The 57,671-nt window shown below is 31.0% G+C and carries 57 protein-coding genes and 2 tRNA genes (1 of these 59 running past the window's edge); 23 read left to right on the forward strand and 36 right to left on the reverse strand.

Annotated elements, in window-relative coordinates; all coding sequences use genetic code 11:
* Window positions 1-563 precede the first annotated feature (563 nt).
* The 6 genes from sodB to CKA54_RS05510 all read right to left on the reverse strand — a co-directional run bounded on the left by sodB (window position 564) and on the right by CKA54_RS05510 (window position 5,918).
* Complete coding sequence (gene sodB / locus CKA54_RS05485) at window positions 564-1,217, reverse strand: superoxide dismutase [Fe] (protein ID WP_120760623.1); 654 nt, start codon at window positions 1,215-1,217, stop codon at window positions 564-566.
* Window positions 1,218-1,289: 72 nt separating this feature from the next.
* On the reverse strand, window positions 1,290-1,793 hold the full coding sequence (gene nrdG / locus CKA54_RS05490) for an anaerobic ribonucleoside-triphosphate reductase activating protein (protein WP_120760624.1): 504 nt from the start codon (window positions 1,791-1,793) through the stop codon (window positions 1,290-1,292).
* Window positions 1,765-4,041, reverse strand: a complete 2,277-nt coding sequence (locus CKA54_RS05495; protein ID WP_120760625.1) for an anaerobic ribonucleoside triphosphate reductase — start codon at window positions 4,039-4,041, stop codon at window positions 1,765-1,767. Before CKA54_RS05495 ends, nrdG begins: the two co-directional genes overlap by 29 nt.
* 132 nt (window positions 4,042-4,173) lie before the next feature.
* Window positions 4,174-4,788: a BspA family leucine-rich repeat surface protein gene (locus tag CKA54_RS05500; RefSeq protein ID WP_120760626.1), complete on the reverse strand. Its 615-nt coding sequence runs from the start codon at window positions 4,786-4,788 to the stop codon at window positions 4,174-4,176.
* A 204-nt stretch (window positions 4,789-4,992) separates the two neighbouring features.
* Window positions 4,993-5,067, reverse strand: a tRNA-Glu gene (locus CKA54_RS05505).
* A 92-nt stretch (window positions 5,068-5,159) separates the two neighbouring features.
* Window positions 5,160-5,918: an exodeoxyribonuclease III gene (locus CKA54_RS05510; protein WP_120760627.1), complete on the reverse strand. Its 759-nt coding sequence runs from the start codon at window positions 5,916-5,918 to the stop codon at window positions 5,160-5,162.
* Window positions 5,919-6,013: 95 nt separating this feature from the next.
* Here CKA54_RS05510 and CKA54_RS05515 point away from each other — a divergent pair, with 95 nt between their 5' ends.
* Genes CKA54_RS05515 through pyrC form a run of 4 tightly spaced genes read left to right on the forward strand, consistent with a single transcriptional unit; the run spans window position 6,014 to window position 9,133 of the window.
* Window positions 6,014-7,549, forward strand: coding sequence for a phosphoethanolamine transferase (locus tag CKA54_RS05515; protein WP_120760628.1), 1,536 nt, complete (start codon window positions 6,014-6,016; stop codon window positions 7,547-7,549).
* On the forward strand, window positions 7,546-7,917 hold the full coding sequence (locus tag CKA54_RS05520) for a diacylglycerol kinase (RefSeq protein ID WP_120760629.1): 372 nt from the start codon (window positions 7,546-7,548) through the stop codon (window positions 7,915-7,917). Before CKA54_RS05515 ends, CKA54_RS05520 begins: the two co-directional genes overlap by 4 nt.
* Window positions 7,902-8,132, forward strand: coding sequence for a helix-turn-helix domain-containing protein (locus CKA54_RS05525; RefSeq protein ID WP_120760630.1), 231 nt, complete (start codon window positions 7,902-7,904; stop codon window positions 8,130-8,132). Before CKA54_RS05520 ends, CKA54_RS05525 begins: the two co-directional genes overlap by 16 nt.
* 8 nt (window positions 8,133-8,140) lie before the next feature.
* On the forward strand, window positions 8,141-9,133 hold the full coding sequence (pyrC, locus tag CKA54_RS05530; RefSeq protein WP_120760631.1) for a dihydroorotase: 993 nt from the start codon (window positions 8,141-8,143) through the stop codon (window positions 9,131-9,133).
* A gap of 9 nt (window positions 9,134-9,142) precedes the next feature.
* On the opposite strand, the gene CKA54_RS05535 is transcribed toward pyrC, so the two are convergent.
* Window positions 9,143-9,841 carry a class I SAM-dependent methyltransferase gene (locus CKA54_RS05535; RefSeq protein ID WP_120760632.1) on the reverse strand — a complete coding sequence of 233 codons (699 nt, stop codon included), beginning with the start codon at window positions 9,839-9,841 and terminating at the stop codon, window positions 9,143-9,145.
* Window positions 9,842-9,901: 60 nt separating this feature from the next.
* On the opposite strand from CKA54_RS05535, the gene CKA54_RS05540 reads away from it, so the two are divergent.
* From CKA54_RS05540 to CKA54_RS05550, 3 genes are read left to right on the forward strand one after another with little or no spacing between them, the layout of a single operon-like run.
* Window positions 9,902-10,738: a zinc ABC transporter substrate-binding protein gene (locus CKA54_RS05540; protein ID WP_120760633.1), complete on the forward strand. Its 837-nt coding sequence runs from the start codon at window positions 9,902-9,904 to the stop codon at window positions 10,736-10,738.
* A complete protein-coding gene (locus CKA54_RS05545) occupies window positions 10,735-11,484 on the forward strand; it encodes a metal ABC transporter ATP-binding protein (RefSeq protein WP_120760634.1) in 750 nt (249 codons plus the stop codon). Before CKA54_RS05540 ends, CKA54_RS05545 begins: the two co-directional genes overlap by 4 nt.
* Complete coding sequence (locus CKA54_RS05550) at window positions 11,477-12,286, forward strand: metal ABC transporter permease (protein ID WP_120760635.1); 810 nt, start codon at window positions 11,477-11,479, stop codon at window positions 12,284-12,286. The genes CKA54_RS05545 and CKA54_RS05550 overlap by 8 nt, the downstream gene beginning before the upstream one ends.
* Window positions 12,287-12,300: 14 nt before the next feature.
* Here CKA54_RS05550 and CKA54_RS05555 read toward each other — a convergent pair whose 3' ends face one another.
* From CKA54_RS05555 to purB, 10 genes are all read right to left on the reverse strand, one after another.
* A complete protein-coding gene (locus CKA54_RS05555; protein ID WP_120760636.1) occupies window positions 12,301-13,209 on the reverse strand; it encodes a DNA ligase in 909 nt (302 codons plus the stop codon).
* The gene (rplT, locus tag CKA54_RS05560; RefSeq protein ID WP_039617097.1) at window positions 13,187-13,540 is read right to left on the reverse strand and encodes a 50S ribosomal protein L20; all 354 of its coding nucleotides are present in this window, start codon (window positions 13,538-13,540) and stop codon (window positions 13,187-13,189) included. The genes CKA54_RS05555 and rplT overlap by 23 nt, the downstream gene beginning before the upstream one ends.
* Before the next feature lie 97 nt (window positions 13,541-13,637).
* A complete protein-coding gene (gene rpmI / locus CKA54_RS05565) occupies window positions 13,638-13,829 on the reverse strand; it encodes a 50S ribosomal protein L35 (RefSeq protein ID WP_039617094.1) in 192 nt (63 codons plus the stop codon).
* Window positions 13,830-13,905: 76 nt separating this feature from the next.
* Window positions 13,906-15,000 carry a DNA adenine methylase gene (locus CKA54_RS05570; RefSeq protein WP_120760637.1) on the reverse strand — a complete coding sequence of 365 codons (1,095 nt, stop codon included), beginning with the start codon at window positions 14,998-15,000 and terminating at the stop codon, window positions 13,906-13,908.
* Window positions 15,001-15,034: 34 nt separating this feature from the next.
* On the reverse strand, window positions 15,035-15,556 hold the full coding sequence (infC, locus tag CKA54_RS05575) for a translation initiation factor IF-3 (protein WP_043019265.1): 522 nt from the start codon (window positions 15,554-15,556) through the stop codon (window positions 15,035-15,037).
* Window positions 15,553-17,364 carry a threonine--tRNA ligase gene (thrS, locus tag CKA54_RS05580; RefSeq protein WP_120760638.1) on the reverse strand — a complete coding sequence of 604 codons (1,812 nt, stop codon included), beginning with the start codon at window positions 17,362-17,364 and terminating at the stop codon, window positions 15,553-15,555. The genes infC and thrS overlap by 4 nt, the downstream gene beginning before the upstream one ends.
* A gap of 106 nt (window positions 17,365-17,470) precedes the next feature.
* Window positions 17,471-18,277 carry an undecaprenyl-diphosphate phosphatase gene (locus tag CKA54_RS05585; RefSeq protein WP_120760639.1) on the reverse strand — a complete coding sequence of 269 codons (807 nt, stop codon included), beginning with the start codon at window positions 18,275-18,277 and terminating at the stop codon, window positions 17,471-17,473.
* Window positions 18,274-20,259, reverse strand: a complete 1,986-nt coding sequence (locus tag CKA54_RS05590; RefSeq protein WP_120760640.1) for an OPT family oligopeptide transporter — start codon at window positions 20,257-20,259, stop codon at window positions 18,274-18,276. The genes CKA54_RS05585 and CKA54_RS05590 overlap by 4 nt, the downstream gene beginning before the upstream one ends.
* 15 nt (window positions 20,260-20,274) lie before the next feature.
* Window positions 20,275-22,650, reverse strand: coding sequence for a ribonucleoside-diphosphate reductase subunit alpha (locus CKA54_RS05595; protein ID WP_120760641.1), 2,376 nt, complete (start codon window positions 22,648-22,650; stop codon window positions 20,275-20,277).
* Window positions 22,651-22,668: 18 nt separating this feature from the next.
* Window positions 22,669-23,997 carry an adenylosuccinate lyase gene (gene purB / locus CKA54_RS05600; RefSeq protein ID WP_120760642.1) on the reverse strand — a complete coding sequence of 443 codons (1,329 nt, stop codon included), beginning with the start codon at window positions 23,995-23,997 and terminating at the stop codon, window positions 22,669-22,671.
* Between the two features lie 79 nt (window positions 23,998-24,076).
* Between purB and CKA54_RS05605 the strand changes: the two genes are divergently transcribed.
* Window positions 24,077-24,982, forward strand: a complete 906-nt coding sequence (locus CKA54_RS05605; RefSeq protein WP_120760643.1) for an RluA family pseudouridine synthase — start codon at window positions 24,077-24,079, stop codon at window positions 24,980-24,982.
* A 616-nt stretch (window positions 24,983-25,598) separates the two neighbouring features.
* Complete coding sequence (locus CKA54_RS07865; RefSeq protein ID WP_367301900.1) at window positions 25,599-25,805, forward strand: glycosyltransferase family 9 protein; 207 nt, start codon at window positions 25,599-25,601, stop codon at window positions 25,803-25,805.
* Here CKA54_RS07865 and CKA54_RS07795 read toward each other — a convergent pair whose 3' ends face one another.
* From CKA54_RS07795 to CKA54_RS05625, 3 genes are read right to left on the reverse strand one after another with little or no spacing between them, the layout of a single operon-like run.
* Window positions 25,806-25,904 carry a hypothetical protein gene (locus tag CKA54_RS07795; protein ID WP_232087560.1) on the reverse strand — a complete coding sequence of 33 codons (99 nt, stop codon included), beginning with the start codon at window positions 25,902-25,904 and terminating at the stop codon, window positions 25,806-25,808.
* Window positions 25,901-26,971 carry a 23S rRNA (adenine(2503)-C(2))-methyltransferase RlmN gene (gene rlmN, locus CKA54_RS05620; RefSeq protein WP_120760679.1) on the reverse strand — a complete coding sequence of 357 codons (1,071 nt, stop codon included), beginning with the start codon at window positions 26,969-26,971 and terminating at the stop codon, window positions 25,901-25,903. Before rlmN ends, CKA54_RS07795 begins: the two co-directional genes overlap by 4 nt.
* Window positions 26,972-26,978: 7 nt before the next feature.
* Window positions 26,979-27,512 (reverse strand): purine-nucleoside phosphorylase, encoded by a 534-nt coding sequence (locus tag CKA54_RS05625; RefSeq protein WP_120760646.1) that lies wholly within the window; start codon window positions 27,510-27,512, stop codon window positions 26,979-26,981.
* Between the two features lie 91 nt (window positions 27,513-27,603).
* On the opposite strand from CKA54_RS05625, the gene rsmA reads away from it, so the two are divergent.
* The 6 genes from rsmA (at window position 27,604) to prfA (ending at window position 32,729) form a co-directional block, all read left to right on the forward strand.
* Window positions 27,604-28,425: a 16S rRNA (adenine(1518)-N(6)/adenine(1519)-N(6))-dimethyltransferase RsmA gene (rsmA, locus tag CKA54_RS05630; protein WP_120760647.1), complete on the forward strand. Its 822-nt coding sequence runs from the start codon at window positions 27,604-27,606 to the stop codon at window positions 28,423-28,425.
* The gene (locus CKA54_RS05635) at window positions 28,391-30,337 is read left to right on the forward strand and encodes a ribonuclease J (RefSeq protein WP_120760648.1); all 1,947 of its coding nucleotides are present in this window, start codon (window positions 28,391-28,393) and stop codon (window positions 30,335-30,337) included. Before rsmA ends, CKA54_RS05635 begins: the two co-directional genes overlap by 35 nt.
* Before the next feature lie 9 nt (window positions 30,338-30,346).
* Entirely contained in the window at window positions 30,347-31,108 is a 762-nt protein-coding gene (locus tag CKA54_RS05640) for a pseudouridine synthase (RefSeq protein ID WP_120760649.1), read from the forward strand.
* Between the two features lie 61 nt (window positions 31,109-31,169).
* On the forward strand, window positions 31,170-31,310 hold the full coding sequence (locus tag CKA54_RS07680; RefSeq protein ID WP_172586673.1) for a hypothetical protein: 141 nt from the start codon (window positions 31,170-31,172) through the stop codon (window positions 31,308-31,310).
* A gap of 83 nt (window positions 31,311-31,393) precedes the next feature.
* Complete coding sequence (gene rpsT, locus CKA54_RS05645; RefSeq protein WP_039617063.1) at window positions 31,394-31,657, forward strand: 30S ribosomal protein S20; 264 nt, start codon at window positions 31,394-31,396, stop codon at window positions 31,655-31,657.
* A gap of 4 nt (window positions 31,658-31,661) precedes the next feature.
* Window positions 31,662-32,729 (forward strand): peptide chain release factor 1, encoded by a 1,068-nt coding sequence (gene prfA / locus CKA54_RS05650; protein WP_120760650.1) that lies wholly within the window; start codon window positions 31,662-31,664, stop codon window positions 32,727-32,729.
* Window positions 32,730-32,740: 11 nt separating this feature from the next.
* On the opposite strand, the gene CKA54_RS05655 is transcribed toward prfA, so the two are convergent.
* The 3 genes from CKA54_RS05655 to CKA54_RS05665 are packed head-to-tail and all read right to left on the reverse strand — an operon-like array spanning window position 32,741 to window position 36,574.
* Window positions 32,741-33,319 carry a lytic transglycosylase domain-containing protein gene (locus tag CKA54_RS05655; RefSeq protein ID WP_120760651.1) on the reverse strand — a complete coding sequence of 193 codons (579 nt, stop codon included), beginning with the start codon at window positions 33,317-33,319 and terminating at the stop codon, window positions 32,741-32,743.
* A 56-nt stretch (window positions 33,320-33,375) separates the two neighbouring features.
* Window positions 33,376-34,947, reverse strand: coding sequence for a single-stranded-DNA-specific exonuclease RecJ (gene recJ / locus CKA54_RS05660; protein WP_120760652.1), 1,572 nt, complete (start codon window positions 34,945-34,947; stop codon window positions 33,376-33,378).
* Entirely contained in the window at window positions 34,937-36,574 is a 1,638-nt protein-coding gene (locus CKA54_RS05665) for a CTP synthase (RefSeq protein ID WP_120760653.1), read from the reverse strand. Before CKA54_RS05665 ends, recJ begins: the two co-directional genes overlap by 11 nt.
* 100 nt (window positions 36,575-36,674) lie before the next feature.
* On the opposite strand from CKA54_RS05665, the gene thyX reads away from it, so the two are divergent.
* Window positions 36,675-37,307 (forward strand): FAD-dependent thymidylate synthase, encoded by a 633-nt coding sequence (gene thyX, locus CKA54_RS05670; RefSeq protein WP_120760654.1) that lies wholly within the window; start codon window positions 36,675-36,677, stop codon window positions 37,305-37,307.
* A 15-nt stretch (window positions 37,308-37,322) separates the two neighbouring features.
* Here thyX and CKA54_RS05675 read toward each other — a convergent pair whose 3' ends face one another.
* The 8 genes from CKA54_RS05675 to dnaA form a co-directional block, all read right to left on the reverse strand.
* On the reverse strand, window positions 37,323-37,532 hold the full coding sequence (locus CKA54_RS05675; protein ID WP_039617052.1) for an alkylphosphonate utilization protein: 210 nt from the start codon (window positions 37,530-37,532) through the stop codon (window positions 37,323-37,325).
* Window positions 37,533-37,541: 9 nt separating this feature from the next.
* Window positions 37,542-38,189: an outer membrane beta-barrel protein gene (locus tag CKA54_RS05680; protein WP_120760655.1), complete on the reverse strand. Its 648-nt coding sequence runs from the start codon at window positions 38,187-38,189 to the stop codon at window positions 37,542-37,544.
* Window positions 38,190-38,231: 42 nt separating this feature from the next.
* The gene (locus tag CKA54_RS05685) at window positions 38,232-38,567 is read right to left on the reverse strand and encodes a cytochrome C (protein ID WP_120760680.1); all 336 of its coding nucleotides are present in this window, start codon (window positions 38,565-38,567) and stop codon (window positions 38,232-38,234) included.
* 1 nt (window position 38,568) lies between these two features.
* Window positions 38,569-39,825 carry a sulfite oxidase gene (locus CKA54_RS05690; RefSeq protein ID WP_120760656.1) on the reverse strand — a complete coding sequence of 419 codons (1,257 nt, stop codon included), beginning with the start codon at window positions 39,823-39,825 and terminating at the stop codon, window positions 38,569-38,571.
* Window positions 39,826-39,997: 172 nt separating this feature from the next.
* On the reverse strand, window positions 39,998-40,381 hold the full coding sequence (gene queF / locus CKA54_RS05695; protein ID WP_120760657.1) for a preQ(1) synthase: 384 nt from the start codon (window positions 40,379-40,381) through the stop codon (window positions 39,998-40,000).
* A gap of 224 nt (window positions 40,382-40,605) precedes the next feature.
* Window positions 40,606-42,924: a DNA topoisomerase (ATP-hydrolyzing) subunit B gene (gene gyrB / locus CKA54_RS05700; protein ID WP_120760658.1), complete on the reverse strand. Its 2,319-nt coding sequence runs from the start codon at window positions 42,922-42,924 to the stop codon at window positions 40,606-40,608.
* Window positions 42,925-42,933: 9 nt separating this feature from the next.
* On the reverse strand, window positions 42,934-44,001 hold the full coding sequence (dnaN, locus tag CKA54_RS05705; protein ID WP_120760659.1) for a DNA polymerase III subunit beta: 1,068 nt from the start codon (window positions 43,999-44,001) through the stop codon (window positions 42,934-42,936).
* Window positions 44,002-44,133: 132 nt separating this feature from the next.
* A complete protein-coding gene (gene dnaA / locus CKA54_RS05710; protein WP_120760660.1) occupies window positions 44,134-45,465 on the reverse strand; it encodes a chromosomal replication initiator protein DnaA in 1,332 nt (443 codons plus the stop codon).
* A gap of 122 nt (window positions 45,466-45,587) precedes the next feature.
* Here dnaA and ruvC point away from each other — a divergent pair, with 122 nt between their 5' ends.
* Complete coding sequence (gene ruvC, locus CKA54_RS05715; RefSeq protein ID WP_039619511.1) at window positions 45,588-46,064, forward strand: crossover junction endodeoxyribonuclease RuvC; 477 nt, start codon at window positions 45,588-45,590, stop codon at window positions 46,062-46,064.
* Window positions 46,065-46,066: 2 nt separating this feature from the next.
* Here ruvC and CKA54_RS05720 read toward each other — a convergent pair whose 3' ends face one another.
* Window positions 46,067-46,699 carry a hypothetical protein gene (locus CKA54_RS05720; protein WP_039664729.1) on the reverse strand — a complete coding sequence of 211 codons (633 nt, stop codon included), beginning with the start codon at window positions 46,697-46,699 and terminating at the stop codon, window positions 46,067-46,069.
* A gap of 121 nt (window positions 46,700-46,820) precedes the next feature.
* Between CKA54_RS05720 and CKA54_RS05725 the strand changes: the two genes are divergently transcribed.
* The 3 genes from CKA54_RS05725 to CKA54_RS05735 all read left to right on the forward strand — a co-directional run bounded on the left by CKA54_RS05725 (window position 46,821) and on the right by CKA54_RS05735 (window position 51,513).
* A complete protein-coding gene (locus tag CKA54_RS05725; RefSeq protein ID WP_120760661.1) occupies window positions 46,821-47,441 on the forward strand; it encodes a DUF305 domain-containing protein in 621 nt (206 codons plus the stop codon).
* A 443-nt stretch (window positions 47,442-47,884) separates the two neighbouring features.
* A complete protein-coding gene (locus CKA54_RS05730) occupies window positions 47,885-49,495 on the forward strand; it encodes a site-specific DNA-methyltransferase (RefSeq protein ID WP_120760662.1) in 1,611 nt (536 codons plus the stop codon).
* Entirely contained in the window at window positions 49,495-51,513 is a 2,019-nt protein-coding gene (locus tag CKA54_RS05735; protein ID WP_172586674.1) for a DEAD/DEAH box helicase family protein, read from the forward strand. Before CKA54_RS05730 ends, CKA54_RS05735 begins: the two co-directional genes overlap by 1 nt.
* 200 nt (window positions 51,514-51,713) lie before the next feature.
* Here CKA54_RS05735 and CKA54_RS05740 read toward each other — a convergent pair.
* The 3 genes from CKA54_RS05740 to CKA54_RS05750 form a co-directional block, all read right to left on the reverse strand.
* Window positions 51,714-51,789 (reverse strand) — tRNA-Val (locus CKA54_RS05740).
* A 46-nt stretch (window positions 51,790-51,835) separates the two neighbouring features.
* On the reverse strand, window positions 51,836-53,026 hold the full coding sequence (locus CKA54_RS05745) for a replication-associated recombination protein A (protein WP_043020316.1): 1,191 nt from the start codon (window positions 53,024-53,026) through the stop codon (window positions 51,836-51,838).
* Complete coding sequence (locus CKA54_RS05750; protein ID WP_120760664.1) at window positions 53,023-54,201, reverse strand: DUF945 family protein; 1,179 nt, start codon at window positions 54,199-54,201, stop codon at window positions 53,023-53,025. Before CKA54_RS05750 ends, CKA54_RS05745 begins: the two co-directional genes overlap by 4 nt.
* Before the next feature lie 132 nt (window positions 54,202-54,333).
* Between CKA54_RS05750 and glmM the strand changes: the two genes are divergently transcribed.
* Genes glmM through hemJ form a run of 3 tightly spaced genes read left to right on the forward strand, consistent with a single transcriptional unit; the run spans window position 54,334 to window position 56,568 of the window.
* Window positions 54,334-55,671: a phosphoglucosamine mutase gene (glmM, locus tag CKA54_RS05755; protein WP_120760665.1), complete on the forward strand. Its 1,338-nt coding sequence runs from the start codon at window positions 54,334-54,336 to the stop codon at window positions 55,669-55,671.
* Window positions 55,664-56,125 carry a signal peptidase II gene (gene lspA, locus CKA54_RS05760; protein ID WP_043020313.1) on the forward strand — a complete coding sequence of 154 codons (462 nt, stop codon included), beginning with the start codon at window positions 55,664-55,666 and terminating at the stop codon, window positions 56,123-56,125. The genes glmM and lspA overlap by 8 nt, the downstream gene beginning before the upstream one ends.
* Window positions 56,119-56,568 (forward strand): protoporphyrinogen oxidase HemJ, encoded by a 450-nt coding sequence (gene hemJ, locus CKA54_RS05765; RefSeq protein ID WP_039664719.1) that lies wholly within the window; start codon window positions 56,119-56,121, stop codon window positions 56,566-56,568. The genes lspA and hemJ overlap by 7 nt, the downstream gene beginning before the upstream one ends.
* A 19-nt stretch (window positions 56,569-56,587) precedes the next feature.
* Here the strand turns inward: hemJ and CKA54_RS05770 are convergent, their stop codons facing one another.
* A protein-coding gene (locus CKA54_RS05770) for a coproporphyrinogen III oxidase family protein (RefSeq protein ID WP_120760666.1) crosses the window boundary here: on the reverse strand, window positions 56,588-57,671 show its 3' portion. It continues 254 nt past the right edge of the window; 1,084 of the gene's 1,338 nt are visible here — the last part of the coding sequence; its start codon lies beyond the right edge, outside the window; the stop codon is at window positions 56,588-56,590.

Consider the following 57,671-nt stretch of genomic DNA (forward strand, 5'->3'; position numbering starts at 1 on the left):
TTGTGGATACCAAAAGGCTGACTATTTCCATTTGCGATGATAGAGCCATGATTTATGATAGTTACATTATTGGTGTCTTTGTTAACCACAACACCTTTTTTATCACTAACTTCAATTTTACCGCCTTTATCTATGGTTAAAGTACCACCACCATTGTTAATGGTAACTGTGTTACTTTGTTCATTACTTATCGTACAGCTTGTACCATTGCAATTACCACCACTGATATTTTTTTGGTTTTTACTAGTTATTTGGATAGCACCACTTGAATGGTTATGATCACTTATGATGTTTGCATTAGCATAGCTAGCTAAAAAAGATATAGTTGCTAAAGAAAGAAAGGTTTTTTTCGTAAAAAATGAGAGTTGGTTTGATGAATTTAAAGAATGTTTGATTTGGGAATTATCGATTCCCCCCCCCCGTGGAGTAACGAATAGACATTATTTTTCCTTTTGATTTAATTTTATGTTAATTTTCGCAGAATTATAAATGGTTATTTTAAATAAATTTTTAATACAAGCAGTGGTAAGTAAACCTCTTAGAAATTCTAAGAGGTTTTGTTTTTAGTTTAGTGGGTGAAGTTCGTTTGCATAAAAGCTTACTGAGTTCATACCTTCTTTGATAGCCCATTCATAAGCTTTTGCTACAAATTCCCAGTTAATGTGTGCATAGAATTTTTCTAAGTACGCAGGACGTGCATTGCGGTGATCTACATAGTAAGCATGCTCCCATACATCTACTACTAAAAGTGGAACTTTACCTTCAGTAATAGGTGTAGCAGCATTGCTTGTAGCTACTAATTCTAGTTTTTGATTTTGAGTGTTGTAAACTAGCCAAAACCAACCAGAGCCAAATACCCCTGTAGCACCTTTGATAAATTCTTCTTTTAAATTTTCCATAGAACCAAAGTCTTTTTCCACTGCTGCTTTAAATTCATCGCTTAAAGAACAGCCACAACCACAGCATGTTTTTGGCTTAATGCAGTCAAAATAAAAGTCATGATTATACACTTGAGCAGCGTTGTTGAAAATTCCACCGCTTGAATTTTGCACGATGTATACTAAATCTTTTCCTGCAAATTCAGTATCTTTGATAAGATTGTTTAGGTTATTTACATAAGTTTGGTGATGTTTACCATGATGATAAGCAAAAGTTTCTGCACTTAAAAAATCCCCAAAAGCATCTGCTTCATAAGGTAGTTTTCTTAATTCAAACATATCGTTCTCCTTTTTTAAATTTATGGATATTCTAACATAGTTATATTAAAAAAGACTAAACATCTCTTGATTTTACAAAAGTATGATTTTATCTTGTACTAAAGTTTTTGCCACATCAATTATACGTTGGTTTTTACTGCCCTTGAATTTTAATGACAAGTCCTTTTGCTCTAAGATAAACTTCCCATCAATCAAAACATCAGTATAAATGAGTAATTCTTTCATGGCTTGTTCTTGCAACAACTCTTCATAAGTAAAGCCTGTGTATATAGTAAGATCAAGCCCCAAAGCTTTAATATGCTTTGCTAAAATACTTAAATTTTTTGCTTGCATAAAAGGCTCTCCACCACTAAAAGTAACACCTTGAAGCAAAGGATTTTTACAAATCTCATCATATAAACTTGCTAAATCTTGCAAATATCCCTTGTTAAAATCATGTGTTTGTGGGTTATGGCAACCTTTGCAGCGATGAGGGCAACCTTGAGTAAAAATCACATAACGCAAACCATAACCATCGACAATGGATTCTTTTTCAACACCTGCTAGTCTAATGAAAGTTGTGCTTAATTCTTGCATGCACTTCTGCTTTTTTCGCATTGTTAAAACGATCAAGCGTTCCCACTAGATAACCTGTGATCCTTCTAATGCGTTCGAATTTAACATCATCTTCTTTTCTATGACATTTTGGGCAAAACTCATCTATCACACCGCTATAACCACACACTGGGTCTCTATCTAGCGGGAAGTTGATCGAGCCATATCCAATGTTACTTTCTTTCATGCATTGTATGATACGCTTAAAGCTTTCTAGGTTTTTACTCACATCGCCATTTAACTCTACATAAGTGATATGCCCGCCGTTATTTAGCTCATGATATGGAGCTTCTATTTGAATTTTTTCATAGATACTGATAGGAAAATCCACAGGAATATGAAAAGAATTGGTATAAAATTCTTTATCGGTTATGCCTTTTAAAATGCCGTATTTTTTTTGATCTAGCTTTAAAAATCTTCCACTTAATCCTTCAGCTGGAGTGGCTATGAGTGAAAAATTCAGTTTGTCTTTGAATGCTTTTTCATCGACAAATTCACGCATAAAACGCACGATTTGCAAACCAAGCTCTCTTGCTTCTTGGCTTTGCCCATGATGAGAACCCACCAAAGCTACTAAGCTTTCACAAAGCCCTATATAGCCTATAGCTAAAGTCCCATGCGCGATCACTTTTTCTACGCTATCGTTTTCTTTTAAAGTATCTGAATTTATCCAAATTCCCTCGCCCATTAAAAATGGGAAATTTTTAGCCTTTTTTAGGCTTTGAATTTGATATCTATGCAGTAACTGCTCATACACAAGTTCTAATTTTTCTTTTAAAAATGAGTAAAAAAGCTCTAAATTTCCTTTGGCTTCTATAGCTAAACGCACAAGGTTGATACTTGTAAAACTTAAATTTCCTCTACCGCTTGTGATTTCTTTACTCTTATCATAAACATTTGCCATAACCCTAGTTCTACACCCCATATAAGCCACTTCGCTGTTATAATCGCCCTTTTTATAGTATTTTGCGTTAAAACTCGCATCTAAAAAGCTAAAATTTGGAAAAAGTCTTTTAGACGCACATTCTATAGCAAGCTGAAAAAGCTTATAGTTAGGGTCTTTTTCATGGTAATTAACACCTTCTTTTACTTTAAAAATTTGCACAGGGAAAATGGGCGTTTCACCCTCTCCTAGTCCTTTAATCGTGGCTTTGAGTAAATTTTCTACCACCATTTGTCCTTCAAAAGATGTATCGGTGCCATAATTTAACGTACTAAAAGGAACTTGTGCTCCTGCTCTTGAGTTCATAGTGTTAAGATTATGCACCAAAGCTTCCATGGCTTGATAAGTAGCATTTTGTGTTTCAACGAGTGCTTTTTTATACGCGTAAGCATTGGCTTTTTCTAGGAAGTCTTGTTGGTAGCTTGGTAAAGCTTTCAAAAGTGTTTTTAAGCATGCTTTTTCACATGAAGCTTGAAAGTTAGCATTTTCAAAGCATTGATCATCTATGTTTTGCTCTAGTTTTATTTCAAAAAATGCTTTTATGGCTTTTTTATACTCTTTTTGAAAAGTTTTTGTCACGCCTTTTGCCATGGCAAAGTCAAAATTAGGTATAGATTGACCTCCGTGCATTTCGTTTTGGTTAGCTTGTAGGGCGATACATGCTAGCGATGCATAAGATCTGATATCATTTGGCTCTCGCAAGCTTCCATGCCCTGTGCTAAAACCATTTTCAAAAAGCTTTAGCAAGTCAATTTGGCAGCACGTTTGTGTTAGCATATAAAAATCTTTGTCGTGTATGTGTATATCGCCGTTTTGGTGTGCTTTTGCTATATGTTTTGGCAAGACACATTGATCAACATAGTACTTTGCTCCTTCTGAACCATACTTTAACATCATACCCATAGCACTGTCTGAATTGATGTTTGCATTTTCTCTTTTAAGATCTGCTTCCTTAGAGTCTTGAAAAGTCAAGCTATCGTATAAATTCAATAAACCTCGGTCGTTCTTGTGAGTTAGTAGCTTTTGTTGGTGGTGGAACATATATGATTTGGTGGTATTTACTAGGGAATTTTTAATCAAAACTTCTTCGATTAGATCTTGGATTTTTTCTACTTGGATACCCTCATCAAGCAAAGATACAACCTCATCGCAGAGCCGATCTAGTTTTTGCTTGTCTAATTTTTCATCGCTTGAGTTAAGATTGGCTTTAAAAATGGAATTTTTGATCTTTGTAGTATCAAACACAACTTGGCTTTTATCTCTTTTTATAATAAATTTTATCTTCATAGAAATTTTCCTAAAAAATAATCTCTAGATACTGAAAAACAGCACTTTGACAAGATAAGTTTAGTACAAAAAGTTGATGAAAAACTTAAAAAAATAAAAAGAAAAATTCACACAAAAAATGTGTGAATTAGATCAATCAAGCTCTACGCCTTTGATAGTATAAATTTTATCAATTCCGCGATTTCCAAACATTTTATGTGTATTACAATGACTTTGGATATTCCACTCTTCTAGCTCATGATGAAAATTTTTACAGTTATGAAAAAGGTAAGCCATAGTGATGACATTTTGCACATCCCAGTTTGCTACACTATGTTCATAGGCTTGACAGTTTTCAAAACAATGTGCCATTCTGATTGTATTGGAGGTTTTCCAGTGCAATAAAGAATGGTTAAATTTAACACAATTAAAAAACATGTAAGACATATCTTTTAAACTTTGAGTGTTCCATTTTGACAAGTCTTGGTTGAAATTTTTACAGTTGAAAAACATACTCTCCATATTTTCAACTTTTGACACATCCCAACGTGATAAATTAGCATTAAAACTTTCACAACAATAAAACATATAAGACATATCTTTAGCATTTGAAACGTCCCAATTTTCAATACCCAAAAAGTCCGATCTTTTAGAGTAATAAAACACATATGAAAAATCATCTATCAAAGACACATCGATATCTTTTAAAGAAATTCTATCATTATGCACTAGTGCCATCAACTCGTTTTTGTTTTTAGGTTTATACATACTAGCCTCCTTTGTATACTTTAAAAACCGTTGCGAAGTTTTAGGTGTTTAAATGTTAATGATTATTTTAAAAATGTTAATGATAATTAATTTAAAAGAAACTGAATTTAAATAAAATTAAAAGAGCATGCAAAATAACAAATTAGAATGTAACTTTTTGTAAAATGAAAATAAATATCAAAAATATGGGAATAAAAATAGAAGTGGTGACCCATACGAGACTCGAACTCGTGTTACCGCCGTGAAAGGGCGATGTCCTAACCGCTAGACGAATGGGCCACTTTGCAGTTAAGAATGAAATTATATATATATTTTACTTAATATATGATTAATTTATAAGTTTGACACAAAATCCACCTAAAAAAGGTAGATTAAATGTCGATTTCTATGCCAACAGGAGCATGATCTGAACCAAAAATATCATCTCTTATAAAGGCATTTTTGAGCTTGTCTTTTAAACCATTAGAGATAAAAAAGTAGTCAATCCTCCAGCCTACATTTCTTTCTCTTGCTTTCATTCTATAGCTCCACCACGAGTATTTTTCTTTGATGTCGCCATTAACATGCCTAAATGTATCTACAAAACCTAATTTTAGCAAATCATCAATCCAAGCACGTTCTATAGGTAAAAAGCCTGAAGTTTTTTCATTGGCCTTTGGGTGAGTTAAGTCTATCTCACGGTGAGCAGTGTTAACATCACCACAAATGATAATCTCTTTACCTTCTTTTAAAAGCTTATCTAGATACACCAAAAAATCATTGTAAAATTTCATTTTAAAATTCAAACGCTCTTCATCTTTTTGACCATTTGGAAAGTAGATGTTAAACAAAACTATGTTTTTAAATCTATGTTCTAAAACCCTACCCTCATCATCATCAAAAAATTCACATTTTTTCACTTCGCAGTCAAAATTGCACAAGCTCATCACTCCCGAGTAGCCCGCTCTTTTGGCACTATTTGAATACATATGTTTGAAAGGGTATTCGTAAATTCTTTTTGGGAATTTGTCTTCATGTGCTTTGATTTCTTGAAAGCCTATAAAATCAATTTCTTCTTGTTCGATCCAATCTAGTGCGTTTTTATCGCAAATTGCCCTTAGGCCATTTACATTCCATGATAATAATTTCATTAAAAGCCTTTATTCTTTAGTTATTGCTATTTTATATGCGATTTATTAATTTTATTCAAATAGACTAAGTTTTTATTTTATTCTAAAGGAAAAAAATGCGTTTAAAGCTCTCGTGGGTGCAATTTACTTTACTTAATACCGTTTTTATTATGGCGTTTAATTTTCCATTATTTGAATTTGTATATGATAAAATCGAGCAAGATCTCATGCTTTTTGGGATATTTTTTGGAATTTATTTTTTCTTAGTTTTAAGCATACTATCTTTAGTCTACCTTCCTTACTTAAGTAAAATTTTAAGCATATTTTTGCTTAGTACTTGTGCTATTTGTAGTTATTTTGTTAGCAACTATGGAGTTTTAATCGATGATCATATGATACAAAATGTTGTTGAAACAGATAATAGAGAATTTTTTTCGTATTTTAATTTTTCTTTTGTTTTGTATATTTTAGCTTTTGTTGTTTTACCTAGCGTGCTTGTGATTTTAACTAAGATCGAGTATGAGAGATATTTTTTCAAAAAAAGTGTATTATTTTTAGGATCTTTAGCTATATGCTTTGGCTTAATCGCCCTTAGTTCAAAGTCTTTTTTGCCTTTTTTACGATCACACAATATCGTTAGAATGTATAATCTACCATTTTACCCAATTTACTCTAGTATAGAATTTACCAAGAAAAAACTAGCAAGCAAAAAAGAACTTACTATCATTTCAGATGATGCGAGTTTAAAAGATAACAATGCTTCTAGATTGATGATTTTAGTTGTAGGAGAAACAGCTCGAGCAAGTCATTATTCTTTAGGGGGTTACACTTATAATGATACAAATTTTTACACCAAAAATGAAGCAAATTTGGTTTATTTTAGTGATGTAAGCTCTTGTGGAACTGCCACGGCAAGAAGTTTGCCTTGTATGTTTTCAAGACATAAAAGAGAAGATTTTAAAGATGGTTTGTATGAAGAAAATGCTTTAGATATCTTACAAAAAGTCGGGGTCAAAAGTGTTTGGTTTGGCAACAATTCAGGAGGCTGCAAAGGCAATTGCGATCGCATAAAACACCAATTGATTGCAAAAGATTATGATGAGAGTTTACTCGAACTTGTAGAAAAAGAACTCCAAAACACCCATACCAATCAAATCATCGTTGTGCATTTACAAGGTTCTCATGGGCCAACTTACTACAAACGCTACCCAAAAGAATTTAAAAAATTTACTCCTACTTGTGACACAAATGAGCTTAACACCTGCTCACAAGAACAAATCATCAACACCTATGATAATACTTTACTTTACACAGATTTTATCCTTAAAAATCTTATAGATTTACTTCGAAAAAGCCCTATTCAAGAGGCTTCTTTACTGTACCTATCAGATCATGGGGAGAGTTTAGGTGAGAATGGAATTTATCTACATGGCATGCCTTATTTAATAGCACCAAAAGACCAAAAACATATACCAATGATCTTTTGGAGTAAAGATGGCAACTTAACTCAAGCCTTACAAGCAAAAAAAGACTACAAGCTCTCGCATGATAATCTTTTTTCAAGTTTGCTAGGATATTTTGGAGTAAATAGTAAAGAGTATGAGGCAAATTATGATATATTTAGCGAAAATTTAAAGGAAAATAAACGATGAAACCTAAGTATTCTTTGTTTAAAAATGCAAGCTATGCCTTGAGTGGAGTTAAATTTTTACTCAAAGATGAAATGGCTTTTCGAATAGAATTTGCCATTATCCTGCCTTTAATATGCTTGAGTTTGTTTTTTCCTATAAGCTTTTTAGAGCATTTTGTGCTTGTATTTGTTCTAGTGTTGATTTTGATCGTAGAAGCACTAAATTCTGCCATAGAAGCTTGCGTGGATCTTTGCACGAGCGAATTTCACATCTTAGCCAAAAAAGCAAAAGATTGCGCAAGTGCAGGGGTGCTTTTTAGCGTAGTTTTAGCTATAATTACTTGGAGTTTTATTCTTTTTGATATGGCTAGAGAATGGATGATAAAGTAAAAACACTATGTATTAAAATTTTTGGTAAAAAACGTTTTGAAATTTTAGAATTTTTAGCGCTTCATGCTGATGATGATGGCTTTGTCTTTGCAAATATCGAAGAACTTTCCAAACAATTAAACATCAGCAAACCTACCATTATTTCTACTTTTAAATTTTTAGAAGAAAAAGCTTTGCTTGAAAAACTCAAAAATGGATTATATAAACTCAAATAGGAGATAAAATGATAGTTAAAAACCCTTTGGATATGCATTTGCATTTACGTGATGAAAGCATGCTTGAACTTGTAGCTCCATTTAGCGCAAAAGACTTTAAGGTAGGGGTTATCATGCCAAATTTAATCACCCCACTTACTGAAACAACTGCACTCAAAGCCTACAAAGAACGCATTTTAAAAGCATGCAACAAAGAAGACTTTACGCCTTTAATGACTTTATTTTTCAAAGACTATGATGAGAAATTTTTAGAAAAAGCCAAAGATGAACTTTTTGCCATCAAGCTTTACCCTGCGGGCATAACCACCAACTCAGATAATGGAATTTCAAGCTTTGATATAGAAAAGCTAAAGCCCACATTAAACGCCATGAGCGAATTAAACATACCTTTGCTTGTGCATGGTGAAACAAATGATTTTGTAATGGATAGAGAAGCGAATTTTGCTAAAATTTATGAAAAACTAGCAAAAAACTTTCCGAAACTAAAAATCATCATGGAGCACATCACCACCAAAACTTTGTGTGATTTACTAAAAGATCATGAAAACTTATACGCAACTATCACTTTACACCACTTGATGATAACCTTAGATGATGTAGTGGGTGGCAAGATGGATCCGCACTTGTTTTGCAAGCCTATTGCAAAACGCTACGAGGATAAAGACGCTTTATGCGAGCTTGCTTTTAGTGGCTATGAAAAGGCTATGTTTGGAAGCGATAGCGCGCCTCATCCACTACACGCTAAAGAATGCTGTGGTTGTGCGGCTGGTGTATTTAGCGCACCGGTGATTTTACCTGTACTGGCTGAACTTTTTGAAAAACATTCAAATGAAGTAAATTTGCAAAAATTTATTTCAGATAATGCCTGCAAAATCCATGATCTTAAATTTGAAAATGATAAAATTATCACTCTAGAAAAACAAGAATGGCAAGTACCACAAAAATACGGTGATGTGGTGCCATTTATGGCAGGAAAAATTTTAAATTTCAAGGTGCAATAACCTTGAAATTTAACCAACAATCAAAAGTTTTATCTTAGCTTCTATGATCTCTTCTACCTCATCTTTTGCAAAGCTTTCTAGTTCTTGTTTGTTTGCATTAACACCATTCATACTCAAATGCCATAAAGCATTTTCTATCGCACTTTCTTTATCTCTTTTTACCACTCTAGTTTCATTAAAAATTTCAACCTCATAAGGGATATTTTGTGCATTTAAAAAACCTTGCAAATCCTCTTCATAAAAACCTTTAAAATGCGTATTAAAATGTTCAAATATAGGATCTAAAAAGCTACTTTTACGCCTACTTGCCCAACCTAAATACACTTTTTTAGGCGCTAAGTTTAAAAAGGCTTGATAATCTTTTTCATTTTGCAAAGCAGGTGACATACTCAAAAAAGCTAAGTCAAATTTCATATTATGGTTGTTATAAAAGCTTTCAAAGTCCAAATTTAAAGTTTTTACATTTGATATAGCATGAGTTGTTGCATCTTCTTGCAAAATTTCAAGCATAGCGCTAGAGCTATCTATACCCAAAACATCTTTTGCTTTTTGTGCTAAATGCAAAGTCCAAACACCGCTCCCACAGCCTATATCTACTACACTTTTACCTTGCAAGGATCCAAGTTTTGCAAAAGTAGTTTTTTGGATTTCGTTTAAGTTAGAACTATATCTTGCGTAACTTTTTGCTTTTTTATTCCATAAATTCATCTTCACTCCTTATTTTTTCTAATATAGTATAATATTTTTTTGTTTTTAGAAAGGAAAATTATGCGTGTATTGTTTTTGTGTTTGATTTCATTTTTTAGCTTATATGCTAAAAATTTAGTTAGTGTTAGTATCGCTCCGCAGGCTTATTTTGTAAAGCAAATTGCCAAAGACACTTTGGATGTAAACATCGTTATACCTCCTAATGCAAATGAGCATACTTTCGAATTTAAACCAAGTGGTATTTTAAAACTTGAAAAAAGCGATATTTACTTCACAGCAAATTTGGAATTTGAAAAAATTTGGATTTTAAAGCTTAAGGATAATCTCAAAAACACCCAAATCATCTCCACACAAAATGGCATTAAGCTTATGCCTTTACAAGAGCATGCACACGATGGACACCACCACCATGGAGATGACCCTCACACTTGGCTTGATCCTGTTTTAGTTAAAACTCATGCTAAAAACATTGCCTTAGCACTTATAGAACAATACCCAGAAAATAAAGCATTTTACGAGCAAAATTTAAAAGACTTTTTAAAAGAACTTGATACGTTAAATTTACAAATTCAAGCACTTTTTGAACACAGTAAGGGCAAGTATTTTTTAGTATACCACCCATCTTGGGGGTATTTTGCTAAAAGATACCATTTAAATCAAATTCCTGTCGAAATAGAAGGCAAAGAACCTAAGCCAAAAGATTTAGCCAAACTCGCAAAACTCATACAAAAAGAACATATCAAAGCTATTTTCGTGCCAAAAGGAGCTAATAATAACACCATTAAAGCCATGGCAAATAACTATGGACTACAAATCATAGAGCTTGATCATTTGCCAAGTGATTACAACAATGCGCTTTTAAGCGATGCAAAAAATATAGCAAGCATGTTACAATGATACAAATTCAAATTGAAAATCTTGATTTTACTTATCATCAAGATATAGTTTTAAAAAATATCAACCTAAACTATAACAGTAAGGATTTTTTGGCCATAGTGGGACCAAATGGCGGAGGCAAATCTACACTTTTAAAGCTGATACTTGGCTTACTTGATAGCCATAAAAAGATTAAATTTAATGGATTTAACCTCAAAGATATAGGCTATGTCCCGCAAAATACTTTAGCCAACCCAAACTTTCCAGTACGCGTACTAGAAGTAGTTATGATGGGCAGGGTGGATAAAAAATTCTTTGGTTTTTATACCAAAAAAGACCAAGATCAAGCTTTAATAGCCCTAGAAAAAGTAGGTATGAGAAATTTTTGGGATAAAAAAATCAATGAACTAAGCGGAGGCCAAAGACAAAGAGTTTACATCGCAAGAGCACTAGCAAGTGAATGCAAGCTTTTAATCCTTGATGAACCTACTGCAAGTATAGATACTAAAGGTTCGGTGCAGATTTTTGAGCTTTTGAAAAAATTACACGAAAGCGGGGTTGGTGTGATAGTAATATGCCATGATTTAAATGTCAGTTTAGCTTATGCAAACAAAATCGCATATTTAAACAAAGAATTATTTTTGCACGAAAATACTCCTGAAAAAAAAGCACACTTGCTAACACATCTAAGCCAAAATCATTCACATTTTTGCGATGTGGAGCTTAGCTTGGAGCAGTGTTGTTGTAAAGGAGAAAATCATGCTTGAGCTTTTGTCTAGCTCTTTTATTCAAAATGCCTTTCTAGCAGCGTTTTTAACTAGCATTGCCTGTGGTATCATGGGGACTTTGATCATGATCAACCGTCTAAGTTCTATTGCAGGTGGCATCACTCATGGGGCTTTTGGTGGCATAGGCATAGCATTTTATTTTGGCTTACCTGTGCTAGTTAGCACAAGTTTGTTTACGCTTTTTTTAGCTTTGCTTGTGGCGTTTTTGGTGCAAAAATACCCTTTTAGAAGCGACAATATAGTCGGTGTTGTATGGGCTTTTGGTATGGCTGTTGGGATCATACTTATAGACTTAACTCCAGGGTATAATGGCGACTTGATGGGATACTTGTTTGGTAGTATTTTATCTGTACCTACACAAGATATTATTTTATTTGCTGTGATTGATGTGATTTTTGTGTTTTTGGTTTTGCTTTTTTATCGTCAGTTTGAAATTCTAAGTTTTGATAAGGAATTTGCGAGCTTAAGAGGGGTTAAAACTGATGTTTTTCATTATCTTTTGATCGCAATGATGGCTTTTTGCATCGTAATCAGCATCAAGATAGTAGGACTTGTACTAGTGATAGCCTTGCTTAGCATACCTGCTTTTATCGCTGAAAGTTTTTCTAAAAAACTTGGGCAAATGATGATCATCTCCACGTTTTTAAGCATAAGTTTTTGCGTGGTAGGGCTTTTTGTAAGTTTTTATTATAATCTTGCAAGTGGAGCTTGTATTATAGCTAGTGCTTGCGTGGGTTTTGTGCTTTACCTTTGCTTTAGAGTTTTTATAAAGAAAATTTAACATACTTTGCGGGCTTATCGCAAAGTACTACTTTCATGTACTCTTAAAAAGCTTGCAAATTTTGGCTTACCATTTTTGGTTAAGCCACTATACTTAAAAGTAATAATAGCGCCAATTGGCGGAGGATTTAAGCGATCGCTTTCTTTAAAACCTGAACCTATTTTAAAATCTACTTTTTTACCCTCGATAATGGCTTCACAAAGCAAAGAATCCATTTTACCTTCCCATTTAGCCTTTGCTTTAAAATGCTCTTTTACTACACACTCTAAATCATCAAATGGCTTTAATTTAAAAGCATTGTTTGATCTTTTCTTTTCATAAGGTGCGTTGTTTAATCTTATGATCACACCCTCGCCTTTATGCGAAATGATATCTTGGTAAAATTGCTTTAAATGATTTTTATCTTTAATGCGAATTTGTGGGATGATTTTTATAAAATCATTTGGATTTTTAGCTAAATACTTTTTTAAAATATCTAATCTTGCTTCTAAAGTACAAGGATCAAGTTTAAATTCTTTACAAGCATTTGGCACATCAAAGACGTTATAACTTACTTTTTGCCAGAGTTTTTCATCGGGATTTTCTTGGCGTATTAAAGATGAAATTTCTTCAAAAGAAGCTCTTTTTACCCAAAGCTCTCCATCTAATTCGAATTTAGGAAAATTTTTTGTGAAAAACAAAGGGAGTTTTATGGCATTTCCTGCCCTTGTTTGCATAGACTTACCGCTCCAAAGCCCTCTTACACCATCGAGTTTTTCACTCATAAGATAATGACTTAAATTTACATCTTTAAATGTTTTTTCATCATAGACTTTAAAAAGTAAAATATCTTTTGCAAAAAGAGGATTTAAAAAGAGAGTAAAGAGAAAAACAAGGCTTATAAAAAGCCTTGCAGTAAGATTAAAGTGCTTTTTTAGCAGCATCTGCTATTTTAGCAAAAGCAGCTGCATCATTCATCGCTAAATCAGCTAAGATTTTTCTATCAAGCTCAATGCCTGCTTTTTTAAGACCATTTATAAATCTTGAATAACTAATATCATTTAGTCTGCAAGCTGCATTGATACGTACTATCCAAAGACGACGGAAATCACGTTTTTTGCGGCGTCTATCACGATACGCATAAACCAAACTTCTTTCTAATTGTTCTTTAGCTTTTCTAAAGTGTTTGCGGCGACCACTATAAAAACCACGCGCAAGTTTTAAAACCTTTTTATGTCTGCGGCGTCTTACAACACCTGTTTTTACTCTTGCCATATTTATCCTTTCACAAATTGGCGTTCGTTAAACGAATCTTGCCCTTTAAATAAGGGGAGTTTGAATGACTTTCGTCAAAAACTAAATTTAAGCGAGCTTAAATTCCTAACATTTTTTCAACCGCTTTAACATTGGTTGAGTGAACATACTTAGAAGTGCGAAGATCACGCATTCTTTTAGCAGGTTTTTTAGTCAAAATGTGGCTTCTATAAGCAGCACCTCTTTTGATTTTGTTTTTACCTACTTTGAAGCGTTTAACAGCACTTTTAACGCTTTTCATTTTTGGCATGTGTATCCTTTGGATCAATTTTTTCATAAAAGAAAGCTATCATTTTACTACAACTATGCTTTAGAAAAATTAAATTCTAGTTCTTCTTTTTTAACACATAAAGTTGTTCTTGTATATGCATAGAACGCTTAGAGAGGTTTCTGCTCGCTCTAAAGGCATTATACTTTTGCTCAAGCACAAAACATTCTCCAAGGCTTTGAAGTCTTTTTGTGAAATTTTCTTTTTTTACAAAACCTTCACAATTATAAGAAAGCAATACAATCTTAGCTTTCAAATCATCTATCAAATCAAACAAAGCATCTTCGGCTTTTTTTTCTTTGTTGAAAGCACTGCGGTTCCAGTCTTTTGGTATGCCAGAAACCTTTGAAATTTCCTTTGGCTTTTTATAATTAGCAATTAAATTTAACATAAAATAATTTGATCCATAAGGGTGCTGATTATAAGGTGGGTCTAAATACGCCACATCAAAACTATCAAGCTCCTTAGCTAAAACATTTGCATCTTTTTGAAAAACCTCATACTCACAAGTAAAATTTGAAAAAACAGGCATTTTTAAAACTATATCGCCTTTTATACGACTAAGTGCATTTGCTCCATTTCCTCCAAATTTTCCCACTCCATTTTTATCTTTATAAAAACCTTTAAAAACCCCGCTTGTATTTGCATGTACGCTGGCTTCATAGATAAGCGGTGCAATGAAGTATTTTTGTATATTACTTGGTAATTTTGAAATTTTTTGTCGCATAGAATCTAAATACATCGCATTTTTAAGCGTATAAAAAACTCTTTCATCTTTTTGAATATGCTCATCATCATTTGGTGCATAAAGCTTGCTTATAAAGCCTTTTTCAAGCTTTAAATCAGAGGTTAAAAAAGCATAATGTTTTTGTAATTCTTGTAAAAACTGTGCGTTTTGATTGCTTAAGTAACACTCATTAATGATTTTAGAATAATCCTCCAAATCATTTGCCATGATAAAACTCGCATAAGGCCTCACAAAACGCGAAACTACCCCAGAGCCACTAAATACATCACAAAAGCTAAATTTGTCTTTTTTTAGCTCATTTTGTGCGAATTTAAAGCCTTGATTTAAAAAATCAAGCAAGGATCTTTTATTGCCAAGATAAGTTATGATTTGTTCTTTTAAAAATTGCGGATTTTCTTGTAGCATAAGTTTAAAGACACAAGCCTTTTTAGGCTTGTGATTATTTTTTCTTTTTAGGAGTTACTAGCATATTTACATAGCGTCCTTCGAGTAAAGGTTCTTTGTCTCTATCTGCTATATCTTCAACCATTTGCCAAATTTTTTCAAGCAAGGCTACCCCTGCTTCAGGAGAGCCCATCTCACGACCTTTTAAAAACACTCTAAATTTCACATGCTTGCCTTGCTCTAAAAACTCGCTTGCATGCTTCACTTTATAGTTGATATCGTTTTGAGCGATTTTCACAGAAAGCTTGATTTCTTTTATATCAATCACTTTTTGTTTTTTCTTTGCTTCTTTTTGCTTTTTTTCTTGTTGATAACGGAATTTTCCATAATCCATTATCTTACATACAGGTGGCTTGGCTTCAGCAGCTATCATCACCAAATCAAGCCCTAGTCTATTTGCGATATCTAGCGCTTCATCACTACTAATAATGCCATAAACCTTGCCATCATCACCTATACATCTGATCTCATCTGCTTGAATTTCTTCATTTAGCAATACTTCTTTTTCTTTACTCAAAAGCGTACCTCACTTAATTTCTCCTTGGTTAGGGTTATAAATTCATCTAAAGTCATTGTTTTTTGTTCTTTTGCTCTTCTATCTCTTAAAGCCACACTTTGGTTTGCTACTTCTTCATCGCCTAAAACAAGTATCATAGGCACATGTGCTTTTTCTGCGGTGCGGATTTTTTTGTTTAAACTTTCGTTTTTATTATATACTTCACTATCAATACCAAGCTCTAAAAGCTTTCTTGCTATTTCTTTTGCATACTCATGATGATTTTGCGAAATAGGCACTATAGCTACTTGAGTTGGCGCAATAAAAAATGGCAACTCACCCGCACAATGCTCTACCAAAATTCCTATAAATCTTTCAAAAGAACCCAAAATGGCACGGTGAAGCATTACAGGTTGTTTTTTCTCATTATCTGCGTCTGTGTATTCGAGTTTAAAACGACTTGGCAAGTTAAAGTCTACTTGTATAGTTCCGCACTGCCATTTTCTCTTTAATGCATCGGTGATTTTTATATCTATTTTTGGACCATAGAAAGCTCCACCACCCTCATCAATGCCGTATTTTAAACCTTGCTCATCTAAGGCTTCTTTTAGTGCTTTAGTTGCTATATCCCAAATTTCATCATCGCCTATCGCTTTTGCTGGGCGTGTTGAAATTTCCATTTCATAATCAAATTCAAAAGCTTTCATCAAGGTATCAACAAAACTTAGAATTTCTAACACTTGTTCTTTTATCTGACTTGGCATACAAAAAATATGCGCATCATCTTGGGTAAATTCTCTTACTCTAAAAAGCCCGTGTAAAACTCCACTTTTTTCATGGCGGTGCACTACACCGTATTCGAAGAATTTCAAAGGCAAGTCACGATAACTTCTAACATCATTTTGATAAATTTTAATATGCCCTACACAATTCATTGGCTTAATGCCATATTCTTGCTCATCAATTTGCGTAAAATACATATTTTCTTTATAGTTTGCATAATGCCCACTCACTTTCCATGCATCAGCCTTTAAAAGCTCAGGTCCACGCACTGGCTCATAACCTCTTAGTCTGTGTGCTTTATACAACAAATGTTCTAGCTTGCTTCTTAATTTTGCTCCATTGCTAAGCCATATAGGAAGTCCGCCGCCGATCTCATCATCAAAAGCAAAAAGCTTCATTTCATTACCAAGTTTTCTATGGTCTCTTTTTTTAGCTTCTTCTATGATTTTTAAGTATTCATTTAAACTTTCTTTATCTGCAAAAGCGGTACCATAAATTCTTGTAAGCATTTCTCTTTTCTCATCACCGCCTAAATACGCACCGGCTACACGAGTAAGCTTGAAAAATCTTAAATACCTAGTGTTTGGCACATGAGGCCCACGACATAAATCTTCAAACTCACCTTGTTTGTAAATACTTACTTTACCATCAGGAATTCTTAATAAAACTTCTTGTTTAAGATCATCATTAGCAAATTTTTCTTTAACTTCTTGTTTGGAGAGTTCGTATTTTGTTATATCTAGCTTTGCTTCTGCTAGTTCTTTCATTTTCTTTTCGATTTTACTTAAGTCTTCTTCTGAAATTTTACTATCGACTCTAAAATCATAGTAAAACCCATCTTCTATCACAGGACCTACGAAAAATTTAGCTTCTGGATATAAGCTTTTAATCGCTTGAGCCATCAAGTGCGCACAAGAGTGGCGGATAACTTCTAAACTTTGTTTAGAATTATCAAAATAAACAGGACTTAAATTTGTATCATTATTAAAACTTTGAGTATCCACTAAAGTTTCATTGTTTGCATATGCAATTATATCTTTTGTCATTTCTACCCTTAGCACTCACTAACTTTGTGAGATTAAATTAAAATATAAGACTAATTTTAGCTATGAAAAACTTAAACTTTTTTTAAATAAAGGATATTTTTATCTTTCAAATACCCGTTCTTGATATATCTAACATACCACTCATAAAAAGATACAAAAACACAACACCTAAAATAATCCTATAAATTCCAAAAGGTATAAAGTTGATCTTGCTGATTAATTTTAAAAAGATTTTTATCACCACAAAAGCAACCACAAAAGCTGTTACAAAGCCTATTGCCAAAGGAATGAAATTGCTCATATTACTTAGCACTTGTGGTTCTTTATAGATACTATAAGCTGTTGCAACGATCATGGTTGGTATCGCAAGTAAAAAAGAAAATTCAGAAGCAACTTTACGGTCAAGTCCAAGCAATAACCCTCCTATGATACTTGCTCCACTTCTTGAAGTACCTGGTATGATCGCAAGAGCTTGCGTTAAGCCTATCAAAAAAGCTTGTTTATAACTTACCTCATCTAAAGAATGGATCGTATAGTCTTTTTTTCTATGCTTTAACTCTATCACAATAAAAATAATCCCACCGATTATCAACATTGTAGCCACTGTGTAGCCATTAAATATTTCTTTTAAAAACTTATATGCTATAAAACCTACCCCTCCTGCGGGCAAAAAGCCCACAGCAAGTTTAAGCCAGATATCGATTTTTTGAGTTAATTTATCTTTGAAAATCAAGATAACCGCTAGTATAGAACCAAGCTGAATGATAATAAAAAAACTTCTCCAAAAATCATCAATTTCTAAACCTAAAATTTCAGCACCCAAGATCATATGTCCGGTTGATGAAACGGGTAAAAATTCTGTTAAACCTTCAATAATTCCTAAAATCAAAGCATAATAATAATCTAAATTCATTTTTTAAGTACTCTTCTTGCAAAAATTAGCATAATCGCTACAAACACTACAAATCCTATAATCCCATCATCTTTAAATGAAGTCACAATAGCAAGTGGCTCTTCAGCCCCGCCTCTGCTAATAGAAAACACAGTTAAACCTGCTATTAACACTCCAAATATACTTTCTCCCACTATCAAACCAGAAGCAAACAAAGTCCCTTTTTGCTCATGCTCTTGAATAAGTTCTTTTTTATGGGCATTTTTAGCATATCTTTTTTCTAAACGTTTTTTAATTAAATACGCTAAAAAACCTCCGATAAACAAAGGCGTGTTGATAGTTGGCGGTAAATACATACCTATACCCACAGCTAAAGGTGGTAAAGACATGTTTTTAGTTCTTAGCACTCGATCAACGATGATAATACCAACACCTACAAAAGCACCTATTATGATATAAGCCCAGTCGATATTAGCATTAAAAATTCCTTGTGCTATGGTACTCATTAAATTTGCTTGTGGAGCAGCTAAAGCATTTGCTTCATCCATACCTTCTCTTGGTAAAGCACCCACAAAGCCATAAGCTTGATATAGCAAATTTAACACAGGAGCTATCGCTAAAGCCCCAAAAACACAACCTATAATCAAAGAAACCTGCTGTTTCCACGGAGTAGCACCCACTAAATAACCGGTTTTTAAATCCTGTAAATTATCATTTGAAATGGCCGCTGTTGCCAAAATAACACTTGTAATAAAAATCGCAAAAGCAATAGCAAACTTAGACATCAACGGATCATCAAATAAATTAATCTTATAACCTAAAAGCAGGATAATTAAAGATGAGATCATAATCCCTATAAGTCCTATACCTGAAATAGGAGAAGATGAAGAACCTACCAAACCTGCCATATATCCACAGGCTGAAGCCACAAAAAAACCTATAAAAATTGCGATCAAAGTTCCAACTAAAGCAAAAAGAATTTGATATCCACTAGCCAAAGTTGAGTCTGCTACAAAAGTATAAAAAGATACAAATAAACCTATGGTCATCAAAACAAATAATATTAGTATCGTTTTTAAAGATAAATCCGTATCTGTTGAATTTTTTGATACACTTAAAGAGGTTTTTTTAAGCATATTTTTTACACCATTATAAACAGGCTTTGCTAACTCGATTAAAGTCCATAATGCAGCTACGGCTATAGCTCCAGTACCTATTAATCGTACTTTTTGCGCCCAAATTTGACTTGCGATATCAAGTGTAGCTAAACTTAAATCAAGGTTTTCTTTAGATGAAAAATACGGCACAAACACCATCCATGCAAGCATCATACCCACAAGCAATGCAACTCCACCAGCTATACCGACTAAATATCCAGCACCCAAAAGCGCTACTGAATAACCCATGGAAAATGCAAAAGTCATTTTTTGCCACATAAAGGCTATACTGCTTCCGCTTGAAAGTAATTTAAATCCACTTGAAAAAAGACTTACAATAGAAGCTATACTAACTCCTAAGATGATTTCTTTTAAACCTACTTTGCCTTTTTTGTCCGCTTGATCTTTGTTGGCTACTTTTAAAATTTCAGCTGCTGCCCTTCCTTCAGGATAAGCTAACTTGCTTTCTACTACCATAGCCCTACGCAAAGGTATAGTAAAAAGCACTCCTAAGCCACCACCACAAAGACAAAGCATAAAGGTAAGCCACAATGGGAATTCAACCCAATATCCACACATGAAAAGCCCTGGTATAACAAAAATAACAGCTGAAAGCGTACCTGCTGCTGACACTTGAGTTTGCACCATGTTATTTTCTAAAATATTAGAATCTTTGAAGATTTTTAAAACAGCCATTGCAATCACAACAGCAGGAATAGAAGTAGAAAAAGTAAGACCCACCTTAAGCCCCAAATATACATTTGAGGCTGTAAAGATTATAGTTAAAACACTTCCTAGTATAATACCCCTAAGCGTAAGCTCCGGTAGAGATTTTTTTGTATGCATTTTGTTTCTCCATTTTTATTGACATCCTTCGCATTCTATAGTTCTATCAACCACATTATCGTTAAGTTTTTCACTATCAGGACTTTCACTTCTTAAATAATAAGTTGATTTAACACCTAATTCCCAAGCAAGTTGATAAATTTCATTTAAATACCCACCGCTTGCTTTATCTAAAGAAACAAAGATATTTAAAGACTGACCCTGATCAATCCACTTACCACGAATCGCTGCTGCTTTGACTAGAATTTTTTGATCAAGCTCATAAGCAGGAGTGTAATACTGCCATGTATTAGCACTTAAATTTGGCACAACAGTTGGTATCATACCGCTTAAGTTTTGCTCAAACCATTTTCTTTTATATACAGGTTCAATTGTTTGAGTTGTACCTACTAAAATAGAAATAGAAGAAGTTGGCGCTATAGCCATCAAATAGCCATTTCTTATACCATCTCTTTTTAATTTTTCTCTTAGCTTTTCCCAGTCACACTCGCTTTGATCAAACAAGCCATCACTTACAGTTAGTTTTTTTGCATTTTCATTTGCTACATCAATTGGCACTATACCTTTACTCCAATTTGAACCTTCAAAATCAGGATAAGAGCCTTTCTCCAAAGCTAAATTTGAACTTGCTAAAATTGCCTCATAACTAATCATCTCCATAATACGGTCAATTTTTTCAAAATGTTCATTTGATCCCCAGTAAATTTGAGCTTCAGCTAACATTTGCGCTTCACCCATTACACCAAGACCTATAGCGCGTGATTTTAGGTTGGTATTTTTTACTTTTACATGTGGATAAAAATTTAGATCAATCACATTATCAAGCATTCTTATTGCCGTTGGTACAACTCTTTGAATATCTTCTTTAGTATTGATTTTGCTTAGATTAATACTTGCTAGATTACAAACAGCAGTTTTGCCTTCGTTTTTATATTTTTCTACTATATAAACTTTTTTTCCATTAATGCTATCTAAAGTAGAAACTTTCTTAGCAAGTTTTTTATACCCTCCATCTATCACAAGTTCTTCGTTTTCATCTAAATGAAGTTCTGTTTTATCATCAAATACAATTTTGATTTGATAGTAATTTGGATCTGTATTTTGGAAAATTTCTGTACATAAATTTGAACTTCTTATGATACCTGCATGTGCATTTGGATTTGCTTTATTAGCACTGTCTTTAAAGCATAAAAATGGCATACCTGTTTCAAAATACGAAAGTAGAATTTTTTTCCAAAGTTCTTTTGCATCTACTATTTCTTTGGCAATGCTTTCATCTTTTTCAAATTCTTCATATTTTTTTTCAAATTCTTCACCGTATAAATCACATAAGCTTGCAGTATCAGCAGGATCAAAAAGTGTCCACTTGCCATTTGCTCTTACTCTTTTCATAAACAAATCATTAATCCACAAAGCAGGGAAAAGCTCATGCGCTCTTCTTCTTTCCTCTCCTGAATTTTTACGCAAATCTAAAAAGTCATTGATATCCATATGCCAAGGTTCAATATATACCGCAATCGCTCCTTTTCTAGTGCCAAGCTGATCTACTGCAACGGCAATATCGTTAGTGATTTTTAAAAATGGTATGATTCCACCTGCTGCATTTTTATGTCCGTCTATGCTTCCACCCATAGCACGCACTTTAGACCAATCCCAGCCTATACCACCACCAAATTTAGATAAAAGTGCCATTTCATGATAAGAGTCAAAAATACCCTCAATATTATCAGGTGTACTTCCTATATAACAAGAACTAAGTTGATGTCTTGTGGTTCTTGCATTAGAAAGAGTTGGGGTTGCAAGCATGACTTCAAATGTAGAAATAAGATCATAAAATTTCTTAGCCCAAGTTTGAGAATCCAACTCATTTTGCGCTAAAAACATTGCAATAGCCATAAACATTTGTTGTGGTAATTCTATAGGCATGCCCTTAGAATCTTTAATCAAATATCGATCATATAAAGTTTTGATGCCAAGATAAGTAAATTGCAAATCACGTTCAGGTTTTATATAGGCATCAAGATCATCTAAATCGTATTTTTCTTTTAAACCAATTAAAATCCTACCTTCTTTTTCGCCTTTTTCGAGGTATTCTCTTAAATGTTTGTAGCCATTATAACCACTGACTTTTTTATACAAATCATACAAAAACAATCTTGCAGCAACAAAAGTCCAATTAGGTCTATCGATGTCTATTTTATCTACTGCTGTTTTGATTAAAGTTTGCTGGATTTCTTCTGTTGTTATACCATCACGAAATTGAATTTTTGCATCTACTTCAAGTTCACTTTGACTGACATTTTCTAAATTTGCTACTGCATCTGTGGTATATTTTTTGATCTTTGAAACATCTAATTCTTCAGTTCTTCCATTTCTTTTTAATACTTTCACTCACAACCCCTAATGTTATTATTTAAAAGTTCTTGCAAAAATTTTATCTACGTTCTTTGTATAGTAGTTATAATCAAAGCAATTTCTAATATCTGCTTCACTTAAAGATTTTTTCAAATCCTCATCAGCCAACAAAGCTAACAAAAACAAACTTTCGCCCTTTTCATTTAACGCAGGCTTGCCATTTTGCAAATCAGCCCATACTTTCATGGCATTTCTTTGAACAATCTTGTAAGCTTCTTCTCTACTTATACCCTTGAATGGAAGTTCAAGTAAAACTCTTTGAGAGAATACAAGTCCTCCGGTTAAATTTAAATTTTTCATCATATTTTCTGGATACACCAAAAGCTTTTCTATCACACCACACAATCTTGAAAGCATAAAATCTGTTGTGATAAAAGCATCAGGTAATACAAATCTTTCTACACTAGAATGCGATATATCTCTTTCATGCCACAATGCTACATTTTCTAAAGCAGGTGTTACATAAGCTCTTATCATTCTACAAAGACCGGTGATATTTTCACTCAAAACAGGATTTCTTTTGTGAGGCATAGCAGAGCTTCCTTTTTGTCCTTGAGAAAAATACTCTTCAGCTTCATATACTTCTGTTCTTTGAAAATGGCGGATCGCAACGGCAATTTGCTCACAACTTGAAGCTAAAATAGCTAAAGCTGAAATAACTTGTGCATAACGATCTCTTTGTATCACTTGGTTTGAAACTGGTGCTGGTTTAAGATCTAAATTTTTACAAACTTCTTCTTCAAATTCAAGCGGAGCATGTGCAAAATTTCCCATAGCACCACTGATTTTCCCATAACTAATCACTTCTTTTGCATGAGCAATTAGATCTTTTGCATGCACTAACGAATCATACCAAATAGCCAAAACCAAACCAAAAGTTATAGGCTCGCCATGAATTCCATGACTTCTTCCCACCATTAAGGTATTTTTATGTTCATATGCTCTTGTTTTTATCGTTGCTAAAACTTGATCTAAATCTTGTAAGATTAGTTCTAAACTATCTTTAATCTGCAAAGCAACCGCAGTATCAATACAATCTGAACTTGTCATCGCATAATGCACAAAACGACTTTCTTCACCCAAACTTTCACTTACACTAGTTAAAAAAGCGATAACATCGTGCTTGGTAGTTTTTTCTATCTCATCTATTCTTGCTATGTCAAATTTTGCATTTTTTATAATTTTTTCACAATCATCATCTTTAATAAGACCAAGTTTATTCCATGCTTTCACAGCTGCTAATTCTACTTTTAACCATGCATCATATTTTGCTTGCATGTCCCATTTTTTAGCCATGATTTCTCTACTATATCTTTCAACCATTTTCAAGACCTTTTTATATATAATTTTTTATGAAAAAATAGCTTAAATTTTATTATAATTTACCTAAGAAAGTTATTAAATGGCATATATAAAAAAGAAACTATCAAATAATGGAAAAAAGGCATTTAGACTGCTTATGGATGAGCTGAAAATTTCCATGCGTGAAGCACAAAAACTCATTGATAAAAAAAGACTATTTTGTAATGGAATTTTAGTAGAAGAAAAAAATAAATTTTTAGATGGTTTAGTAGAACTAATCATATACGAAAATAACCCTAAAGGACTAGAAGTAGTTTATGAAAATGATGACTTTGCTGTAGTAGAAAAACCAAGTGGGGTATTAACTCATCCTAATGGCCGTAACTGTAATTATAGTCTTTGTGATGAAATTTGGCACTTATGGGGTGAAAAAGCTTGTGTGGCACATAGATTAGATAAAGAAACAAGTGGACTTTTACTCATAGCAAAACATAAAAATGCACAAATTGAATTAAAAACTATGTTTGAAAAAAGATTAGTGCAAAAAAGCTACCTTGCTCTAGTAAAAGGAAAAACCAAAAAAGAATTTATAGTAGATAAAAAAATGGATTTAACTAAAGACTATGATGCAGTCAAAACTAGAATGCAAATTTGTGAAAACGGCAAAGAAGCTTTAACGCAATTTTATACTTTAGAGTATTTTAAAAATTTAGACGCTAGTTTGGTTTTAGCCAAACCTCTAACAGGCAGACAACATCAAATACGACTGCATTTGTTTCATGTGAAACATAAAATTTTAGGTGATCCTTTATATGGTTTAGAAAAAATACAAATCGAACAAATACTAGATGGAAAAATGAGTGAAGTCGAAAGAATTCAGATCACAGGGGCTAAAAGACTGCTTTTACACTCTTTTAGCTTAGATTTTATATATAAAAATCAAAAATTTTCAATACAATCTCAAAAAAATATAAAAGATGAATTTTTAAAAGAAGGATTATTGTAAAAAAAATATTTCTATTGGATACTTTTACCCTCGTAATATCGGAGATATGGTTGCAAGTTTAGATATGCTATATGCAATTAAATATATTTACCATGCAAATATAACAGTTTTTTGCAGAAAAAATACTGAATCTATTCTAAAAAAATTTTGATTTTATTGACCATATAGAACTAATTGAAAAAATTGATGAAAATATTATCGATCAAATCAATAAATATTCATTAGATTATATGATATCCTTCCATGCAAAATCTTTTTTAATTAAACTTCTAATAAATACAAAACGTATTATTGTAAAAGCAAAATTTGTTAGTATATTTTCTCTTAAGCGTAAAACGGTCTTTACAAGCATAACAAAAAGATTTTTTAAAAATAGAAGTGATAGAGATAGAATGCTGTATTATGCTAGAAAAATAGATCCTAAAAAATTTGATAAATACATAAAAATCAATTTTAATACCACTATAAAAACATCAAATGAAAACAAAGATATTGTTAAAATTATCTCCAATAAAACAATATCAAAAATTGCATTATTGTAAATCCCTTTAGCATTACAGTAGATTTCACACTAAAAACAACTTCATTTCTTGAGCTTATCTAATCAAAATGTATTATTAGTCCCAGTACAGGTCCAATTCATATCGCAAGTAATATGAAAATTCCTAGTATTGGATTATATCCTAAAAAAGATAGTATATTTTGGCCAACATATAATAAAGATTATGTTTTTATTGATAAAAAATATAACGAATTATCACACAATGAAATCAATAAAATTATAACAAGTGTAATTGATAAACTAAAAAATTATATCAATTAATCACTTATCTTCATTTTTTAAAACATAAATAATCCCACCTAATCCTATAATCACCACTATACTTATAAAAATAAGTTGAGCTATATCAAGTAAAGTCATTGTTTATTTTGCCTTTCTTTGAGTTGTCCGCATGCAGCTGAAATATCAAGTCCTTTACTTTCTCTTATTGTACAAGTAACACCTTTTGCACTTAAGTAATCTTGGAATTTAACCGCATTTTCAACACTTGGTCTTTTGTATAAACTTCCTTCATGTGGATTAAAAAGTATTAAATTCACTTTAGCTTTTATACCATTTAGCAGTTTAACTAATTCTTTTGCATGTTCTATTTTATCATTAATTCCATCAATTAAAAGATATTCAAACATCACTCTCTTACGCTGATCTATAGGAAAATTTCTCACTGCTTCCATGATGCTTGCTATATTGTATGCTTTATTAATAGGCATTAATTCACTTCTAAGTTCATCATTAACCGCATGGAGTGAAATAGCCAAAAGCACGCCCAAATTCATCTCGCCAAGTTCTTTGATCTGTTTTGCTAAACCGCTAGTGCTTATCGTTTGTCTTCTAGGACTTATTGCCAAAGCATCATTATCTGCTAAAATTCTAACTGCCTTAGAAACATTTTTGAGATTATCCAAAGGTTCTCCCATACCCATATAGACTATGTTAACTCTTCTTTCATAAGGTATGTTGTTATGTTTTTTAATCCACAAAATTTGTCCTACTATTTCCCCTGCACTTAAATTTCTTTTTAAACCACCTTTAGCAGTAAGACAAAAACTACAACCACTTTTACAACCCACTTGAGAAGAAACACAGATTGTGTATCTAGCGTGTTTAATGATTTTACCATCTTTATCTACAAGTTCATCTTTCATAGGAAGCAATACAGCCTCTATCTTTTTACCATCTAGAAGTTCAAAAAGATATTTAATACTCCCATCTTTACTTTTTTCTTCTTTAACACATTTTAAAGGTGAAAAATGAAAATTTTCTTGTAAATGGCTTCTAAAGTCTTTTGGCAAAGATGACATTTGTAAAAAATCATCTGCATATTTTTTATATACCCATTCAAATATCTGTTTTGCTCTAAATTTAGGCTGAACCAAATTTTCTAATTCTTCTTTGGTAAAATCCAATATATTTTTTAATTCACTCATTTTTTTCCTATATAAGTTTTTTATCATATAAAAATTCTTTTAATAATTCTTTTGCTTTTTGATGGTTTTTTAAAAAATCCTCATGTGCAAATTCGTTACAAAAATTTGTCGCACACAAATAACAAATCCCGTCAATTTTATGTATTTTTGCACACGAAAGCACTGCATATGCTTCCATATTTTCAATATGCACACCTTTTTTAAAAAATTCTCTTGCGATTTTTTCATCTTTACAAATATAATTTGAAGAGTTAATCATAGTTTCATGTGAAACATTTAATCTAACCTCATTAGCTATAGGCGTATAAAAACTATCAAATAAATTTGCATATTCTAAATTCGCAGCATTAGAGCTTTCGTAAAGATCTAAAATTTTACCTTCTTGGTAAATTCCACATGTTCCTATAAAGATTATTCTATCTACTTTTTTTTGACTTAGAATTTTTCCTAAAGAAAATGCAGAATGAACTAAACCGATACCAATGCTTTGTGCAAATTTAAAATCTTCATTACCACCTGCACATACTATAAGATTTTCCAAAAATTAACCTTTATAAAAAATAATTCAAATTTTATCTAATTAGGACTTAAAATAATGCTATAATTAATATTTTTTAGATAAAATAAATTTTATGATAAAAGCGAAAAAACATTTTGGACAAAATTTTTTATGTGATAAAAGCGTGGTAGATAAAATCATCCAAGCCATACCCAAAGATGCTAAAAATATAGTTGAGATTGGGCCTGGCTTAGGTGATTTAACGCAAGAACTTTTGAAAATCCCACAAGCTAAGATTAGAGCTTATGAGATTGATAAAGATTTGATTCCTATTTTAAATAAAAAATTTCAAAATGAGATTGAAGGTGGAAATTTTGAGCTTATTCATCAAAATGCAAGCGATGCTTTTGATCAAGGAAGTTTAAGCGACAAAGAGTACTTTTTAGTAGCAAATTTACCATATTATATTGCTACAAATTTGATTTTAAAAGCCTTAGAAGATCGAAATTGTCTTGGGCTTATAGTAATGGTGCAAAAAGAAGTAGCACAAAAATTTTGTGCAAATGAAAAAGAAAGTAATTTTTCGGCTTTAGGGGTACTTTGTGCATTAATATGCCAAAGACAAATGCTTTTTGATATACAACCACAAAGCTTTAATCCTCCGCCAAAAGTTACTTCAGCTGTAATGAAACTGATAAAAGCAAGTCATTATCAGCATCAATGTGAAAATATAGAAGCTTTTAAAGATTTTCTAAGAGTGTGTTTTCAAAATCCAAGAAAACAACTTATATCTAATTTTAAAAATAAAAAAGAAAAAATTTTAAAAGCATTTGAAGCACTAAATCTCTCTTCTACCTCAAGAGCTCATGAAATTAGCGTTGATTTATACCTTAAAATTTATGAATATTTAAAGGAAGACTATGAGCGAAGAAAACAAAACTCAAGAACAAACTAAACCTAAAAGATTCAATAAGTTTAGAAATAGAAAAAGAAAAGATTCGCAAAACCAAGAACAAAATGCTGAAGTTAAAGTAGAAAATACTCCAGCTGAAGCAAGTGAAGAAAAAAAGAAAAAGAAAAAAAATAGAAATTTGCCTTCTAAGCTAAGTGGTAATGAAGAATGGCAAATAGAACTTTCTAAAAGTATCGAAGCAAATAAAATCATGCATGAACTAAGACTTCACCCTTTAAAACACAACAATTCAAGTGAGCATAAAATTCGCATTACCCCATTAGGTGGATTGGGGGAAATTGGTGGAAATATCACTGTATTTGAAACCAATAATGATGCGATTATTGTTGATATAGGTATGAGTTTTCCAGATGGAACCATGCATGGGGTAGATATCATCATACCTGATTTTGATTATGTAAGAAAGATTAAAAATAAAATTCGCGCTATTATCATCACACATGCTCATGAAGATCATATCGGTGCGGTGCCGTATTTTTTCAAAGAATTCCAATTCCCTATCTATGCAACACCTTTAGCATTAGGTATGATTTCAAATAAATTTGAAGAACATGGATTAAAAGCCGAACGTAAATGGTTTAGACCTGTAACAAAAAGACAAATCTATGAAATAGGAGATTTTGATCTAGAATGGATCCATATAACCCACTCTATTATTGATGCTTCAGCTTTGGCTATTAAAACAAAAGCAGGAACTATCATACACACAGGAGATTTTAAAATAGATCAAACACCAATCGATGGCTATCCAACAGATTTAAGTCGTTTAGCACATTATGGTGAAGAAGGCGTGCTTTGTCTTTTAAGTGATAGTACAAACTCATATAAAGAAGGCTACACAAAAAGTGAAAGTTCTGTAGGGCCTACTTTTGATCAAATTTTTGCTAAAACTAAAGGTAGGGTGATTATGAGTACCTTTAGCTCTAATATCCACCGTGTATATCAAGCTATTAGCTATGGTTTAAAATATGGTAGAAAGGTATGTGTCATAGGGCGTTCTATGGAAAGAAATCTCTATACAACTATGGAACTTGGCTATATCAAGCTAGATAGAAAAATTTTCATTGATGCAGATGAAGTCAGCAAATACAAAGATAATGAAGTGTTAATTGTCACCACAGGAAGTCAAGGCGAAACTATGAGTGCTTTATATAGAATGGCTACTGATGAGCATAAATTTATCAAAATCAAACCTAGTGATCAAGTTATCATTTCAGCTAAAGCAATACCAGGAAATGAAGCAAATGTTTCTGCTGTGCTTGATTATCTTTTAAAAGCAGGAGCTAAAGTAGCTTATCAAGAATTTAGTGAAATTCACGTAAGTGGGCATGCTAGCATAGAAGAACAAAAACTCATGTTAACTTTAGTAAAACCTAAATTTTTCTTGCCAGTGCATGGAGAATACAATCATATCAACAAACATAAAGAAACTGCACTCAAATGTGGCATACCTGAAAGAAATATCTACTTAATGAGCGATGGAGATCAAGTAGAACTTTGCCAAAAATACATCAAACGTGTAAAAACAGTTAAAACAGGAAAAGTTTTTGTAGATAATCAAATCAACAAACAAATCGCAGATGATGTTGTCATTGATAGACAAAAGTTAGCAGATAGTGGTATAGTTGTCATCATTGCTCAGCTTGATAAAGCAAGTAAAACACTAATCAATAAACCAAGAGTATTTAGCTATGGCTTAGTGGCTGATAAACAAGATGGAGCATTCTCAAAAGAAATGAGTGATGTTTTAAGTCAATTTTTCCCTAATGTAAAAGATGAAATTTTAGACAACCCAAAAGTTTTAGAAGCACAAATTAGACAAGTACTAAGAAAGCATATTTTTAGAAAAATCAAAAAATATCCAACCATAGTACCGACCATTTTTGTGATGTAAAGTAAAACTATGAGAATTAATAAATTCATCTCACATAATAGTAAATACTCTCGCCGTGAGGCTGATGAGTTAATCAAGCAAGGCTTAGTAAAAATCAATAAAAAAACAGCCTTGCTCAGTGATAGCGTAAATCCTGAAGATAAAGTTTTCATCAATGGCAAAAAACTCCATAAAAAAACACAATTTTCAGTGATTATTTACCATAAACAAAAAGGCGAGATAGTTAGCAAAAGAGATGATAGAGGTAGAAAAACCATCTATCATACTTTGCCAAAACAATTTAGCACTTGGCTTAGTGTAGGAAGACTTGACTTTGCAAGTGAAGGTTTACTTTTACTCACTGATTCTCCTGTGATAGCAGATGCACTGATGCATAGTGATTTAGAAAGAGAGTATTACTTAAAAGTAAAAGGTAGTGTAGATAAAAATGTCATTGAAGCTATGCAAAATGGTCTAGAAATTCAAAATGAAAAAAAAGGAGCTCATGCTAAAACCAAAATAACTTCAATGAGTTTTGCTCCATTTTTAGGTTTTGAAATTTTTGGTTCTAGTGGAGGTTATACTAAATTAAAAGTAATCATCAATGAAGGTAAAAATAGAGAACTAAGACGCTTTTTTGGACATTTTGACTTAGAAGTAATGGACCTTAAAAGAGTAGCTTTTGGTGCCTTAGATCTTGGCATGTTAAAAGCTGGAAAGTATCGTTACTTAGAAAATGGCGAGTATGAAAAATTGCGTGATTTTTTAAAAACAAATAATATAAAATATTAAATTCACATTATTTCCACAAAGAATTTTTATAATTTTTCAAAATATTAAAAAAGGAAAATTAATGAAAATTCTAACTACTCTTTTTAGTGTAATTATGGTTTTTATTGCGATAACACATGAAGAAACTCTTGCAGAAAAATTAGAAAGCAAATGTCAAGATCAAAAATCTTGCTTAGTAAAAGCTATGAATATGATTAATTGATACTTTAAAATTACTTAAATTAATTAAAATTTAATTTTAATCTTGTATAATTAGCAATTTAATTTATATAAAAAAGGAAAATTATGGCAAACCATAAATCTGCTGAAAAAAGAGCAAGACAAACTATCAAAAGAACTGAAAGAAATAGATTTTATAGAACAAGATTAAAAAACATTACAAAAGCGGTTCGTGAAGCAGCAGCAAACAATGATAAAGAAGCTGCACAAAATGCGTTGAAAGTAGCTAATAAAAGCATTCACGCTATGGTAAGTCGTGGATTTTTGAAAAAACAAACTGCATCACGCCGTGTTAGCAGATTGGCATTATTGGTAAATAAATTAGCATAATTTAATGTTAGCTGATAAACTCAAACCTTTTTTAGCACGCTTTGATGAGTTAAACACTCTTCTTAGCGATGTTAATATCTCTAATGATATTTCTAAAATGACGGCTCTATCCAAAGAGCAAAAGAATTTAGAACCCATAGTAGAAAAAGCACAAGAATATCTAAAAACTTTAGATGATATAGAAGAAAACAAACTTCTTTTGTCTGATGCTGAATTAGGCGAGCTTGCAAAAGAAGAACTTAAAAATCTTGAAGTTTTAAAACCACAACTTGAAGAAGAATTAAAAATTCTTTTATTACCTAAAGATCCAAATGATGATAAAAATATCTTTTTAGAAATTCGTGCAGGAACAGGTGGAGATGAAGCTTCTTTGTTCGTTGGAGACTTAGTAAAAGCTTATATACGCTATGCGGAAAATCGTGACTATAAGTATGAAATTGTTAGTTCTAGCGAAGGTAGCGTAGGTGGATTTAAAGAAATTATCATTCTTATCAAGGGAAATGGGGCTTATTCAAGGCTAAAATATGAAGGCGGAACGCACAGAGTTCAAAGAGTACCTGAAACAGAATCTCAAGGCAGAGTTCATACTTCAGCTATAACTGTTGCCATTATGCCAGAAGTAGATGATGTTGAAATTCAAATCAATCCTAATGATTTAAAAATCGATGTAATGCGTAGTAGCGGTCATGGTGGACAAAGCGTAAATACCACAGATAGTGCAGTAAGAATTACTCACATTCCAACAGGTATAGTTGTAGTAAACCAAGATGGAAAAAGCCAGCATAAAAACAAAGAAAGTGCAATGAAAGTCTTAAAAGCGAGACTTTTTGAAATGCAAGAACAAGAACGCTTAGCCAAAGAAAGTGAGGCAAGAAAATCACAAGTTGGAAGTGGCGATAGAAGCGAACGCATACGCACTTATAATTTTCCACAAAATAGAATTAGTGATCATAGAATTAATCTAACTTTATATAGACTTGATGCAATTTTAGAAGGTGGACTTTTTGATGAAATCATTGAGCCATTAATCGCTTATCATCAAGCTGAAGCCTTAAAACAAGAAAATTTATAATCTTTCTTGTTTTAATCATTACTTGCAAGTAAAATTTTATACTGTTTTTTATCAACATTAATTAAAAGTGATGCTAATTTAAATGCTCTAAATTTTTCCTTTAAAAAGAGTTCTTTACTATCCTTTAAAACTATGGCAATTAAATTTTTCATGACTTTATTTAGCCAGATATTTTTATATTTATCATTAGCTGAATGATATCTACCTATGGAATTCCAGTTAAATCCATACTTTTGTATGATCTCATGTAATAATCTTGCAGCTGTGTCTATGTTTGTACTTGATTTGACAATTTCTTTTTCATCAATTCCATAACGCTTTAAGTGAATGCTATTAATTTGCATTAAACCATAGTCTTGAGTTTTATTTTTATTTTTTCCTATGATATTGTTTCGATAAGCTGCATTTTCTGTTAATGCAATAGCCTTAAGCAATGCCATTGGTATGTTATATTTTCTTGCAGCTGATTTAAAATCTTGATCGTATTTGTAAAAATTTTCAGGAATATAAGTATCACCTACAAAAATTTTTGTATTCAAAGCAAAAGAGAAATTAAAAAATACCAATAACAATATAATTTTTTCTAACATATTATTCCCCTTTATAGTATTTGTATTATATTTTAAAATGCGAATAAGCTGATGAATTATCTAAGAATTTCTTTTATAGTTAGTTGCGGTGTAATCAATCCGCGAAAATTATTTTTAGAAATACTAGCTATAAAATCAATATTTTCTCCAATTTGTGGTTCATAATCAAAGTTAAAAAATAAAGCTTCTAAGGTTTTATTGCCTTGAGTTAAAATGAGTTTAATATGATTTTCCTCTTTACCTAATCTTTTTTTATTTTTTACAAAAAGCTTATCAAATTTAAAATAAGGTCTTGGATTTTTGTGTCCAAAAGGTTCAAAAAATTCTAATATCTCCAAAAGTTCAAAATCCACCTCATTAGGATCAATACTACCTAAAACCTCATCTGCATTGTAAAAGTCATCTTTAGGGATACTCTGGCAAATTTCATAAAGCTTATTTTTAAAAACACCAAATTTTTCAAGCTCGACTAAAACTCCCGCTGCTCCTTTGTGTCCACCATAACTTAAAACCCATTCTTTAGCCTGTTCTATAACATTTAAAATATCTATTTTACCTACGCTTCTTACACTAGCTTTTGCTTTTTGATCGCATTCTGAAAAAACAAAAGCTGGTTTATTAAAATGTTTTGCTAGACGGCTTGCAACTATACCTAAAACCCCTTCATGCCAATTTTGGCCATTAACAATAATCACAGGATCATTTTCATCAACTTGTTCTAAACACTGCTTAAAAAGCTCTCTTTCTTCATCTTTACGGCTATTATTATAAGCAATAATTTGTTCTAAATACCCCATAACCTCTTGGATATTCTTAGAATGCAAAAATTTATAAGAAATAATCGCATCATCCATTCTACCTGCACTATTAATCAAAGGTGCAATTAAAAAACTAATATTATCAAGCTCAAATTTATCCTTGCCAAAATACTGCTTAATCGCTTTAAATGCAACACGCTTTGAATCGTTAATATACTCTATACCTTTTCGAACTAAGGCTCTATTTAAGTCTCTAAGCTCCATCATATCTGCAATAATTGCAATCGATAAAAGTTCGATAAATTTACACATATTATAGTTGATCTTGCATACTTCTTTTATCGCAGCTACTAAATACCAAGCTACTTGAGCACCACAAATTTCAATATCAGGAAAATCACAATCTTGTTGTTTAGGGTTAATGATCGCATAAGCTTTTGGTAAAGTAGCAGGAGGCATATGATGATCAGTAATGATTAAATCAATCCCTTTTTTTTGACAAAGCTCTGCTGCTTCAAATGCTGCTATGCCATTATCTACAGTGATGATTAAATCCACTCCATCAAGTTCATTGATAATTTCTTCATTTAAACCATATCCATCTTTAAAACGATTTGGAATTTTTACCACATAATCATATCCGATATCATCAAAAAATTCGGACAAAATGACACAAGAAATAACCCCATCTACATCATAATCCCCAACAATAGCAAGCTTTTGATTTTTTTCAATTGCTTCTTTAATACGCAATGCACCTTTATAGACATCTTTTAAGCAAGATGGCATAGGTAAATCACAAAGCTTTACATGGGTATCATTGACAAAGCGTTGTTGTAAAATTTCTTTTATTTTAGCTTTATTTAGCATGACTTTCTAAAGACGCTTTAATAAAAGAAAAAATAGCAGGATTGACCCTAACTAAACGCGAAGTGAACTCTGGGTGAAACTGTACTGCTAAGAAAAATGGATGATCTTTAAGTTCCACAGCTTCAACCAAACCTTCATTTTCTCCACTAATGATAAGTCCATTTTTTTCAAACATTTCTTTATATTTTGGATTTGCTTCATAGCGGTGACGATGACGTTCTTTGACGCTTTTTTGATTATCATAAACCTTACTTAAAAGTGTATTTGGTTTAATATGACACTCATAAGCTCCAAGACGCATAGTCCCACCAAGTGGTGTTTTGCTTGTTCTAATTTGTTTTTTACCATTTGAATCAATAAATTCATCAATTAAAAAAATGATAGGATTTTTACATTCTTTATCAAATTCACTTGAATTAGCATCTTCAAGTTTTAAAACATTGCGTGCAAATTCCACTAAAGAAAGCTGCATACCTAAACAAATTCCTAAAAATGGAATTTTATTTTCTCTTGCGTATTGAATGGCTTTAATTTTACCTTCTACCCCACGGTAACCAAAACCACCTGCTACTAAGATCCCGCTAACATCTTTAAAGCTTTCTTCTACATTTGTGCTTTCTAATTTTTCACTATCAATCCATTTTAAATTTACTTTTGCATCAAGTGCCGCACCTGCATGGATAATCGCTTCAGTTAAGCTTTTATAACTTTCTTTTAAATCTACATACTTTCCTACAAAAGCTATACTAAGTTCATTACTTGGAGCGATCACTCTTTTTACTAAAGAATCCCATTCGTTCATATTTGGCTTTAAATTTTGAAGATCTAATAAATTCGCTATGGAATTTAAAATATCTTGCTTTAAGAAATTAAGTGGAATTTGATAAATACTAGCTGCATCTACACTTTCTATAACACAGTTTTTTTCAACTCCACATGAAATTGCGATTTTATCTTTTAATTCTCTATCTAAAGACTTTTCACTTCTACAAATAATCATATCAGGACTTATACCTATACGGCGTAATTCTCCAACGCTATGTTGAGTTGGTTTTGTTTTAAGTTCTCCTGCTGCTTTAATAAATGGTACTAAAGTCAAATGGATATTAATAGCATTATATTTACCCACTTCAAGTTTTAAAGCTCTAATAGCTTCTAAAAAAGGTAAACCTTCTATATCTCCTACTGTGCCACCTATTTCTACGATTAAAACATCTTTATCAATGCCAGCATTTTTGATACGATCTTTTATTTCATCAACGATATGAGGGATCACTTGTATAGTTTTTCCTAAATAATCTCCTCTTCTTTCTTTTTCGATAACACTTTGATAAACTCTTCCTGTAGTGAAGTTGTTATCCTGAGATAAGCTTTCATTTAAAAATCTCTCATAATGTCCTAAGTCTAAATCCGTTTCAGCTCCATCATCTGTAACAAAAACTTCCCCATGCTCTAAAGGACTCATTGTACCAGGATCAACATTGATATAAGGATCTGCTTTTAAAATACTAACTTTTAAACCTGAATTTTTTAAAATCGTAGCTATAGAAGCTGCTGCTATACCTTTTCCTAAAGAACTTAAAACGCCACCAGTTACAAAAATATATTTAGTTTGTTTTAATTTCATAAAATAACCTTAATTTCTTTTTTTGAAATTATAACGAATAAAAAATTTTATTTTTATAAACATTTGTGTAAAATTAAATTATTTTTGAAGGAATTTTTGAATGAAAATCACATTATTAAATCATACTCCACTTTCTGTATGTTCTCACGCAACAAGGACATGTTGGCAAAGTTTTGACAAAGGTGATTGTGGTGGTGAAAAAGATAAAGAATTAATTGATCGTGTGGGAAATAAATTCAAACATGCTTCAACCTTAGAACACTTAAACTATACTTTTTATATACAAGGTATTTCAAGAGCATGTTTACAAGAAGTCGCAAGACACCGTCACACTAGTCCTAGTGTAAAAAGCACAAGATATACTTTAAAAGAACTAAGAAATGAAGGTGAATTTAAAGAAAATGATTTTGAAAATGCTAAAAGATATTTAGTTTTAACCGGAAATGAAGTGGTAGATAATGCAAGCATTAAAGCTTTAGAAAATCTGCGTTTGATTTTACAAAATAGCATTAGCTTAGATATAGCAAAATACTGCTTACCAGAAAGCTATAAGACCGAATTAACCTTAACAATTAATGCAAGAAGTTTGCAAAATTTTATTAGTTTAAGAAGCTCAAAATCAGCTCTTTGGGAGATAAGACAACTCGCAAATGCTTTATTTGAAAACTTGCCTGAGGAACATCAATTTATTTTTAAACATTGTGTTTATCAAGAAGAAAATTCCCAAAGCTAATTGGGAATTTTTTACTTATATTTTTTTAAGAAATTCAGTTTTCAAAACAATCACACCAAATTTATCTACTTTAGCTTCGATTTCAGTGTCTTTGTTTGTTAATTTAATATTTTTTATAGTAGTACCACGTTTTAAAGTAGTGCTTGCACCTTTTACTTTTAAATCTTTAACAACACTTACACTATCACCTGCATTCAGCTCAGTTCCATTTGCATCTTTTGGCATGGATTCTCCTTAAAATTTATAAGTATATCCTAGATATAAACCGTAATTTGTTTGTTTAGGATCGTAAAAGTTTGAACCTACAGTGCTTTGGTAGAAATTTCTTGTATTATAATGAGTTTGTTCAGCTTTAAAACCAAATTCTATTTCATTTGCTTGATTTAACTCATATAAAGCACCAATTTTTGCTCCATAAGTATAACCATCAAAGTCTTGTGAAATAGATAAAAGACTTGTTTTTAAAGTCATATCTGTTCTTGCATATCCGCCATATAATCCTAAAACCGCTCTAGTTTTTTCAAAGATTTTTGGAGTAAAATCATAACCAAGTAAAAACTTATGAGTAGTGAATTCTCCATCAATTTTTAATCTTGATACATTGATAACATCGCTTAATTCACTTGAATAATTATAAGCGCCATAAAGTCTATGATTTTCATTCAAGCGATAACCTATTTTTAAACCAAAAACAGGGATATTACCTTCTAAATCACCATTAAATTTAACACTTTTTTTCTGACTATGTTCAATGTCAGATTTTACTTTAGTATGAAACCACCCCGCATCAACACCTAAAAGCAAACCAGAATTTTCATCCGCTAAAGCTAAATTTGAAGCTAAAGCAACACATGCAACTAAAGAAAATATTTTTAATTTCATAGTTTTCCTCCATTAATTTGTATAATAATACAAAATATTTGATTATTTTTCTAGTAAAACTAAAGGAATTCTCCTTCTAGTGTCGTATTTTTCTCCATAATATTTTGTAAGATAATTTAAAATTCTTTCTTCATCATCAGCAGGAATTTCCCATAAACCTTCAGAAGCTTGCATCCATCTAATAGCAGCAAGCCAAGCTTCTCTACTTGCACGCATATTTGTTATCAAGCCTGATCCATGACAAGCAAGACAATGTGCTTCTACTAAAGGTGAATTTTCATCTACAATCAATCCCGTATCAGGATTGATTTTATACTGTGCATTAGCAAAAAGAAAAGAAAATCCTACACATAAAAGTAAAATAATTTTTTTAGCCATATCATACTCCAAAAACATTTACTCTATGACAAGCATTATTTAAATAACCATTAGGATTCCACTGTGCCAAAACCATAGGTTGGCTATTGCCTTTATTATCAACTGCTCTTGCCCAAATTTCATAATACCCTTTAGTAGGAATTGAAATTTGTGCTTTCCATTTTTGCCATGCAAGACGATTTAAAGGTTTTTCAACTTTTGCTTTAACCCAAGTCACGCCATAATCATTACTTACATAAACTTCATTAACTTCAAGCTCACCGGCCCAAGCTTTTCCTCTAACTTCAAATTTTTTATTTGCTTTTACTTTATCGTTGTTTTTGATATTTGTTATGATAGATTTTACAGGCATAGATTCTATTATTTTCATTTCACCTTTGCTTGTAAAATCACCAGGTTTTACAGGATTTACAGGAATTTTATAAGAAGTTTCCATTTTTTCACCATCATGGACTTTATTTCTTACAACAATTTTTGATAACCACTTACCACTTGCACTTGCAGGATAACCTCCACAAACTAAACGAAGTGGATAACCATTAACCCAAGGTATATCTTTACCTTCATAAGCCCAAGCAATCAATGTTTCATCTTGCATAGCTTTTTTAATAGGCACACCTCTACTAATAGGAGAAGCATCTTCGCCATTTAATTTTTTGTCTATTCCATAATAACCTATATAAACAGCATCATCTTTAACACCGCAATCTTCTAAAATATCTTTTAATCTTACCCCAGTCCATCTACCACAAGCAACTGCACCAAATCCCCATTGAGTTCCTTTAGTACTAGGTATAACTTCACCTCTTCCATTACCACCACATTCTAAAGTTAAAGCATAAGTATAATGTTTAAATTTTTTCTTTAATTCATCTAGAGTATAAGTTTTTGCATTTTTTACACTTTCACCACCAATTTCAAGTGTCCAGCCTTTTTTCATTTTTTCTTTTATCTCATCCATTTCAGGTGGAATACCATTATTTCTAACAAAGAAATTTTCAGGCTTTGTAAAGTCAGAGTCTAAAGCATAAATTTGTGTTTCAGCTGTTAAAGGTCTTTCTCCATGGTAAATCACATCTTTTTTACCATCGATTTTAAAACTATCTAATTCCTTAGCAAGAACTTTGCTTCCTAAAAAATAATTATCCAAAGAAACATTTGCTAATGCACTAGCTCCTAAAAGTGTAATGCCTAAATTTTTTAAAAATCCTCTACGATCTTCTTGAGAATGTTGATTTTGATCTAAATGATCTTGCATATGTTGTCCTTCAAATATAAATTTTTCGAAAAGATTTTAAAATATTTTTATATAAAATAATATAAAAATAGTCTTATTTATATTGAAGTGTTTCTAAAAGTAAAGTAATTTAATTTTTATATTTTTAAGATTAATATAATATTGATTTTTAAGATCTATTTGATCTTAAAAATCACTTAGGCACTACTAGATCAGATCTGCATTCAATCACAGTATGAACATTACCACGAGGGTTAAAATCGCCTACCACTTTTATCCATTTTGGATCAAGTTTTTCTTTTAAAGTGTTATAAATTTCATTGATACTTGCTTCATGTGAAACATTTCTATACATAAAGGTATTGATATAAAGTTTGATTGCTTTAAGTTCTACTACTAATTTATTTGGAATATATTCTAAGTAAATTGTAGCAAAATCAGGATACCCACTACGTGGACAACAACACATAAATTCAGGTAAAGTGATTTTAATCACATAGTCATTTTTAGCATCATTTGGCCAAACTTCCATATTTTCTACACTAAATTCTTTAATCTCTTTTTCACCATATTTCATACTAAATCTCCTAAGTTATAAAATCAAATTATACAAAAAATCTCAAGCTTTTTACATTTGGTTTTTACAATCTTTTTTAGATTTTTAAAAAGTAAGTTTAGTGTTATAAGGATTTAAATTTTAAAGACAAAAAATATAATTTTAGATATATTCTTTGAAAAATTTCAAAAGTCTTTGAGCAAGGCTTTTTTGATAAACCTTGCTCTCTCATTTAAAATAAAAGATCAAACATCTAAATGTTTAACATCTTTAGCATGAGCTTGTATATACTCACGGCGTGGTTCTACATCATCACCCATGAAAAGATTAAAAGTATCATTTGCTCTTTGAGCATCTTCTATGGTGATTTTTAATAAACGACGATTACTTGGATCCATAGTTGTTTCCCAAAGTTGTTCAGGATTCATCTCACCAAGACCTTTATAACGTTGTATATAAGCACCTTTTTTAGCATTTTTTTCAACTTCATCTAAAATTTCTAAAATATCTTTATCAAATTTTAAATCTCTATCTTTGATTTTTTGATAAATATAATTTGCCTCTTCATATAAAGGATTAGCAAATAAATCATCATTGATGATAAGTTCTTCTAAGCCATTTTCAGTTTGTACATAGACACGAATTTCATTTTCATTGATGTATGAATTTAAGATGTTATGATTTTGCTTTTCTAAAAATTCTTTTATGACTTTAAATAATTCTTCATTAGAAGCTTTAATATAATCAGGATTTTCTATCAAATACCTAATCACTGAAATCACATTAAATCTTTTTTCTAATTCTTTTAAAACACTTCTATAAGCTGCAACGATTTTTAGAAAATCTTTTAAATCATTCAAGCCTATACCTTCATAAGTAGAACTCTCTATACCTGTTTCAATCAAATAATCATTTAAAGCTTTTTCATCTTTTAGATAAATTTCTTTTTTCTGACCTTTTTTGTAGCGGTATAAAGGAGGTTGAGCTAAATAAATATGTCCATTTGCCACAAGATCATTCATAAAACGGAAAAAGAATGTTAAAAGTAAAGTTTGTATATGAGAACCATCAACATCAGCATCGGTCATGATGATGATTTTATGATATCTTAATTTTTCTATATCAAACTCATCGCCGATCCCACAACCAAAAGCTGTGATCATATTTTGAATTTGTTCTGATTTTAAAATTTTATCAAGTCTTGCTTTTTCTACGTTGAGTATTTTACCTCTTAAAGGTAAAATCGCTTGGAAAGTTCTTTCTCTACCTTGTTTTGCAGAACCTCCCGCACTATCACCCTCAACTAAATAAATTTCGCTTTCGCTTGGATCTTTGCTTTGACAATCAGCTAATTTACCTGGTAAAGTCCCTACACTTGAACTTTCTTTTTTTCTTGTTAATTCTCTAGCTTTTTTAGCTGCCTCTCTACCACGAGCTGCCATTAAAGCTTTATTCATGATAGCTTTTGCTTCGATAGGATTTTCTTCAAAATATTTTGTTAAATATTCAAAAGAAGCTTTAGAAACTATAGGTCTAACATAACTTGAACCTAATTTTCCTTTAGTTTGCCCTTCAAACTGTGGTTCAGGTACTTTAACGCTTACTACTGCTATCAAACCTTCTCTTACATCATCTCCTGTGATTTTAGAATCTTTTTCTCTAGCACTAGCATTAGCTTCAATATAATTACTAATAACACGAGTTAAACCCATTCTAAAACCAGCTTCGTGTGTTCCACCATCTGGAGTTTTGATGTTATTCACAAAAGAAAGTAAATTTTCACTGTAACTATCATTATAAAGCAATGCTACTTCAACATTTACATCTTCTTCATCTACATTGAAAAATATTGCCTTAGTTAAAGCTTGTTTTTTATTTAAATCTGTAACAAACTGACTTATACCACCTTCAAAATGAAAACTTTCTGCTTTTCCTACGCGGTTATCTTTAAAATTAATAGTAATCTTTGGATTTAAATACGCAAGTTCACGAAATCTTTTTGCTAAAATTTCATAATCAAAATCAGTCACTTCAAAAATTTGATCATCAGGCCAAAATTCTATAATCGTACCTGTTTTTTTACTTTTGCCTATAGTTTCAAAATCACTTGTAACTTTACCTTCTGAAAATTCTTGTCGGTAAATTTCTCCATCTCTATGCACTGTAGCAACTAATTTTTTTGATAAAGCATTTACAACGCTCACACCAACCCCGTGCAAACCACCTGAAACTTTATAAGTATCTTTATCAAATTTTCCACCTGCATGAAGCACGGTTAAAACTACAGTTAAAGTAGGGATATTTTCAGTAGGGTGAATTCCCACAGGAATACCACGACCATTATCACTTACTATACAAGAACCTTCAGTAGTGATTTCTACATTAATCGTATCACAAAATCCAGCCATAGCTTCATCGATAGAATTATCCACAACTTCATAGATCATATGATGAAGACCGCCTATATTGGTATCACCTATGTACATACCAGGGCGTTTTCTAACAGCTTCTAAGCCTTTTAAAACTTTAATATTTCCTGCGCCGTAATTTTGATTTTCTTGCATATATTATCCTTATAAAATAATTGGCATAATCACAGTTTGTAATTCTTCACTTGAAACTAAAAATGCCATATGAGGCTCATTTATACTAAGTTTAAATGTTTCACTTTCGATAGAATTTAAAAAGTCAGTGATGAATTTGTTTTTAATGCAAAGATTAAATTCTTCATCTATGTTTAATTCCATTTCAAGTTCAGTTTTTGCTTCCATATTATCTAAACTAATACCTTCAAATACAAGTTTATCTTTATGGAAATTAAGTTTCATTTTTTCAGTAATTACATTGATTTTTTTCAATGCGTCCATAAAATCTTCTGTTTTAAAAACAAATTCTTTTGAGATATTTTTTGGAATTACTCTTTCATAATCAGGAAATTTATCATTGATAAGTTTTGTGAAAAATTCAAAATTATCATTTTTTGCAATCAATATATTTTCATCATAATAAATTTCAATTTTTTCAAAAAAGATTTTTTGCATTTCTAAAATGGCTTTTTTAGGAATGCAAAGGTTAAATTCTTTTTCATTTGTTTTATTTAGTGTAAAGATAGCAAGACGTTTTGTATCTGTACCTACAAAGCTAATATGAGTAGTTTTTATATCAAGTAATGCACCATTTAAAGAATACTTTGGATTATTAGTATCAACTGCAGGTAGGATTTTTTTCAAAGATCTACTTAAATCACTTGAATCAATGTCAAATTTATCTTTTCCTTCAGTGCTTGGGAAATTTGGAAAATCATCATAGTTAAACATAGGAAGTTTGTATTTAGTTCCTTTTTGTCTAACGAAAAGGAAATTTTCTATGGTTTCTAAAACTACATCTTCATTATTTAAGCTTTTAATGATATCTAAAATACTTTTAGCATTAGCAGTTGCAAAACCAGCACTTTCTACTTTGATTTTTTTGATTTTATAATTAATCCCTATTTCATAATCACTTGCTCTGATGATTAATTTATCTTCAACTACTTCAAAAAGTAAGTGAGAAGCAATATTGCTTGAGTCTTTTTTATCTACATAAGAGTTAGTTAAAACTATAGCGGATTCTAAAGTATTTTTGTTAATGCTAATTTTCATTTTTACTTCCTTTGTTTTTTAAATTTATTTTATCATAATAATAAGCAATGTGAAAATGTGAAATGCTTTTTAAAAGCCTTTTTTTATAGAAATTTTACTCATAGAATAAAATTTTTTATTTTTCACTTTTATTCACATGGCACTTTTTATTTTTGTCAAAATTTTATTTCTTAGTTCATCTACTATGGCTTTTAGATTTTCATTTTCACTCATTAGCTCTTGAATTTTTTTAATATTATGTGAAATGGCCGTGTGATCTTTCATGTTAAAAAATCTTGCTAGTTGAGGCATAGACATAGTTGTAAGCTCTCTTGCTAAAAATATCACAACCCTTCTTGCCATAACGATATTTTGTGTTTTTTTGTTTGATTTTATATCATTTGGCTTGAGATTATAGCTTTTTGAAACATCAGCAAGTATATCTTCAACACTGATGTTTTCTTTTGTTTCTTTGATATGATCTTTCATAAAGCTTTTGACGATTTCTAAAGTGATTTCTTGGTTAAAAAGTCTTGCTTGAGCATTTAAGTTAGTGATCATACCTTCGATTTCTCGGATATTATCTCCCATTGAAGTAGCGATATAGCTTATGACTTCAGGTTTAAGATAAATAGCATTGAATTCACATTTTTTCTTAATAATTGCGATTTTTGTATCAAGCTGTGGAGGTGTGATATCTGCGATGATTCCATTTGCGAAACGACTTTTTAAGCGTTCTGTTATGCCTTTTAGCATATTTGGGGGATTATCACTTGTCATGATGATTTGCCCAAATTTTTCTTTGATCTCATTAAAAGTAAAGAAAAATTCCTCTTGAATTTTATCTGTTTTACCTAAAAACTGTACATCATCGATGAGTAAAACATCACAATTTTTGTATTTTTCGTGGAATTTACTCATGGTTTTGTTATTTAAATGCATGGTAAAATCATTGATAAAATTATCACTTGTTGCATAAATTACTTTATAACCATTGTCTAAGCATATATTTCCAACTGCTTGAAGCAAGTGAGTTTTTCCAAGCCCTGTAGGACCATAGATAAAAATAGGATTGTATAATTTTCCGAGTTTGCTTTTATCGGTTATGGCTTTGCAAGTTGCATAGGCAAATTGATTAGAATCTCCCACAACAAAACTTTCAAAAGTAAAAGAAGGATTTAAAATAGTACTTTGGAATTTAATCTGTGAAATATCCATAGAAAAATGATGATTTTTTTCTATTTTTTGGTCGCTTGTTGTGATTTTAATCTGAGGATTAATACCTGTTTTTACTTCATAAAAATAAGCTAATTTTTGTGCATATTTTGTTTGTATAAATTTAGCCAAAAAATGATTTGGTGCGATAAATACTAAGATATTATTTTTACTTAATTTTTCACTAAATTGCAAGTGAGAAATGTAAGTATTGTATTCGTTGTTGCTAATTTCTGTTTTAAATTCAAGTAAAAAATCTTTTATATTCATTATTTTTCTTAAAATTATGGTGTAAAACTTAAAATTCTAGCTTATTTTTTATAAAAAATGGTTAAAATTATTCACATAAAAATTTAAATTTCACATGCATGTGAATAAAAAGGTGAAAAAGTTTGAAGGTGTTAGGGATAGATCCTGGTTCTAGGTATTGTGGATACGCTATCGTAGAAAGGATTAATAATAAAAATCAACTCATAGAAGCAGGGCTTATTAAAATCAAGCCTAATGATTTGCAGTATCAAATCACAGAATTATGCGAAGGACTTGATCTGATCTTTAAAAATCATCAGTTTGATGAGGTAGCGATCGAAGATATATTTTTTGCTTATAATCCAAAAACAGTGTTAAAATTAGCTCAATTTCGTGGTGCTTTGAGTTTAAAAATTCTACAAACTCATGGAGAATTTGCAGAGTATACGCCTTTACAAGTTAAAAAAACGGTAACAGGTAAAGCAAAAGCTACTAAGGAACAAGTAGCTTTTATGGTAAAAAGATTGCTTGGAATTTCAAAAGATATCAAGCCACTTGATATCACAGATGCTATCGCAGTGGCTTTGACACATTTAGCAAATTTGAGAGTGAAAAAGTGATTTTATTTTCCGCTACCTATGAAATAAACTTCTACATCATGGAGTAGTTTTTCACATACAGCTGAATCAGTGCTTTTTTCTACTACTAGGTTGATGTGATTTTTAGTATCTCTAAAGCTACCAGCTGATTTTGAATTTTTTAGTTCTAGTTTTTGATTGTCTTTGAGGTATTTTATAGTTATTACAAATTTATGTGCCGCACTTGCTTCGCCGATGTTTGTTTCTATTAAAACATTCATATTAGATGCTTTTGCTAGAGTAGCTTGGGTTTTATTGATCACTTCTTTCATTCTTCGGTTTAGTTCTAAAATTCTTGAAATGAATTTGTTATCAATGCTTTCGAATGCAATTTTTAGTTTATTCATGATTTCTTGGTTGGTTGGTTTATCAGGAGCTACATACACCATATAAAGTCCATTTTTGATATCTACTTTAGTGCTTTTAGTATCACGCCCACTACCAAAAATTTTAATATAAATTGCATTATCAAGGTATACTCTATCGATCATAGGACCATAAATTTCATATTCTCTTTTTCTTACGATCACTTCTCTTGCGGCTACTTGAATTTTTACTGAACAATCATGAATTATAGGTTCCATTTCTTTTTTTATTTCAAGTAGTTCTTTAAGCATTTTCCATCCTTGTGATATTTTTATATAAATTATAACAAAAAAAAATTGAATTTTTTGGTTAATTTTAGTTTGGGATATTTTTATATATTTTTGTTTTTAAAATATAAAGTTAAGGAAAAAAATGAAATTTAAAATTATGGTTTCAAGTTTGGTTTTAGCGAGTTCTTTGCTTGCTTCTAATTCTCATCATGCTCACCATGGATCTTCTGAAAGTGTATCAGCACAAATCATGATGAGTATGCACGAAGCGATGATGAAAAACCCTTTAGTGCAAAGCAATGATATAGAAAGAGATTTTTTAGCTAATATGATCCCACACCATCAAGGTGCGATTGACTCATCAAAGCTTTTGTTAGAGCATACTAAAAGCGAAGAGATGAAAAAAATCGCTCAAAATATCATCAAAGTTCAAGAAAAAGAAATCCAAGAATTTCAAGAAATTTTAAATGAAAATCTTTACACAAAAACTCAAATCGATGAGGAAACTTATAAAAAATTTGTCCAAGAAGAAAAAGAACTCATGCAAAAAATGATGATTTTAATGAGTTCAGTTAAAGAAAGTAAAAACATCAATAAAGACTTTCTAGAAGCGATGATAGCACACCATCAAGGTGCGGTAGATGCTTCAAAACAAATTTTATTTTACTCTAAAGATGAAACTATAAGAGAAATCGCTAAAAAAATCATCTTAGATCAAGAAAAAGAAATTCAAGATTTTACGAATTTATTAAAATATATGTAAAAATAGGTAGTTTAGTAAAACTACCTAGATATCATTTTGCATTTTCATAGATCATGTTAAACATTGTGTTTATTTTTTGAATTTGTGCTAGTACTAAAGTCACTAGATCTGACATTCTTAAAATTTTTATTATATTTTAGCTAATTAGAAATTATAGTATTTCTTTTTGATTTTTAATTACAAGCATTAAATATTTTGTCTTGCAAATATAAAAACTAAGTGAAAATTTTTGGTAATAACAAATATTCCCTGCGAAGCTCATAGAAAAAAATGATTTTTTGAGATTATTTTTTAATTTATGATTTGTAATTTTTATGTATATCTAAAAATATTTTAAATAATTATATTATGTATTTTTATTATAATTTTACAAAATAAATATCATGATTTTGCTCAACAAATGAATAGTAATTTATTAGATAATAATTTAAGAAAGGCGTAAAATGGAAAGAAATGAATTGCAAAGCTTACAAGAATTAAAAGAAGAAGAAAAAATAAAAATTTTAGATCGTGCAAGCAATGGTATATTAGAAAAAGAAAATGCAGATTTTCTAATAAAACTTATCGATAATGCAGAAAATAAAACAGAAGTTTTGAAAATATCAGCTTTAGGTATGACTTATAAAAGAACAGGTTTTCATTTTGATGTGCGTTTGGAGAAAAATGGAGGACAAACAATAAGATATTTAAAAAAGAATGAGAATCTTAGTTTTGATCAAGGTGGAATTACTCATAAACTTATAATAGGCGATAATTATCCTGCTCTTTTAAATCTTTTAATTAACTACAAAAACAAAATTAAAGTAATTTATATAGATCCGCCTTATGGCAAAGATCATTTAGGTGTATTTGCACAAACTAATTACAACAATGCAATCACAAGAGATAATTTGCTTTCTATGCTTTATCCAAGATTAATACTAGCAAGACAACTTTTAAAAGATGATGGTGTTATTTTTTGTAGTATTGATGATAGAAATCAAGCTTATGTTAAATGTTTGTTTGATGAAGTTTTTGGTGAGGGAAATTTTTTATATATGCTTTCTGTGGTTAATAATCTCAATGGAAATGATAATTCAAGCGGAATGATTGAAACACAAGAACACTGTTTATTTTATGCTAAAAATAAGGATTATTTTGAAGTTGGAGTTTTACCGTTAGATGATGAAGATAGTAGTGATTGGCAAATTGATGATTTGGGATATTGGAAGCTTGGAGGATCATTAAAGGCAACAGGTATAAACGCTCCTAGAGAGGCTCGTCCTAATTTGTTTTTCCCTATTTGGATAAATAAACAAACATTAGAAATTTCATTAGAGGAGCAAAATAACAATTGGCACAAGCTTATTCCTTTAACAGATGGTAAAGAAATGAGCTGGTATTGGAGTAAAGATAAATTTATAAAAGATAAAGATGAAGTTATAGTAAAAAAGGTTGGCGAAAGTTATAGTTTATATAAAAAACAAAGACCTCAACTCGGTGATTTGCCCTCAAAAAGAGCAAAAACAACTTTTTATAGTCCAAAGTATGCTAATGCTAATAGTAATAAGGAGCTTAAAGAAATTTTTAAAGAAAAGAAATTTGATTATCCAAAAGCATCTTTTTTTATAAAAGATTTAATTTCTATTGCAAACACAAATCATAATGATATTATTCTAGACTTCTTTGCAGGCAGTGGAACTACAGGACATGCTGTTTTGGAATTAAACAAACAAGATGGTGGTAATAGACAATTTATTTTAGTTACTAATAATGAAATAACAGATTTAAATCCAAATGGAATTGCCCTAGATGTTACTTCAAAGCGTTTAAAAAGAATCATGAGCGGAGAATGTTATGATGAAAGTAAAGATTTTAAATGGTTAGAAAAAAATACTCCTTATGGAGATAGCTTAGAAGTTAGTGAAATTCAAAGTATTGCTTCAAGCGATCATTCAGTTTTTGAAAAAATAGATGAAAAACTTTATGGAAAAGATTTTGAAAATATCCATGATAAAATAGAATGGATATGTAAAGAATTTGAGCTAACTTGCAGAAAAATAGAAGGTGAATGATGAAACAAGAAATTATAGAACTACAAAATGAAGCTGTAAATTCCTTGTTTAATTTAGCTATACAAGGGAAAGAAAATATCACCTTAAAAGCACCCACTGGAAGTGGTAAAACATACATGATGGCAAGCTTGATGAATAAAATGCTAGAAATTGATGATGATTTTATCTTTATAGTTTCTACTCTTTCTAAAGGAAAATTAGCAGGACAAAATTTTGAAAGTTTTGCAAATTTATCTTTAAATACTTTTACAAAATTAAACCCTTTTTACATTAGCAGTGGTGCAGAAAATACAAAAAATACAGAATATAGTCTATATATTGATATAAATCATAATGTGTTTGTTTTGCCTACTTCACAATATACTAAAGCAAGTAGAATTAGTAAAGAAAAAAGCTTATTAGTATTTTTAGAAACTTGCAAAAATCTAGGTAAAAAAATAATTTTAATAAGAGATGAAAGCCATATAGCTACAAATCTGCTAAATGAGTTATCAAATTATTTTACTCAAGTTATTAATTTTTCAGCTACTCCCAAAAACGATCAATTTGATGTTTGTATATCAGAAAATGACGCTGTTAATGCAAATTTGATTAAAAAAGTAGAATATATAGAAGATGAAGAAGATTTAGAAAGTGGATTAAGCAAAGCTTTAGATAAATTTAAAAGCATTAAAGAAGTTTATAATAAAGAAGGGATAGTTCCTGCTTTTATAATACAAATTTCTAATCAAAATAATGCAGAATATGAAATGGAAATCATCAAAAAAGTTTTGAAAGAAAAAGATTTAAAATGGGTATGTTTTGTAGAAAAAGAAAATGGCTATGAAAGTAATAGTAGATTAGAAAAAGTAAAAAATAAAAGCCTGTGGCAAAACTATGTTAAACAAAATGATTTTCCTATTGATGTTGTAATCTTTAAAATGGTTATAACAGAAGGCTTTGATATGCCTAGAGCTTGTATGCTTTATCAAGTTAGAAATTCACAATCTAAACAACTTGATGAGCAAGTTATTGGGCGTATAAGGCGTAATCCTTGTTTAACATATTTTGAAAAATTAGATAAAAATACTCAAGAAATTTTTAGCACAGCTTATGTTTATGGTATAAAACCTAAAGAAGATCAAAATAAACGCACAAAAGTGAAATTAAAGGGTGAAATTAATAAAGGTTTATTTGAAAACGAAATAATTAAAGAATTTGCTCCATTTAAAATCACTGTTCTTAGAGAGGTTGCTTTAGATGATATAGATATATCAGATTGTATTAACAATGATATAGAATACTATAATGAGTCTATTTTTAAAGCTTATAAAAAATTTCAATCTTGTAGTGATAAAGTAAAAGAAAAGCAAAGAGATTTTGTTACAGATTTTAATAAATGGTTTGTGTTTAATGCTAATTTAGATAATATCAGCAATAAGGTAAGTTCTGTTGTTGAAGATTATGAAAAATATGGAGATGTAGTTGAAGTTCAATTAAGAGATGATATTTATAGTTTTTTTGATAGCAATGGAAGTTCAGTTATATTTACTGATTGGATATGGGAAAGTAAAGGAAGTAGATTTCAATTTGATAGTGAAGCTGAAGAGGAGTGGTTTACAATCCTTGCTAATTTAAAAGATATATGTTGCAAAAAAATAAAAATTAATAATGTAGAAGTTTCTTTATTTGGTAAGAATTTCATAGATAAATCAAATATTAAATTTGATTATTATCACACAAGAAAACATACAAGTTATCCCGACTTTATCTTTAAAGATAAGCAAAATAAAATTCATATTTTTGAAGTAAAAAGTGTAAATAAAAGTAGTTCTTCAAATATAGATGAGACTTCATATAAAGAAAAAATTGAAAAACTAAAAGAAGCTTATATTTATGCAAGTGAAAAAACAGGGTATATTTTTTACCTTCCCGTGAAAATTGATAATAATTGGAAAATATGGAAATGTGAAAATGGAGTGGTTGAAGAAAATATAAATGAAGAAATGTTTGTTGAATATATGAAAGGTAAAAAGTAGGGTAGGTTATTTTGATTTTTATTTTTATTAGCATGTGATAGTTCTTGAGTATGAGCAAATAGTTTTACTTAAAGAACTATAAAATTAAGATTAATTATAATATCTTAAATTTTTTTCTTTCCACCTTTTTCTTGTGTTTTATAGAAATATTTATGGAATATTTTTATATGAATGCTTTTAAAATCGAAAGAAATAAAAAATGGTGGCTCCGATTGGACTTGAACCAACGACCACCACCATGTCAAGGTGGTGCTCTACCAACTGAGCTACGGAACCTTAAAAATGAAAATTATATAAAAATATTTTTACATTGTGCTTAAAATCACTTTTTAACTCTTTTCATATCATTTAGCCATAAGTCTAGCTGTGCTTCAAAACCTATGCCTTTGCTATGATAAAATTTCAAATCTTTTTCTAGATATCTTTGTTTAACCCAACCCCCAAAATCATGCGGGTAAAGGTAGTTTTTTCTTTGTGGGTTGTTATTATCAAGATAAGGGAGTATTTTTAATGCAGGGTTGTTTTGTACATAATTTAGTGCTTCATTTATAGCAAGATAGCTTGAGTTTGACTTAGGCGAACTTGCTAAAAACACCACACATTGTGCCAAGATGATCCTAGCTTCAGGATAGCCTATGTTTTTTACTGCTATGAGTGTGCTTGTGGCTAGGTTAAGTGCTTGTGGGTTTGCATTTGAGATATCTTCACTTGCAAATATCACTAATCTTCTAGCGATAAAATCCGCACTTTCGCCCCCATCGATCAACCTCGCAAGATAATACAAACTCGCATCTACATCACTTCCTCTTAAGCTTTTTATCATAGAACTAGCTAGTCTATAGTGTGTGTCTTTGCTTGAAGTACCATCGCTTAAAACATTTGCTCTTAATTTTTTCAAAGTTTCAAGTGTGATATGAGTGCTATCTAAAGCCAAAGCAAACTCACATAAATTTAAAAAACTTCTTGCATCATTTGCACTAGAAGTGATCAAAAAGTCTTTGGCATCATCATCGATTTTGCATTGGAATTTTTCTTGTACCTTTGTGGCAAGTTTTTCTAAGTCTTTATACTCTAAACCTTTAAATTCAAAAAGCATACTTCTGCTTCTTATACCTGAAGTTAAAGTAAAGTAGGGGTTTTCAGTGCTTGCACCTATGAAAAGGCATTTTTGATTTTCCAAAGGGATCAAAAGCATTTCTTGTTGGGTTTTTGAAAGCCTATGCACCTCATCGATAAAGATCAAAGGTTTATATAAAGAATTTTCATATTTAGTTAGTATTTTTCTAAGCTCTTCAAGTTTAAAATTCCCTCCATCAAACTCATAAAAGTCGAGTTTGTATTCATACGCTATCGCTCTTGCAAAAGAAGTCTTTCCACAACCTGCTGGGCCAAAAAATACACTATGAGGAAGCTTTGAAACTTGTATGAATTTTTTAAAAATTTCTACTAAATTTTCTTGTCCTAAAACCTCATCTAAAGTTTTAGGACGAAAAGTTAAACTTAAATTTGTCATTGTGGATTTATGGTAAGTCTTTCACCATTGATAATGGTAGTAACATCGCTTTTGTTAGTATCATCATAGATAAAATCAAGCATATAAGTGCCATTTTTATCTACAAAATAATTATCAAAGTCTCCAAAAATAGACCAAATTTGGCTTGGAAGAATTTCAGTATTTGCGTGAAATTGTGATTTGATGTTGTTTTCTGTGAAAATGGCTTGTCCATTCGCATCAAATTTTTTACCATCTTTATCAAAACTAAGGTTGTTTAAGATGATTTCAGGATTTGCTTTTAAAAATTGACTTGTTAAAACCATCATAGAGAAAATATCCATATTTGAATTTTGCAATAAACTATCATAAGCTTTTTTTGAAAGATTGTTGAGATTTAGTTCTAGTTTGATGTTATTTAAGGCTAGGTTTTCCTCATCTTCTAGGTTAAATTTAGCAAGATCAAGTTTTAAAACACTATCATAATCACTTTGTGCATTAGGTGCGGTTCTTGCAAAAACTTTTAACTTATCAAGATCAAAAATGCTATGGCTTTTAAAGCTGATCTTATCAATGCTTATGTTTTGTTCGCTATTTCTGCTAGGAGTGAAGATATCACTAAAGCTTAATTTAGCTAAAGGAAATTCAGAAATTTGCATATTTTGAATTTCTAGTTTTTCATCGTGTGAAAGCTGTTTTACTAAAATATAACCCAAATCAAGTTGCATATGCTTTACAGATTCAGTTGTTGCTGTGATTTTAAAAGCAGTGTTGTTGATGATTAATTGTGCATTATCATGCGTAAAGTTAATATCATTAATTTTTGCATTTATCGCTATATCATCGCCTTTTGCGCTAACTAGAATTTTAAAAATTTCTTCATTTGGGAAGATATTTTTTAAATCTTCATTTTCATTTAAGACAGAAATAACAGCATTGTTACTTGCAAAGAAGTTGTTTGAGAAATCTACGTTTACTTTAAAAGTATAAGGCAAGTCATTAAGCTGGGCTAGGAAGCTACCTTTAGAATTTAAAAAGCCTTTGGTATAATTTACATCTTCAACATTGTAATAATCAGTGTTTTGACTCATTTGAGCAAAGATTTTTTCATTGATAGAGTTGATATAAAAAGTTGTTGCGAAAAACGCTACAAGTAGCAAAACCACTACCACAACACCCGCGATAATTTTCTTCATTTATTTTCCTTATGTGAAATTTTAAAAAATTATATATTTTTATTGCTAACTAATGTTTATAAAATTTTTGCATTTATGCATTGCTTAACTTTTTTTTCTATAATTGCACTACTTAAAATCAAAGGTTAACAAATGAAACTTTTTGGAACAGATGGAGTACGCGGTAAAGCGGGTGAATTTTTGGATTCGTTTTTGGCGATGCGTTTAGCTATGGCTGCTGGAATTTACTTTAAAGATAAGGCTATTACAAACAATATCTTAGTTGGAAAAGACACAAGAAGAAGTGGCTATATGATAGAAAATGCTATCGTTTCAGGACTTACTTCGATAGGTTATAATGTGATAGAAATAGGTCCTATGCCAACACCTGCCATTGCGTTTTTAACTGAAGATATGCGTTGTGATGCGGGGATCATGATATCAGCTTCGCATAATCCTTACTATGATAATGGTATTAAATTTTTTGATGCACATGGAAATAAACTTGATGAACAAGCAGAAGCAAAAATAGAAGAAATTTATTTTAATGACAAACTCATTGAAGAAGCAAGAACAACAAAATCACAAATTGGTCAAGCAAAAAGAATTGATGATGTGATAGGAAGATATATTGTTTCTATAAAAAATTCTTTTCCTAAAGAGTTGACTTTAAAGTCTTTGCGTGTTGTGCTAGATGTGGCTCATGGGGCTTCTTATAAGGTTGCACCTACGGTTTTTAAAGAGCTTGGCGCAGATGTGATTGTGATCAATGATAAGCCAAATGGTTTAAATATCAATGAAAATTGCGGTGCGTTACACCCTTTAAATTTAGCTTTAGAAGTAAAGAAATTTAGAGCAGATGTGGGCTTTGCTTTTGATGGAGATGCGGATCGTTTGGTCGTTGTAGATGAAAAAGGTGAAGTGGCTCATGGAGACAGTCTTTTAGGTGTTTTAGCTTTGTTTTTGAAAAAACAAGGCAGATTAAAATCAAGCGTAGTAAGCACGATCATGAGTAATGGTGCTTTAAAAGAGTTTTTAGCTAAACATAAAATCACGCATGAAACTTGCAATGTGGGCGATAAATATGTGCTTGAAAAGCTCAAAGAATGTGGCGGAAATTTTGGCGGGGAGCAAAGTGGACACATCATTTTTAGCGACTATGCTAAGACCGGAGATGGTTTAGTAGCGGCGTTGCAATTTAGCGCTTTGATGTTAAGTGAGAAAAAAAGCGCGAGTGAAATTTTAAATCAAGTCAAGCCTTACCCTCAACTTTTACATAATCTAAAAATTTCAGAGAAAAAAGACTTAAGTAAACTTGCAGGCTTGGAAGAGTTGAAAAAAGATTTAGAAAAAAAAGGAATTTCTAGTTTGTTTAGATATTCAGGTACAGAAAATTTGATACGCTTATTGCTAGAGGCAAAAGACATTAAGCTTTTAGAAAAAGAAATGAAAGTCGTAGAAGGCTTTTTTATGAAAGCATTGAATGCATAAAAATTTGTCTTTAAAATTTTGTTTTGTTTTTGCTTTGGTTTTTATACTAGATCAAGCAAGCAAGTATGTATTTTTACAAGGACTTGAATATAAGGGCGAATTTTTTGACTTGGTTTTAACCTACAATACAGGTGTGGCTTTTTCGATGTTTGCCTTTTTAGGAGAGTATTTAAAATACATACAACTTGTTTTTATACTAGCTTTATCGGTGTATTTGCTTTACCAAAAAGAATTTTTAAAAACCCATTTAATCGCTTTTGCGATCATGCTTTCTGCTGGATGCTCAAATTTACTTGATCGCTTTGTGCATATAGGTGTGGTGGATTTTGTGTTTTGGCATAAGTGGTTTGAATTTGCTGTATTTAACTTCGCTGATGTGATGATAAATATTAGCGTGGTCTTAATTTTAATCAAAGAAATCTTTAATAAAAAAGGAGAAAAACAATCATGTTAGATTTTTTAACTGACTGGTATTTGTGGATTAAAATGGTGCATTATTTAGCTTTTGTTTCGTGGATGGCGGGTTTGTTTTATTTGCCAAGACTTTTTGTCTATCATGTCGAACATAAAGACAATAAAGGCTTTGTAGATGTAGTAAAAATTCAAGAAAGAAAATTGTATTTTTACATTCAAACTCCTGCGATGGTGGTGACTTTGATCACGGGTAGTTTAATGCTTCATGCTAATAAAGCTTTGATGGTTGGTTCAGGTTTTATGCATGCTAAATTAACCTGTGCATTGCTTTTGATCATTTATCATGTGCAAAATTATTATTATTTAAAACAACTTCAAAATGATAAATGTCAAAGAAGTGGAAAATTCTTTAGAGCATACAATGAAGTACCAACGGTGTTGTTTATCATCATTGCTATCATGATGATAATAAGACCATTTTAGTAAAAGCCTTTTAAGGCTTTTACCCTTTAAACTCCATACTTTTAAAATCAAGCGGATCGACATTTTCTTGCATGATGTTAATGCGTTCTTTATCTTGTAAGCGTTTATCATCTCTAAAAACTGCACGCACTAAATCCATACCCGTATAAAAATCTTTCATCAAAACCATAAATAAATAACGCCCAAATTCACTTGTGTATAAAGTGTTGTTTTCTTTTTTTATAGCTTTGCTTAGTTTAAGACCTAAAAGCTCTATAAAAAGATCTTTTTCTAGGTTGCATTCTAAGGTTTTATTAAATTTATCGATCTCGATTTTACCGGCAAACATTTCGGTTAAAAAGACATACTTGATGATTTCTTTTCTGCTAAAATTAGCTTTAGCGATATTAGCATTTTGCTTTTCTTTGATGAGTTTAGAATAATCATTTAAATTAAAAGCATTGATCAAAAGTTCTCCATCTAAAAAGCTAAAAGCCCCACTTCCTACACCCAAATATTCATGGTGGCTGCTTACATACTCATCGTTAAAGTTGCTTTTTTCTAAAGAAAATGACCATGCATTATTTCTTTCATAATCTTTGAAAAAATCTATAATGATTTTATAAAATTCAAACTCATTATCTTTAAAACTTACTCCTAGAGTTTTTGCAATGTTATCTTTTGTGAGGTTTGACTTCATTAGAGGGTAGGTTGTGATTTGTTGAGGTTTTAGGCTTTTGGCTATTTCTAAATCATTGAGTAATTGTTCCTTAGTTTGGGAAGGAAAATTAAAAATCAAATCAATACTCATGATAGGAAGCACTCCTATGGCCTTAGAAAGCTTTTCTTGAAGTTCTTTGCTAGAGCCAAATTTATGGTATCTTGCTACTTTTTTTAAGGTATCATCATCAAAGCTTTGTATACCACAGCTTAAGCGATCTATCAGCCCTTTAAACATTTCTAATTTTTTTGGGTCAATATGATTTGGATCGGTTTCGCAAGAAATTTCTTTGATGTTAAATAATTTTTTGCAAAGCTCTAAGGTTTTAGCGAGTTCTTCTTCGTTGATTAAAGTAGTGCCACCACCTACATACATAGAAGTAAAATCAAATCCTTTGTCTTTG

The sequence above is a fragment of the Campylobacter sp. P255 genome, from assembly GCF_003627915.1.
Taxonomy (GTDB): domain Bacteria; phylum Campylobacterota; class Campylobacteria; order Campylobacterales; family Campylobacteraceae; genus Campylobacter_D.

Bases quoted from the DNA above. Each gene is read 5' to 3' on its own strand.
- sodB (WP_120760623.1), bottom strand. From the start codon at position 1,217: ATGTTTGAATTAAGAAAACTACCTTATGAAGCAGATGCTTTTGGGGAT.
- nrdG (WP_120760624.1), bottom strand. From the start codon at position 1,793: ATGCAAGAATTAAGCACAACTTTCATTAGACTAGCAGGTGTTGAAAAA.
- CKA54_RS05495 (WP_120760625.1), bottom strand. From the start codon at position 4,041: ATGAAGATAAAATTTATTATAAAAAGAGATAAAAGCCAAGTTGTGTTT.
- CKA54_RS05500 (WP_120760626.1), bottom strand. From the start codon at position 4,788: ATGTATAAACCTAAAAACAAAAACGAGTTGATGGCACTAGTGCATAAT.
- CKA54_RS05510 (WP_120760627.1), bottom strand. From the start codon at position 5,918: ATGAAATTATTATCATGGAATGTAAATGGCCTAAGGGCAATTTGCGAT.
- CKA54_RS05515 (WP_120760628.1), top strand. From the start codon at position 6,014: ATGCGTTTAAAGCTCTCGTGGGTGCAATTTACTTTACTTAATACCGTT.
- CKA54_RS05520 (WP_120760629.1), top strand. From the start codon at position 7,546: ATGAAACCTAAGTATTCTTTGTTTAAAAATGCAAGCTATGCCTTGAGT.
- CKA54_RS05525 (WP_120760630.1), top strand. From the start codon at position 7,902: ATGGATGATAAAGTAAAAACACTATGTATTAAAATTTTTGGTAAAAAA.
- pyrC (WP_120760631.1), top strand. From the start codon at position 8,141: ATGATAGTTAAAAACCCTTTGGATATGCATTTGCATTTACGTGATGAA.
- CKA54_RS05535 (WP_120760632.1), bottom strand. From the start codon at position 9,841: ATGAATTTATGGAATAAAAAAGCAAAAAGTTACGCAAGATATAGTTCT.
- CKA54_RS05540 (WP_120760633.1), top strand. From the start codon at position 9,902: ATGCGTGTATTGTTTTTGTGTTTGATTTCATTTTTTAGCTTATATGCT.
- CKA54_RS05545 (WP_120760634.1), top strand. From the start codon at position 10,735: ATGATACAAATTCAAATTGAAAATCTTGATTTTACTTATCATCAAGAT.
- CKA54_RS05550 (WP_120760635.1), top strand. From the start codon at position 11,477: ATGCTTGAGCTTTTGTCTAGCTCTTTTATTCAAAATGCCTTTCTAGCA.
- CKA54_RS05555 (WP_120760636.1), bottom strand. From the start codon at position 13,209: ATGCTGCTAAAAAAGCACTTTAATCTTACTGCAAGGCTTTTTATAAGC.
- rplT (WP_039617097.1), bottom strand. From the start codon at position 13,540: ATGGCAAGAGTAAAAACAGGTGTTGTAAGACGCCGCAGACATAAAAAG.
- rpmI (WP_039617094.1), bottom strand. From the start codon at position 13,829: ATGCCAAAAATGAAAAGCGTTAAAAGTGCTGTTAAACGCTTCAAAGTA.
- CKA54_RS05570 (WP_120760637.1), bottom strand. From the start codon at position 15,000: ATGCTACAAGAAAATCCGCAATTTTTAAAAGAACAAATCATAACTTAT.
- thrS (WP_120760638.1), bottom strand. From the start codon at position 17,364: ATGACAAAAGATATAATTGCATATGCAAACAATGAAACTTTAGTGGAT.
- CKA54_RS05585 (WP_120760639.1), bottom strand. From the start codon at position 18,277: ATGAATTTAGATTATTATTATGCTTTGATTTTAGGAATTATTGAAGGT.
- CKA54_RS05590 (WP_120760640.1), bottom strand. From the start codon at position 20,259: ATGCATACAAAAAAATCTCTACCGGAGCTTACGCTTAGGGGTATTATA.
- purB (WP_120760642.1), bottom strand. From the start codon at position 23,997: ATGGTTGAAAGATATAGTAGAGAAATCATGGCTAAAAAATGGGACATG.
- CKA54_RS05605 (WP_120760643.1), top strand. From the start codon at position 24,077: ATGGCATATATAAAAAAGAAACTATCAAATAATGGAAAAAAGGCATTT.
- CKA54_RS07795 (WP_232087560.1), bottom strand. From the start codon at position 25,904: ATGACTTTACTTGATATAGCTCAACTTATTTTTATAAGTATAGTGGTG.
- rlmN (WP_120760679.1), bottom strand. From the start codon at position 26,971: ATGAGTGAATTAAAAAATATATTGGATTTTACCAAAGAAGAATTAGAA.
- rsmA (WP_120760647.1), top strand. From the start codon at position 27,604: ATGATAAAAGCGAAAAAACATTTTGGACAAAATTTTTTATGTGATAAA.
- CKA54_RS05635 (WP_120760648.1), top strand. From the start codon at position 28,391: ATGAGCGAAGAAAACAAAACTCAAGAACAAACTAAACCTAAAAGATTC.
- CKA54_RS05640 (WP_120760649.1), top strand. From the start codon at position 30,347: ATGAGAATTAATAAATTCATCTCACATAATAGTAAATACTCTCGCCGT.
- CKA54_RS07680 (WP_172586673.1), top strand. From the start codon at position 31,170: ATGAAAATTCTAACTACTCTTTTTAGTGTAATTATGGTTTTTATTGCG.
- rpsT (WP_039617063.1), top strand. From the start codon at position 31,394: ATGGCAAACCATAAATCTGCTGAAAAAAGAGCAAGACAAACTATCAAA.
- prfA (WP_120760650.1), top strand. From the start codon at position 31,662: ATGTTAGCTGATAAACTCAAACCTTTTTTAGCACGCTTTGATGAGTTA.
- CKA54_RS05655 (WP_120760651.1), bottom strand. From the start codon at position 33,319: ATGTTAGAAAAAATTATATTGTTATTGGTATTTTTTAATTTCTCTTTT.
- recJ (WP_120760652.1), bottom strand. From the start codon at position 34,947: ATGCTAAATAAAGCTAAAATAAAAGAAATTTTACAACAACGCTTTGTC.
- CKA54_RS05665 (WP_120760653.1), bottom strand. From the start codon at position 36,574: ATGAAATTAAAACAAACTAAATATATTTTTGTAACTGGTGGCGTTTTA.
- thyX (WP_120760654.1), top strand. From the start codon at position 36,675: ATGAAAATCACATTATTAAATCATACTCCACTTTCTGTATGTTCTCAC.
- CKA54_RS05675 (WP_039617052.1), bottom strand. From the start codon at position 37,532: ATGCCAAAAGATGCAAATGGAACTGAGCTGAATGCAGGTGATAGTGTA.
- CKA54_RS05680 (WP_120760655.1), bottom strand. From the start codon at position 38,189: ATGAAATTAAAAATATTTTCTTTAGTTGCATGTGTTGCTTTAGCTTCA.
- CKA54_RS05685 (WP_120760680.1), bottom strand. From the start codon at position 38,567: ATGGCTAAAAAAATTATTTTACTTTTATGTGTAGGATTTTCTTTTCTT.
- CKA54_RS05690 (WP_120760656.1), bottom strand. From the start codon at position 39,825: ATGCAAGATCATTTAGATCAAAATCAACATTCTCAAGAAGATCGTAGA.
- queF (WP_120760657.1), bottom strand. From the start codon at position 40,381: ATGAAATATGGTGAAAAAGAGATTAAAGAATTTAGTGTAGAAAATATG.
- gyrB (WP_120760658.1), bottom strand. From the start codon at position 42,924: ATGCAAGAAAATCAAAATTACGGCGCAGGAAATATTAAAGTTTTAAAA.
- dnaN (WP_120760659.1), bottom strand. From the start codon at position 44,001: ATGAAAATTAGCATTAACAAAAATACTTTAGAATCCGCTATAGTTTTA.
- dnaA (WP_120760660.1), bottom strand. From the start codon at position 45,465: ATGAATATAAAAGATTTTTTACTTGAATTTAAAACAGAAATTAGCAAC.
- CKA54_RS05720 (WP_039664729.1), bottom strand. From the start codon at position 46,699: ATGCTTAAAGAACTACTTGAAATAAAAAAAGAAATGGAACCTATAATT.
- CKA54_RS05725 (WP_120760661.1), top strand. From the start codon at position 46,821: ATGAAATTTAAAATTATGGTTTCAAGTTTGGTTTTAGCGAGTTCTTTG.
- CKA54_RS05730 (WP_120760662.1), top strand. From the start codon at position 47,885: ATGGAAAGAAATGAATTGCAAAGCTTACAAGAATTAAAAGAAGAAGAA.
- CKA54_RS05735 (WP_172586674.1), top strand. From the start codon at position 49,495: ATGAAACAAGAAATTATAGAACTACAAAATGAAGCTGTAAATTCCTTG.
- CKA54_RS05745 (WP_043020316.1), bottom strand. From the start codon at position 53,026: ATGACAAATTTAAGTTTAACTTTTCGTCCTAAAACTTTAGATGAGGTT.
- CKA54_RS05750 (WP_120760664.1), bottom strand. From the start codon at position 54,201: ATGAAGAAAATTATCGCGGGTGTTGTGGTAGTGGTTTTGCTACTTGTA.
- glmM (WP_120760665.1), top strand. From the start codon at position 54,334: ATGAAACTTTTTGGAACAGATGGAGTACGCGGTAAAGCGGGTGAATTT.
- lspA (WP_043020313.1), top strand. From the start codon at position 55,664: ATGCATAAAAATTTGTCTTTAAAATTTTGTTTTGTTTTTGCTTTGGTT.
- hemJ (WP_039664719.1), top strand. From the start codon at position 56,119: ATGTTAGATTTTTTAACTGACTGGTATTTGTGGATTAAAATGGTGCAT.